We start from the raw sequence: 57122 nt of genomic DNA on the forward strand, positions 1-57122 counted from the left end.
GCCCCGAAGTGGTACCAGCGCCGGATCACCCGTCAGGTCCATGAACTCGCCGCGGAGTACGGCATCGGCCTCGCCGGGGTGGGCGGGGCCGATGCCGTACTCCGCGGCGAGTTCATGGACCTGACGGGTGATCCGGCGCTGGTACCACTTCGGGGCGTAGGCGCCGTCCGCGTACATCGTCTCGTAGCGTCGCACCAGACGCGGGTGGTGCTGCCGCAGCCAGGCCATGAACCACTCGCGGGCGCCGGGCCGCAGATGCAGTACGAGCGGGGTCACGGAGCCTGCGCCGGCCGCCGCGACGGCGCGCACCGTGGCCCGCAGCTGGTCCGGGGAGTCCCCCAGGAACGGGATCACCGGCGCCATCAGCACCCCGCAGGGGATGCCGTGCGCGGTGAGGGTCCGCACCACCTCCAGGCGGCGCTCCGGGGCGGGGGTGCCGGGCTCGACCGTGCGCCACAGCTCGCGGTCCAGGAAGCCGACCGAGACGGAGATGCCGACGTCGGTGACCGCGGCGGCCTGCTGGAGCAGCGTCAGGTCGCGGAGGATGAGGGTGCCCTTGGTGAGGATCGAGAAGGGGTTGGCGTGGTCGCGCAGCGCCGTGAGGATGCCGGGCATCAGGCCGTAGCGGCCCTCCGCGCGCTGGTAGCAGTCGACGTTGGTGCCCATCGCTATGTGGTCGCCGCGCCAGCGGCGGGCGGCCAGCTCGCGGCGCAGAAGCGCCGGGGCGTTGACCTTCACCACGATCTGGGAGTCGAAGCCCTGCCCGGTGTCCAGGTCGAGATAGCTGTGTGTCTTGCGCGCGAAGCAGTACACGCAGGCGTGGCTGCAGCCGCGGTACGGATTCACGGTCCATTCGAACGGCATCCGGGAGGCGCCCGGGACGCGGTTCACGATCGAGCGGGCGCGCACCTCGTGAAAGGTGATCCCGCGGAATTCGGGGGTGTCGACCGTCCGGCTCACGACGTCCGTACCGAACAGCGCGGACGGGCTGTCGCCGAGATTGTTCCAGCGCATCGGGCCTCCTTCTGGATCCTGCCGAGCCCCCCGGGGCAACAATAGAACAAACGTTCCCATGCTGTGTGTCAACCCTGGATTTGGGCGGGTCACCCAGGGGTGGTTGGCTGGGCGGTGCACCGCAGGACGGTCAGCCGACTACCGGAGGGAAACGCACATGGGGCAGGTCGAGGCCACGACGCAGCGCGAGATCGCGGCGGACCCGGAGGACGTGTTCGACGCGCTCGCCGACTACAGCGGTACGCGCCAGAAGCTGCTGCCCGAGCACTTCAGCGAGTACGAGGTCCGCGAGGGCGGCGACGGCAAGGGCACCCTCGTCCACTGGAAGCTCCAGGCCACGAGCAAGCGGGTGCGGGACTGCCTGCTGGAGGTCGACGAGCCGACCGAGGGTCAGCTCGTGGAGAAGGATCGCAATTCCTCGATGGTGACCACCTGGGTCGTCACCCCGGCCGGTGAGAAGCGCGCCAAGGTCGTCGTCACCACCACCTGGACGGGTGCCGGCGGTATCGGCGGATTCTTCGAGAAGACCTTCGCGCCCAAGGGTCTCGGCCGGATCTATGACGCGCTCCTCGCCAACCTCGCCCACCAGACGGAGAAGTGATCGGTCCGGTCGGTCCGTCACCCCGCGTGCCTGCCGTCACACTCACCGGTTCGGGTGGTTTCAGATGAGTCGACGGGTGCTGCCCGCCGGATCGCCTCCTTGCGGAAAGCCCAGATGGGAGCCCAAGAGGCGCGCCGCGCACCGCACTTGACGTCCGTTCCCGCCCTGCACGCACCCATTCGCCGCGCTTGATCGGTGTTGTCGCCCAATGCGAGAAATTGGGCGGCAACAGGCGTGACGAGGGGAGCAGCACGTGGGCGGGACCACCCTGGGTGAACGGGTCGAGCGGACCGGTCCGCCCGCAACGGGCACCACAGCGGGCACCACAGCGGCTCCGGCGCGGCCGGCCGTGCACCACCGGCCCGGCGGCCACGACCCCGGCTCCGGCCCTGGTCCCGGCCCCGGCGCGGTGGTGCCGCCCGGCCCCCGCCGCCCCCGTCGCGTCCGTCTGGTCCTCCTCGGCCTGATGCCGGCGCTGCTGCTCGCGGCCCTCGGCCAGACCGTCGTCGCCCCCGCGCTCCCGGAGATCGCCGGTGAGCTGCACGGCCTGGACGCGATGTCCTGGCCGGTGACGTCCTCCCTCCTCGCCGCCGCCCTCGGACTGCCCCTCTTCGGCAGGCTCGGCGACGTCGTCGGCCGCAAGCCCGCCCTCCTCCTCGCCCTCCTCGTCTTCACCGCCGGCTCGGCGCTGGCCGGCTGGTCACGGACCATGGACGAACTCGTCCTCTTCCGGGCCGTCCAGGGCGCCGGCGGCGGCGGGCTCGTGATCGGCGTCCAGACGATCGTCGCCGAGGCCGTACCGCCCCGGGCCCGCGGCCGCTTCATGGGCCTGATCGGTGCGGCCCTCGGGCTCGCCGCGGTGGCCGGGCCGCTGGTCGGCGGGCTCTGCACCGACCGTGCCTCCTGGCGCTGGTGCCTCTGGCTCGACGTCCCGTTCGGCGTGCCGGCACTGCTGCTGACCGCCGTCGCGCTGAAGCTGCCCCGGCCGGCCCGCCGCGCCAAGCCGGACCTCGCCGGCGCGCTGCTGCTCGCCGCGTGCGCCACCTGTCTGGTCCTGCTGAGCAGGTGGGGCGGCACCGCGTACGCCTGGGACTCGCGGGTCGTGCTCGGCCTCGGCGCCGGCGCGCTCGGCACCGCCCTGCTGTTCGTCGCCGTCGAGTACTTCGCCGCCGCACCGCTGCTCCCGCTGCGGCTGTTCCGCGACCCGGCCTTCCGCGTCACCGGTCCGGTCGGCGCCGCCGTCGGCATCGCGCTCTTCGGGGTCGCCAGCTATCTGCCGGCCTTCGTGCAGCGGGCCGACGGAGCCGGGGCCACCGCGACCGGGCTGCTGATGCTGCCCCTGATGGGCGGCCTCGTCCTCGCCTCCCTCGTCTCCGGCCTGTTGGCCCGCCGCACCGGGTACCGCCGGGTCTTCCCGGTCCTGGGCTGCGCGGTGGCCGCGGTGGGGGTGTGGCTGCTGTTGCGGATGCCGGAGAACACCCCGCGCGAGGTCTCCGGCCTCTGGACGGGCGTCCTCGGCCTCGGACTCGGCTGCGTCCTGCCGGTGCTGGTGCGCGCCGTGCGGAACCCCGTACGCCCCGCCGGCCTCGCCACCGCCACCCGCACCACCTTCTCCGTCCGGCAGTTCGGCGGCAGCGTCGGTGCGGCCCTCTTCGGCACCTTCCTGGCCGACCGGCTGGCCCGCCGGCTCGGCGACCGGCCGCCGCGGTCGGCCGCGCTGCCCGATCCGGAGTCGCTCACCCCGCTCCTGGTGCGGGCGCTGCCCGCCCCGCTGCGCGACGGCTATGCCGCCGCGCCCGCGCACGTCCTGCCGGGGATCTTCTGCTACCTCGTGCCGGTCCTCGTCCTGGGCCCTGTGCTCGCCTTCTTCCTGAAAGAGAAACCCCTGGTGTCCCACGCCCCGCATGCTCCGCAGGCCTCCACCACCCCGCAGGCGCCGTACGGCGACCCGGCCGACCCCGCCGCCGTACCGCAGGCACGTACCGCCAAGGCCACCGATGCCGTCAACTCCCGGGATTCTGGGCCTACTTACCCTCGTATGCACCGGCACGCCGCCGGAGTGCCCGCGGCACCGGCCGGCGTCCCGGTGTGCGGCACCGTCCAGCACCACGACGGCAGCATCGTGCCGCGTGCCGCGCTGACCCTCATCGATGTGGCCGGCCGGCAGATCGGCCGCGGCGCCACCGGCGAGGACGGCCGGTACGCGCTGAGCACGCCGGGCGCCGGCTCCTATGTGCTGATCGCGGCGGCGGGCGGGCACCAGCCGCAGGCCGTCACCGTCACCGTCGGCGAGCGACCGGTCGAGCTGGACGTCGTGCTCGGCGGCGCGGGGCGTCTCGCGGGCACCGTCACCACCGCCGACGGCACTCCCGTGCGCGATGCCATGGTCACCCTCACCGATGTCCGCGGTGACGTGGTCGCCACCACCCGCAGCGGGCGCGAAGGCGGCTATGTCATCGGGGATTTGGTGGCCGGCGAGTACACGCTGGCCTCCAGCGCCCCGGCGTTCCGGCCGGCCGCCCTGCCGGTGACCGTCCAGGCGTCCCGGGAGACCCGCCAGGACATCGAGCTGGCCGGCGGCGCGGTGCTGCGCGGGACCGTACGGGCCGGTGGCGGCCGGCTCGTCGAGGACGCCAGGGTCACGCTGCTGGATGCCGCCGGCAATGTCGTCGACACCGCGATCACCGGCTCCGACGGGCTGTTCCGCTTCGTGGACCTGTCGGCCGGTGAGTACACCGTCATCGCCGCCGGATACCCGCCGGTGGCCACCGTCCTGCAGGTGGCGGGCGGCGGCCGCACCGAACGCGATCTCCAGCTGGGGCACGAGGACTGAGCCGGTCGCGGCGGCCGGTGTGCGCGGTGCGCGGATCCGCCCGCGGCGAGTGTGCCGGCCGCCGCACCTGCCCCGCGCCGCACCGGGTCGTGGTGTGGTGCGGGGCAACGCCCTTATGTGCCAGGAGATTTGGGAGTGTCAGCCCGCCGGGCTCAGGACGGTCGTCGGGGCCGGCCGGGCAGGACGGCGGGGGCCGGGCCGAAGCGCAGCCGGGTGAGCAGCGGGCAGTCGTTGCGGAGCAGCGGCAGGTCCGTGAGCCGGGGCGCGAGCCGGCCGAGGAGGCCGCGGCCCGCGGGGAGCGGGACGCCGGACACCTCGCCGATGGCCGGATGGGCCGTGCGCAGCTCGGTCCGCTCGGCCGCGTCCATGCCCCAGGGCATCGGGGGCAGGCGATGGCCGCCGAGCCCCTTCGTACCGCCGCGGGTACGGGCACTGAACCGCCGCGAGACGGTGTCGAAGACCATGGTGCCGCCGGGAAACGCCTCGGCGCAGACGCCGATCAGCCGGGTCGCCTGCGCCGGCTCCAGATACATCAGCAGGCCCTGAGCGGTCACCAGCACACCGCGTGCGGCATCGATCTGCGCCGTCCACCGGCGCTCGCGCGCGTCGCAGGCGAGGAGGCGCTGCCGGGGGCCGTGCGGCAGTACGCGTTTGCGCAGCGCCAGCGGATCGGGGAGGTCGACGGTGACCCAGTGGGCCCGGCCGTTGTCCACCCGCCAGAACTGGGTCTCCAGGCCCTCGCCGAGGGCGACCACGGTGCCGTCCGGATGGTCGGCGAGAAACTCGCGGACCACCCCGTCGAAGGCGAGCGCGCGCAGCGCGATGGCCTGCGCCAGCCAGGGCCGGGGGGCGCCCAGCCGCTCCAGGAAGGGGAAGTCGAGCTCGGCCATGAGCTGGACTGCGCGCGGATCGGGCAGCACCGTGTCCGGGCGGGCGGCCTCGGCGGCGCGGTGCTGGAGCGTCCACAGCGCCGTCTCGGGAACTCCCGTGAGGTCCGCCTTGACGCGTCGTGGCGCCGCGTTCCCGTCGGGAGGGGGCGTGGGGCGGGGAATGGACGGGGAGGACGGTTCGCGGCCCGTCGTGTGCACTGCCTCGATCATGTGGCCTTGATATCGCCGGGCGTGCCCCGGCCGGGGCCGATCGGGGGTCCGGTCACCCTGGGGGGTGCTAAGTCGTACCGCGCGGTGCCGGACCCGGCCCGATGCGGGGCCCGCCCCGCACCAGGACCGCTCCGTGCGGTCAGCGCGCCAGATCGCGGTGGACGATCCGGGCGGCGTTCTCGATGGTGTCGACTCCGTAGTCCATGGAGTGGCTGCCGGTGGAGAGGACGGCCATGCCGTAGTCGTGGCTGTTGCCGGTGAAGGCGCCCACGCTGTTCACCCGCCAGCCGCCCTTCTCACGCGGCAGCCAGCCGTTCTTGACGTGCACGGCCGCGCCGGCCGGGGCGCCGGCGGGCGCCCCCCACCGCTGCTCGGGGACGACCCGGTGCATCAGATCGAGCGCATAGCCCCGGGAGTGCTCGGTGAGCACCGGGGTGTCCGTGGTGAGCAGCCGCATCAGCGTCAGCTGGTCGTGCGCGGTGATCTGGGTGAGGCCCCAGGCCCCGTCCTTGCCGGGGACGGTGTCCCGCATGGCGGCCAGCGACAGGAAGTGCTGGACGCCGGCGGGGCGTACCCGGTGCCAGAGGGCGGTGGTGGCGTCGTTGTCCGACTTGGTGATCATGTCGGTGGTCAGGTCCACCTCGTGCGGCGTCAGCTTGCGGTGCGCCTCCTCGGCCTGCCGCAGCAGGGCGCCGAGCACGGTGACCTTCACCACACTCGCCGAGTCGAAGTGGGCGCTGGCCTTGAATTCGCAGGTGGTCCTGGTGGTCCGGTCGTAGACCGCCAGTGCGGAGGCGCCCTTGCGCCCGTCGAGGGCGCCGGCGAGGTCCCGGGACAGCGCCGGCGCCAGGCCCGGCTTCTTCGACGTGCATACGACCTTGGAGCCGCCCGCGGGGGCGCTGGCGGTGCCGGCCGAAGCCGGGGTCGCCGTGGTGAGCACCGTGAGCAGCGATCCGGCGGCCACGACCGCGGCCAGCCCGCGCCGTGTGCAGGTCGATATGCGTGATCCGTGCATGAGGGTGGTCCTGTCCCGCTGGGTATCGAAGACCCTGCTCTCGGGTGGCCGGCCTCGCGTGACTGCCTCAGCTGCGGGTCTCGGCGGCCGTGCGTCGGCCGGCTTCCCGGTTCATGGGCCACGGTGACGATACGTGGCGGGGGTGCGGACCCCTCAGGGAATTGGAGGGGAATTGTCCGTATTGGGCGAGGGTGTCGGGGTGTGACATTCGCCAAATCAGGGGGGTGGCGGCGGAGGTACTCCTAGGGGCGTGGCAGCGGGGTGCGGGGCCGGGGGACGGCGCGGGGGCGGCGGCGGTTGACGGCCGCGCGGCGGCGGCGTGCCCCGGCGATCAGCTGGCGGCTGCGGAGGGCCATCTCGATCTCGAAGCGGGTGCGCGGGTCGCGGAGGCGGGCGCCGAACAGCTTCTCCAGCTGGCGCATCCGGTAGCGCACCGTCTGGGGGTGGATGCTGAGCGCCTTGGCCACCTCCGGGGCCCCCATGCCGCTGAGCCAGGCCAGCAGGGTCGCCTCCAGCCGCTCGCACCGCTCCGGTGTCAGTCCGGCGAGCGGGCTGAGCCGGCGGGCTATCAGCGTGTGGGTCAAGGACTCGTCCTGGAGGAGCAGCAGGGAGGAGAGGTGGTCGTCGACGAACACCACGCCGGCGTCCGGGCCGTCGTACGCGGATGCCAGATCCAGCAGCCGGGACGCGGCGCGCACGGAGGCGGTGGCCTCGTGCGGGGGCACCGCATGACCGACGACGGCCGCGCGGTGGCGTAGTACGCCCTTCAGTCTGGCCCGTCCTTCCTTGCCGTCGGCGAGTGCGGCGGGTATCAGCAACCCCGGTGCCTCGCCCGGCGCACTGACGAGGCAGTCGCCGAGGGCGGACGCTACGAGGTGGATGTCCGTCTCGCTGCGCAGCATGACCGCACGCACCTTGTCGGGCAGTGGGTTGCCGCTCCGGAGCACGTTCTCGATCAGTCGGGTGACCTGTTGGTGGCCGCCGCGTTCCAGGACTTCCTTGAAGCCCGGATTGCGATCGCAAAGGTTTTGCGCGATCAGTTCGGTCAGGATCGCGAGTTGGTCGTCTTCGCTGTCGGCCCGTCCGTCACCGCAGTGCGGTAAACGGACGCCGTTCAGTACTTCGCTCACCATTCTGCCTCTGTCTCATCGCATGGAAAGCTGGTCCGGCATTTTTCTACCCCACCTGGCACGTGCCGTCGGCAGTTGACAGGACTCGTTCAGAAGTCCTTTCGGATTCCGTCTGAAGTCCTTGCACTTTGCGACAGAAACTGTTTGAGATGCGGCGCGACACGAGCGTACCGCCCCATCCGCCCCTCAGGAATCCCTTCTTCCGCTACGCCGGGATCACGCTGAGTGGTCAACGTGCGGTTTGCAGAAGGCACCGGACGGGGCGTCACCCCCCAAGGGCCTTGGCGGGACTGGCCAATCCGTTCGGCGGCTTCGACACTGTGGGGGATCGTGCGTACCGACTCGTGCCTGCGATAGGACTGGTGACTGTGAAGATCCTCATCTCCGCGGACATGGAGGGCGCCACCGGCGTGACCTGGCCCGCCGACGTGCTGCCCGGTACGCCCCAGTGGGAGCGCTGCCGCGCCATGTTCACCTCCGACGTCAACGCGGCGATCGCCGGCTTCTTCGCCGGTGGGGCCGACGCGGTGCTGGTCAACGAGGCGCACTGGACGATGCGCAACCTGCTGCTGGAACAGCTCGACGAGCGCGCCGAGATGCTCACCGGCCGGCACAAGTCGCTGAGCATGGTCGAAGGGGTGCAGCACGGCGACGTCGACGGGATCGCCTTCGTCGGCTACCACACCGGGGCCGGCACCGAGGGCGTCCTCGCGCACACCTACCTCGCCAACACCCTCACCGGCGTCTGGGTCGACGGCACCCGGGCCAGCGAGGGCCATCTCAACTCCCTCGTGGTCGCCGAGTACGGCGTACCGGTGGTGCTGGTCACCGGCGACGACCGCACCTGCCAGGACGCGCTGGGCTACGCCCCGCAGGCGCCCGCGGTGGCGGTCAAGGACTATGTGTCGCGCTACGCGGCGGTCTGCCGGCCACCGGCCCGTACCGCCGCCGACATCCGGGCCGCGGCCGAAAAGGGTGCCGCGCTGGCGGTGCGTCATGAACCGGTGCGCGGCGGGCCGTTCCGCTTCGAGCTGGAATTCGACGCCGAGCATCTGGTGGGGGCGGCGACCTGTGTGCCCGGTGTGGAGCGCAGCGGGGAGCGCCGGGTCGCGTACACCGGTCAGGACATGTACGAGGCCATCCGGTGCTTCAAGGCGGTCACCACCGTCGTGTCGTCCGCCGTGGAGGAACAGTATGGCTGAGCGAAAAAGTGCTGCGGAGCCGGCCGCCGGCCACGGCTCCGGTGTGGACATGCGGGCGCTCGACGAGGTCGTCGAGTTCACCTCCGAGCTGATCCGGATCGACACCAGCAACGCCGGAGACGGCACCTGCCGGGAGCGGCCGGCCGCCGAGTACGCCGCCGAGCGGCTGGCCGGTGCCGGGCTGACGCCGACCCTGCTGGAGCGCAGCCCGGGCAGGACGAACGTGGTCGCCCGGATCGAGGGCACCGACCCCGCGGCCGACGCCCTGCTGGTGCACGGCCATCTCGACGTGGTGCCCGCCGAGCCCGCCGACTGGCAGGTGCACCCCTTCTCCGGGGAGGTCCGCGACGGTGTGGTCTGGGGCCGCGGCGCCATCGACATGAAGAACATGAACGCGATGGCGCTCGCCGTGGTCCGACGCTGGGCCCGCAGCGGCGTGCGGCCGCGGCGGGACATCGTGCTGGCCTTCACCGCCGACGAGGAGGCCAGCGCCGAGGACGGCTCGGGCTTCCTCGCCGACCGGCATGCCGGGCTCTTCGAGGGCTGCACCGAAGGCATCAGCGAATCGGGGGCCTTCACCTTCCACGCGGGCGGCGGCATACAGCTGTATCCGGTCGCGGCGGGGGAGCGCGGCACGGCCTGGCTGAAGCTGACCGCCCACGGCCGGGCGGGACACGGCTCGAAGGTCAACCGCGAGAACGCCATCAGCCGGCTGGCCGCGGCCGTGACCCGGATCGCCGCGCACGAGTGGCCCCTCCGGCTCACCCCGACCGTACGGGCCGCGCTGCGTGAACTCGCCGCGCTGTACGGCGTCGACACCGACACCGAGGCGGCCGGCCTGGACGTCGACACCCTGCTCGGCGCGCTCGGCCCGGCTGCCGGGCTGGTCGAGCCGACGGTCCGCAACAGCGCCAACCCGACGATGCTGACGGCCGGTTACAAGGTGAACGTGATCCCGGGGTCCGCCGTCGGCCATGTCGACGGCCGGGTGGTTCCCGGCGGCGAGGCGGAGTTCGAGGCCACCATGGACGAGCTGACCGGGCCGGACGTCGACTGGGAGTACCACCACCGCGAGGTCGCGCTGCAGGCCCCGGTCGACTCCCCGACCTTCGCCGCGATGCGGGCCGCGATCGAGCGCTTCGACCCCGACGGCCATGTCGTGCCGTACTGCATGTCCGGTGGCACCGACGCCAAGCAGTTCTCCCGGCTGGGCATCACCGGCTATGGTTTCTCGCCGCTGAAACTGCCCGAGGGGTTCGACTACCAGGCGCTCTTCCACGGCGTGGACGAGCGGGTGCCGGTCGAGGGACTGCACTTCGGCGTCCGGGTGCTCGATCACTTCCTGCGCACGGTCTGACCGGCCGGTGCCCTGCCCGACCGCGGAGAGGAACGACAGCATGGTGACGACGGCTCCGTACGGCGCCTGGACGTCCCCGGTGGACGCCCGGACGGTCGCCGCGCACGACGGCCGGCCGGCCTTCGTCGGCGTGGTCGGCGACGACGTGTGGTGGACGGAGCCACGGCCCGCCGAGGGCGGCCGGCGGACGCTGGTCCGCCGGCGGCCGGACGGGGCCGAGGAATCGGTGCTGCCGGCGCCCTGGAACGTCCGCAGCCGGGTGCTGGAGTACGGCGGCCAGCCCTGGGCCGGTACGGACACCGAACGGGGGCCGCTGATCGTCTTCAGCAACTTCGACGACCAGCGGCTGTACGCCTGCACACCGGACGACGACACCGCCCCGCGCCCGCTCACCCCGCGCTCCGCGGTCGGCGGCGGACTGCGCTGGGTCGACCCGGTGCTGCGCCGCGACCTCGGCGAGGTGTGGTGCGTCCTGGAGGAGTTCACCGGCGAGGGGCCGACCGAGGTGCGCAGGGTGCTCGCCGCGGTGCCGCTCGACGGCTCGGCGGCCGAAGACCGCACCCGGGTACGGGAGTTGAGCGACGACCGGCACCGTTTCGTGACCGGTCCGCGGCTCTCCCCCGACGGCCGGCGGGCCGCCTGGATCGCCTGGGACCACCCCCGGATGCCCTGGGACGGCACCCTGGCCATGGTGGCCCGGGTCGGCGCGGAGGGCACGTTCGAGGACGTCCGGCCCGTCGTCGGTGACCTCGGCTCCGCCGCGCCCGGGGGTGGCGCCGACGGTGAGTCCGTCGCGCAGGTCGAGTGGGCGCCGGACGGCTCGCTGCTCTTCGTCTCGGACCGCAGCGGCTGGTGGGAACTCCAGCGCATCGACCCCGACGCGGCGGCCGACGGCGTGGTGGCGGGCCGGGCGCTGTGCCCGGCCCGGCAGGAGGAGTTCGGCGGCCCGCTGTGGAACGTCGGGCAGCGCTGGTTCCTGCCCCTGGACAACGGCACCCTCGCGGTGATCCACGGCCGCGGCTCCACCGCCCTGGGCATCCTCGATCCGGTGACCGGCGAACTCGTCGACGCGGCCGGCCCGTGGACGGAATGGGCGCCGACCCTCGCGGTGCACGGCAGCCGCGTGCTGGGGATCGCCGCCGGCCCGCACAGCTCGTACGAGCTCGTCGAGCTGGACACCTGCACCGGCCACGCCCGGGTGCTGGCCTGCCGGCACGTCGATGTGCTGGACCCCGCCTACCACCCCCGGCCGCGGAGCCGTACGTTCACCGGGCCCGACGGCCGGGACGTCCACGCGCACATCCATCCGCCGCACAACCCCGACCACATCGCCCCCGACGGCGAACTGCCGCCCTACGTGGTGTGGGCGCACGGCGGCCCCACCGGCCGCGCCCCGCTCGTGCTCGACCTGGAGATCGCCTACTTCACCTCCCGGGGCATCGGCGTCGCCGAGGTCAACTACGGCGGCTCGACGGGCTACGGCCGGGAGTACCGCGAGCGGCTGCGCGGCCGCTGGGGCGTGGTCGACGTCGAGGACTGTGCGGCCGTCGCCCGCGCACTGGCCGACGAGGGCAGCGCGGACCGCGCCCGGCTGGCCATCCGTGGCGGCAGCGCCGGCGGCTGGACCGCCGCCGCCTCGCTGACCAGCACCGACCTCTACGCCTGCGGCACCATCAGCTATCCGGTCCTGGACCTGACCGGCTGGGCGACCGGCGGGACCCACGACTTCGAGTCGCAGTATCTGGAGTCGCTCATCGGGCCGCTCGCCGAGGTGCCCGACCGCTACCGCGAGCGCTCGCCGCTGCACCGCGCGGACCGGATCGCCGCGCCGTTCCTGCTGCTCCAGGGCCTGGACGATGTGATCTGCCCGCCCGCACAGTGCGAGCGGTTCCTCGCCGCGGTCGCCGGGCGCGGGGTGCCGCACGCGTATCTGCCGTTCGCCGGGGAGGGACACGGCTTCCGCCGCGCCGAGACCATGGTGCGCGCCGTGGAGGCCGAACTCGCCCTCTACGCCCAGATCTTCGGCATCACCCGCGGCGATGTCCCGGCGCTGGAGCTGCGCGGATGACGGCGGCGCCGCCGGTCCGGCCGCCGCGGCTGCGGCCCGGCGACCGGGTGGCGGTGGTGGCGCCCAGCGGCCCCCTCGTGCCGGAGCGGCTGGACCGCGGGCTGGACGTGCTCCGCGGCTGGGACCTCGACCCGGTGCCCGCACCCCACGTCCGCGGCACCCACGCCACCCTGGGCTACCTCGCCGCCACCGACGAGGAGCGGGCCCACGACCTCCAGACGGCATGGTGCGATCCGTCGGTCAAGGCGGTGTTTGCGGCGCGCGGCGGCTACGGCGCCCAGCGGATGGTCGACCTGCTGGACTGGGACGCCCTCCGGGCCGCCGCGCCCAAGCCGCTGATCGGCTTCAGCGATGTGACGGTGCTGCACGAGGCGTTCGCGGTACGCGCCGGGGTGGCCACGCTGCACGGCCCGGCCGTCGCCGGCGAGGTCTTCCTGAAGGACGACGCCACCCGCGCGCACCTGTGGCGCACGCTCTTCGCTCCGGAGACCGTCCGCACCCTCGCCGCGCCGTCCGCCCGGCCGCTGGTGCCCGGGCGGGTCCGCGGGGTCACCCTCGGCGGCTGCCTGACCATGCTCGCCACCGAACTGGGCGCGCCGCGGGCCAGGCCCAGCGCGGCGGGCGGCCTGTTGCTGCTGGAGGACGTGGGGGAGCCGCCGTACCGCATCGACCGGGCACTCACCCAACTCCTGCGGGCCGGCTGGCTGGACGGTGTGGCCGGCATCGCCCTCGGCTCCTGGGCCCGCTGCGGCCCCTACGACCGGGTGCGGGAGGTGCTGCTGGACCGGCTGGGCGGGCTCGGGGTGCCGGTGGCCGAGGAGTGCGGCTTCGGGCACGGGGACACGGCGCTGACCGTGCCGCTGGGCGTCCCCGCCGAGCTGGACGCGACGGCGGGCACGCTCGTCCTGCAGACCACGGCGACGGTGTGACGCACCGGCCGATGCCCCGTCAGCACCGCCCCGACCAGGGCCGATGACGTGCGCGACGGTCGGCATCCCACCCCGGGGGGCGCTGAACTGACGTTCTGACGGCAACGCGTGCCCGGTGCCTTGCATCGCCCTCGGCGGTGTCCCAGCATGAGCGCGCCGCCGCCGACCGGTCGGCGGCGGAGTGCGGAGGTCCTGGTGCCCAGCGTGTCCCGAGCGGTGTTCCGCCCCGTGCGCCGCCTGCCCCTCGCCCTGCTCGCCGGCTCCGCGCTCGTCGCGCCGTTCGCGCTGTCCCCGCCCGTCCCCGTGGCCGCCGCCGGCCCGTACACCGTCACCGCGCTCAAGGTCACCGTCCGGGCCGGCGACCGCAGCTGCACCCTGGACACGGACGTCTACCGTCCGGCCGGTGTCGACGCCGCCCACCCGGCGCCCGCCGTGCTGACCACCAACGGCTTCGGCGGCAGCAAGGCCGACGGCTCGACCGGCGGCCCGGCCAGGGCCCTCGCCGCCCGCGGCTATGTGACGCTGGCGTACTCCGGCCTCGGCTTCGGGAAGTCCGGCTGCCCGATCTCCCTCGACGACCCGGACATCGACGGCCGGGCCGCGAGCGGGCTGGTGGATCTGCTGGCCGGCACCCTTACGGCCGACGACGGGACCCGGCTCGACTACGTCTCCCAGGACGGCCCCGGCGATCCGCGGGTCGGCATGATCGGCGCGTCCTACGGCGGGGCGGTCCAGCTCGCCACCGCCGCCGTCGACCACCGCGTCGACGCGCTGGTCCCGCTCATCACCTGGCACGACCTGTCCTACTCCCTCGCGCCCAACGCCGCGGGCCGCACGCACGGGCACGGCGGCGGGCCGCCCGGTGCGTACAAGTGGCAGTGGACGAACGGGTTCTTTCTGATCGGCGAGGCGCAGGGGCTGCTCCACCCCGAGCTCGACCCGTCGCGGACCGGCGGCGCCGGCTGTCTGCACTTCGTCGCGCGGGCGTGTGAGACCAAGCGGCTGCTGGACTCCGGCAGGTACACGGCCGGGCGGACCCGGGCCGTGCTCCGCTATGCCCGCAGCGTCTCCCCGGTCTCGTATCTGGCGTCGGTCCGGGCGCCGACGCTGCTGGTCCAGGGCCAGGCCGACACCCTGTTCAACCTCAACGAGGCCGCCGCCACCTACCGGACCCTGCGCGGCCGGGGCACCCCGGCCGGGATGATCTGGCAGGCCTGGGGCCACAGCGGCGGCATGCGCAGGCCGGCGGACGGGGAACTCGACCTCGCCCGGGGGAACCTGGACACCAGCTATGTCGGGCGGCGGATCCTGGCGTGGTTCGACCGGTATCTGCACCACCGTAGGGCGGCCGCCACCGGCCCGGCGTTCGCGTACTACCGGGACTGGGCGGGCGACGGGCCCGCCTACGGCACCGCGCCCGCCTTTCCGGCCGGTGCCGGCCGGCGGCTGTACCTCTCCGGGGACGGCCGGCTCGTCGGCCGACGAGCCGAGGTGGTGCGCGGCGACCGGGAGTACCGCAACCTGCGGATGCCCACCAGCCATTCGGAGAGCTCGCTGGCCGGACTGCTCGGTCTGCCGGACGTGCCGCCGTACGACGCCCGCGGCACGTTCCTGGACTGGACGTCGAAGCCGGTCGCGGGCGGGCCGCTGGAGGTGGTGGGTGCGCCCGCGCTGACGCTGCGGGTCGTGGCGCCGGCGGCGGCGCGCCGGCAGAGCTCCCCGGACGCGGCCGACCGGCTGGTGCTGTTCGCCAAGCTCTACGACGTCGCGCCGGACGGCGGGGCGACGCTGCTGCACCGGTTGGTGGCCCCGGCCCGGGTGGCCGATGTGCGCCGGAGGTTCACCATGGAACTGCCGGGCATCGTGCACCGCTTCGGGCCGGGGCACCGACTGCGCCTGGTCATCGCCGCGAGCGACGATGCGTATGCGGGCAATCGTGGGGTGGAGCCGGTGACGGTGAGCGCCGCGCCGAGGGACACCGGGGTCCTCGAACTACCCGTCACCCGAGGGGTGTTGCCGTAGCGGATGGGTCGATTCCGTAGGGACAAGGGGGAGGGCGGAGCGTGTCGGGTGCGTCGCGGGGGCCGGGTGCCGGCCGGGGACCGCGCGCGTCAGCCGAGTCGTCCGCGCGGGGGTCGGCTCAGTCGTCCGTGACCGTGATGGCCTGCACGGGGCAGGCCCGGGCGGCCTCCCGCACCAGCGGGTCGCCCGCGCCGTCCTCGCGGCCGGGCAGCAGCTCGCCGTAACCGTCGTCGTCCTGGGTGAACACCCCGGGCGCGGTCAGTGCGCACTGGCCGGCGCCGATACAGGTGTGGTTGTCGATTGTGATCCGCATTCCGGAACCCCTTCGTTCGGCTGCTTGCCGGTACGGCCGTTACCAGGCCAGCGGCAGTTCGATCATTCCTTGCAGAGTGTCCCCCGGCTTGAAGGGGATCTCGGCAGCCGGCGCGGCGAGTCGCAGATCCGGGATCCTGGTGAACAGCGAGCGCAGCGCGATCTCCATTTCCGCCCGGGCGAGGTTCTGCCCCAGGCACTGGTGGATGCCGAAGCCGAACGCCACGTGGTGGCGGGCGGACCGGCCGAGGTCCAGCTGGTCCGGGGCCGGATAGGCACTGCCGTCCCGGTTGATCAGCGAGGTGGGGAACAGCACGCCGTCGTCGGCACGGATGACCTGATCGCCGATCTCGATGTCCGCCGCCGCCACCCGCAGCACGCCGTCCGCGATGGACAGGAACCGCAGCAGCTCCTCGACGGCGGCCGGCATCAGGTCCTCCCGGGCCTTCAGCTGTGCCAGCTGTTCGGGGTGCTCCAGCAGGGTGAAGGTGCCGAGCGAGATCATGTTGGCGGTGGTCTCATGGCCGGCCACCAGAAGGATCATGGCGAGCCGGACCAGGTCCACGCGGTTCAGGGCGCCGGCCCGCAGCTGATCCTGGATCAGGTCGTCCAGCAGGCCCTCGCCCGGGTTCCCCTCCTTGTGGGTGATCAGTTCGTCGAAGTACTCCTCCAGCCTCGTCCGGGCGTCCTCCGCCTCCTCGACCGTACGGCCCTGCAGGATCCGGCGGGACTCGGCCTCGAAGAACTCGTGGTCGGAGTACGGGACGCCGAGCAGCGAGCAGATCACCATCGAGGGGACCGGCAGCGCGAAGGCGGAGACCAGCTCGGCGGGCGGCCCCTGCTCCAGCATCCGGTCGAGCAGCCCGTCGACGATCTGCTGGATCTCCGGCCGCAGCGCGGCGATCCGCTTGACGCTGAAGCTGGGGATCAGCATCCGGCGCTGGGTGTTGTGCTCGGGGTCGTCGACCCCGACCAGCGGCGCCCTGACCTGGCGGATCGCCGCGAAGCGCGCGAACGGCGCCGGGAAGGCCGGGTTCTGCCGGTCGGAGGACAGCCGCTGGTCGCTCAGCAGCGCCCGCGCCTGGGCATGGCCGGTCACCGCCCACACCTTGCGGCCGTCGTAGAAGGTGACGTGGGTCAGGGGGCCGGCTTCACGCAGCGGCTGATAGGCCGCCGGCGGGTGGTAGGGACAGGTACGGTCCTGAAAGTACGCGATGGCTTCGGTCACGAATTCCTCCCCGTACGAGCGGCTCGGTCCGCTCGCCTGTTGTCCATTCGGAAGCGCGCCGTGTGGGCCGCGCCGATCTCACCTCATGCCTCGGATGCCGGGCATGTCTATGCATAGGTCGGCCAACTTCTTTCAGGGTCGGTCATGTTCGGTCGCGCCGCTCGCCTGTGGCGGCCGTACGAGGGTGTCGATCACGCCAGCGGGGGACATGCGGCGCCGAGGTCCCGGCCCGCGCACGGCGCGGACCCGCACGCTGCGTGGACACCTCGCACTGCGTGGACACCCGGGAAATGGGCTGGCCCGCCGCCGTCACGCCTCCGTACGATCTGCCGATGACGACCAACGACCGCTATCTCGCGCGCGGCCGGCGGGTGGGCATCCGGCACTTCTCCGCCGCCGACCGGGACGAGTTCACCGCGCGGGCGCGCGAGAGCGCGGAGCTGCACCACCCGTGGCTCGCCCCGCCGGCCACGGACGCCGCCTACGACGGCTATCTGCTCCGGCTTCAGGAGCCGCTGCGCGAGGGGTTCTTGATCTGTGAGCTCACCAGCGGCCGGATCGCCGGCTACCTCACCATCAACAACATCGTGCACGGCGCGTTCCGCTCCGGCGCGATCGGTTACGGCGCCTTCGCGCACGCCTCCGGCCGCGGCCTGATGAGCGAGGGACTGCATCTCGTGCTGCACCACGCCTTCGGCACGATGGGCCTGCACCGCCTGGAGGCCAACGTCCAGCCCGCCAACCACCTCTCGATCGCCCTGGTCAGCCGGGCCGGCTTCCGGCTGGAGGGCTTCTCGCCGGACTTCCTGTTCCTCGACGGCGCCTGGCGGGACCACGAGCGCTGGGCGATCACCGCCGAGATGGTCCCCGACGCCGCTCCTACCGCGACTTGCGGTTGATCTTCATGGTGTCCATGTCGGTGGCCGTGGAGCGCAGTTCGCGACAGCCGAGTCCGGCGGCCCGCAGGGCCTTCTCCGCCTGCTCCTCGGCCAGCGCGGACGCCAGCTCCTCGCCGTCCGCCGCGTCCGAGACGATGACACAGCGGTAGCTGAAGGAGTGCAGGGCGGCGTCGTACGCCAGCGACCCCTCGGGCGTGAACCGCATCTGCGACAGCCCGTGGTCGGCCACCTCGGCCAGCAGCTTCTCCCGGGCCGGGGCCGTGAGGCCGTCCCACTTGCCGCGGACGATCACTCGGTAGGTGTGCTGGGTCGCCATGGGGTGCCGTCTTCCGTTCCGTTTCCGCTGTCCGCCGGTGGGGCCGAAGTGCCAGGCTATGTCGGCGGATCCACCGGGGCCTCCGCTTTTTTCCCGGGCCTGTGTGACGATCGCGGTATGCGCCGTACCGTACTGATCGATGCGCCCTCCAACCTGGGACTGCGGCCGCCCGCGCCCGGAGTCGTCCCCGGCTGCTACAAGCAGTCGGTGCCGCCGCCGGAGAGGGCCTGGCACAGATCACCGGGCGGGGACAGCCCGACCTCACCGACATCGACGGGCTGGCGCCCTACGTCCGCGACGCGGACCTGAGCGTGCTGGGCATCCGCGACGCGGACGAGGACCAGGCGGAGCTCACCGGCCTCGGCATCGCCCACACCCCGGTCGGCGGGATCCGGCGGCGCGGCCCGGAGCGGATGGCGCGCGAGGTCCTCACCCGCTTCCACCGCTCCCCGCTGGACGGCTTCTGGATCCACCTCGACGCGGATGTCCTCGACCCGTCCGTGCTGCCGGCCGTCGACAGCCCCGACCCCGGCGGCCTGTTCCCGGACGAACTCCGCGCGCTGCTCGGCCCGTTGGCCGCCTCGCCGCGCTGTGCCGGCGTCAACGTCACCATGTACGACCCGGACCGCGACCCCGATGGGTCCGGCGCGGTGCTGCTCGCCGATCTCCTTGAGGACGTCTTTGCGCAACCCTGACCTCCCCCGGCCGCAAGAGGCTCTGTGCACGGCGGCGAGGACGCGGTTCCATGGTCAACAGGAGGCCGCCGCAGCCGAGGCGGCCCGGACCGGCATTGCGAGGCAGCCGTGGCCACGAGTGTGCGACGCACGACCTTGACCCTTCCCGCCGCGCCCCTCGGCCCGGACAACCCCCTCCCCGCCCTGCGCGCCGGCCACGACCCGCACCCCGTCGCACTCGCGCCGGACACCCGCCTGCCCGCCGACATGGCGCGGCAACTCCGCCACGCACCGCTGCGCTCGATCCTGCCGACCCGGATGCGGGACGGCTACGGCCGCGCCCGCCGTAGCACCGAGGTCGAGGCGCTGGTCCTGGAGAACGACCGGCTGCGCGCCACCGTCCTGCCCGGCCTCGGCGGCCGGGTGTACTCCCTGCACCACAAGCCCACGGGCCGTGAACTGCTCTACCGCAACCCGGTGTGGCAGCCGGCGGCCTTCGCCCTCAACGGTGCCTGGTTCTCCGGCGGCATCGAATGGAACATCGGCGCCACCGGACACACCACCCTGACCTGCGCCCCGCTGCACGCCGCCCGCGTCCCGGCGCCCGGCGGCGGGGAGATGCTGCGGCTGTGGGAGTGGGAGCGGCTGCGCGACCTGCCCTTCCAGGTGGACCTGTGGCTGCCCGACGGTTCCGACTTCCTGCACGTCGGCGTGCGGATCCGCAATCCGCACCCGCACACCGTGCCGGTCTACTGGTGGTCCAACACCGCCGTGCCCGAGGACGCCGGCACCCGCGTCCTGGCCCCCGCGGACGAGGCCTGGCACGTCGGCTACGACCGGACCCTGCGCCGCGTCCCGGTGCCCGACTCCGACGGCGCCGACCGCAGTTACCCGCTGCGCAGCGAGTACCCCGCCGACTACTTCTACGACGTGCCCGAGGGCGCCCGCGGCTGGATCGCCTCGCTCGACGCGGACGGCCGCGGCCTGGTGCAGACCTCCACGGGCACGCTGCGCGGCCGCAAGCTCTTCCTGTGGGGCGCGGGCCGGGCCGGGCGCCACTGGCAGCAGTGGCTCACCGAACCGGGCACCGGCGGCTACGCCGAGATCCAGGCGGGACTGGCCCGCACCCAGCTGGAGCACGTACCGCTGGACGCCGGCGGCGAGTTCGCCTGGCTGGAGGCGTACGGACCGCTGGAGACCGACGCCGCGACGGTGCACGGCGCGGACTGGGCCGCGGCCCGCGGCGAGGTCGCGGCCCGGCTGGCAGCCGCCCTGCCGCGGGCGGACGTCGAGGCCGCCTACGCCGCCTGGCGGCCCTACGCCGACCACGAACCGAAGGAGTCACTGGCCACCGGCTCGGGCTGGGGCGCGCTGGAGGTGGCCCGTGCGGGCCTCGATCTGCCGGGCACGCCGTTCGAGGCGGCCACGCTGGGCGCCGAGCAGGAGCCCTGGCTGACCCTGCTCACCACCGGTGACCTGCCGGCGGCCGGCCCTGCCCCCGGACCGGCGCTGGTCGCCCCGGCCTGGCGCGAGCTGCTGGAGTCCGCGGCGCCGGGCCCGGCCACCGACTACCACCTGGGTCTGGCCCAGTGGCACGCCGGCGACCGCGCCCAGGCCGTCCGCAGCTGGGAGCGGGCGCTCGCGCAGGGAGCCGGCTGTCTGCCGCTGTACTGCCTGGCCGTTGCCGAGTCCGTGGCGGGCGAGCCGGCCCGCGCGGCCGACCGGTATGCGCAGGCCTGCGCGGCGGCGGCCCGGGCGGCCTCGGGCGAGGGGCCGCACGCCCGCGCCTGGCAGGAGGTGCTGCCCGCGCTCGCCCGGGAGGCGGTGCCCGCGCTGCTCGCGGCCGGCCGTACGGCCGAGGCCGCCCAACTGCTCGCCGGTCTGCGGCAGACCGGCCCGGCCGACGGCCGCTTCGCGTTGCTGACCGCCCAGGTGCTGCTGGCCCAGGGGCAGCCGGCCGCGGCCCGGGAGATCTTCGACGCCGGGTTCGAGATCGCCGCGCTGCGGGAGGGCGACGAGGTGCTCGGCGACACCTGGTACGCCATCGCCGAGCGGCTGGTCGCGGCCGGCGGACCGGTCACCGAGGACGTCCGCGCCACGGCCCGCGCCACCCATCCCCTCCCGGAGCGCTACGACTACCGGATGCGTCCCGAGTAGGGCGCCGGCCGCGGCCGTCGGCAGCCCGCTCCGGGGCGGCACGGGCGGCGGCAACCGGACGCGGGCGGGCCCGGGCCGCGGCGGTCGGTGGCCGCCCCCGCCCCGTACGCCGTTGGTACGCCGTTGCGGTGACCGTGCGCGGCCGTGGAATGATCCCGGACCGGCACGCGTTGTGGCGGACCATGAAGGCAATCAGCACGCAGACCTACGGCGGCCCCGACGTCCTCGCATACTCCGACCTGCCCGACCCCAAGGTGGCCCCGGACTCGGTCCTGGTCCGGGTCAAGGCGGCCGGGGTCAACCCGGTGGACTGGAAGATCCTCGCGGGCGCTCTGGACCCGATCCTGGACGTGCATTTCCCGATCGTCCCCGGATGGGACGTGGCGGGCGTGGTGGAAGCGGTCGGCGCGGACGCCACCGAGTACGCGGTCGGTGACGAGGTCATCGGCTATGTCCGCAAGGACGCGGTCCAGCACGGCACCTACGCGGAGCTGGTCGCCGCACCGGTGCGGACCCTGGCGCGCAAGCCCGCGTCGCTCAGCTGGCCGCAGGCCGCCGGGCTGCCGCTGGCGGGACTGACGGCCTATCAGTCGCTGTCGCGGGTGGACGCGAAGCAGGGCGAGACGGTGCTGGTGCACGCCGCCGCGGGCGGTGTCGGCTCGCTCGCCGTCCAGATCGCGGTGGCCCGGGGAGCCCGGGTCATCGGCACGGCCAGTGAGCGCAACCACGACTTCCTGCGGTCCCTGGGCGCCGAGCCGGTCACCTACGGCGAGGGTCTCGCCGACCGGGTGCGGGCGCTGGCGCCCGAGGGCATCGACGCGGCCGTGGACTTCGTCGGCGGTGGCGTCGTGGACGTCTCGCAGGAGCTGCTCAAGGACCGCGGCCGGGTGGTCTCGGTCGCCGACGGCGAGGTCACGGGCAAGGGCGGCCACATGGTGTGGGTGCGCCCGGACACCGCCGATCTGACCGCGCTCGGCGCGCTCGCGGACGCCGGGAAGCTGACGGTGCCGGTCGCGGCCGTCTTCCCGCTGACCGAGGCCGCCGAGGCGCTGCGGCAGAGCATGACCGGCCGGACCCGCGGCAAGATCGTCCTTGAGGTGTCCTGACGGCGGGCCCGCCACGGCCGGCGCGCGGGGTGCCGGGGCCGCTCAGGCCTCGGCATCCTGCTTCCGGTCGACGTACTCGAAGATCGAACCGTCCGGGTGCCGGGCCACCAGATTGCGTCCGATCGGCGTCGGCAGCGGACCGGCGATGATGTCCGCGCCGACCGCCTTGAGGTCGACGATCGCCTCGTCCACATCCTTGACGGCGAGGGTCGCGGTGATCTTCCGCAGCACCGACAACTCCGCCTCGGGGCCGCTCATCAGGAAGAAGCACCCGACGGCCGCGACCGCGACCCCGCCCCGCTGGAAGCGGATCGCCTCGGCACCGGTCAGCCGTTCGTAGACGCCGATCGAGGCATTGAGATCGCTGACGCACACCCGCAATGAGGTCCCCAGAATGTCCATGTGGGCAACCCTAGTTGGGACGACCGCCGGTACGCGATCACTTGGCCATGATCAGACCGCTCCGGGCGGCGCCCCGTGACAGCACGACGTTCCGTATGGCGTCCCGGGCCCGGACGTAGTCGCTGCGCCCGGGCCGGCGGGCGAGCGCCGCGTTGAGGTTCACGACCCTGAACCCGTCGTTGATATCGGTGAGTTGGGGGAGGAACTCCGCCTTGCGGACGGTCCAGCGGCGGTCGGGGCCGAACGGCCCGGCGAAGGTGAAGCGGGCCATCGAGCTCTGGTTGCCGCGGCCGTCCGGCTGGTTGCTGTGGTTGAACATCCGGCCCGCCAGTTGATCGCCCATCCCGTAGACGACCCAGGTGCCGTTGACCTTCTCGTACGCCTGCGGGACATGGGCGTGGGTCCCCAAGATCAGATCGATGTCGGGCCGTCCCGCGGTGCGTGACGCGGTCAGCGCGCGGGCCAGGGTGCGCTGTTGCTCATCCGGCTCGGGCTGCCACTCGGTGCCCCAGTGGATGCTGACGACCACCACGTCCGCCCCGGCCCGCCGGGCCGCACGGGCATCGTCGATGATCTTCTTCCGGTCGATCAGATGGACCGTCCAGGGCGCGTTGCCGGGCAGCGGAATGCCGTTGGTGCCGTACGTGTACGAGAGCTGGGCGACCTTCGCGGGGCCGGCCCTCAGCAGGGCGGGCCGGGCGGCCTCGGCGGCGGAGCGGGCCGAGCCGGTGTGGCGCAGGCCCACCGCGTCCATGGCGCCCAGGGTGCGGCGCACGCCGTCGGCGCCGTCGTCGAGGGTGTGGTTGGAGGCCGTGGAACAGGAGTCGTAGCCCGCGTCCTTGAGGGCGGCGGCGACCTCGGGCGGGGACTTGAAGCTGGGGTAGCCGGTGAACGGCCCGTCGTCCCTGCCGTAGATGGTCTCCATGTGGCAGATCGCCAGATCCGCGCCGGAGACCACCGGCTTCACCCCGGCGAACATGGTGCGGAAGTCATGGCCGTGGCCGCGGGCGTTGCTGCCGGACAGCTGGATGATCTCGTGGTGCGGCAGCACGTCGCCGGTGGCCAGCAACGTGAAGGTGGCGACGGCGGCGGACCGGGCGGCGCCCGGCTCGGCGGGCGCCGAGGAACGGGCGGGGCCGGCGGACCGCTGGGTGCCGCAGCCCGCCGCGAGCAGGGCGAGCGCGGAGAGGGTGGCGAGCGCGGCCAGGCGCTGTATTCGGGTCACGCCCTCCATCCATACCGGTAGGAAGGGGATTCATCTGCCGGGAGAGGGGGGGATTGGGCCGTCAGGGGCACTCGCGGGGCCATCCGCGTCAGCGCCGGTGCGGCGGCGCCGGGTGGGATGCGCCGGGCCGGGCGGGGCGGGGGTGAGCCGAGCCCCGCCCGGCGGGCAGCGGGCTGTGCCCCTGCCCGGCCCGGCGGCGGCGCGCGGCGGCCCGCGGTGCCGTGGTCAGACGCGGCACAGGAGCTCGCCGTGCAGGACCGCGAACCAGCCGTCCTCCTCGGCGCCCCACGCCCGCCAGGCCTGGGCGATCCGGTCCAGCTCCGAGGGCGTGGCGTGTCCGCCGTCCACCGCGATCCGGGCGTACCCGGACCTGACCGTACGGTCCGCCCACAGCTCGCTCCACCAGGACCGTTCCTGCGGGGTGCGGTAGCACCAGGTGCCGGCGGTGGCGGTGAGCGCGTCCGGGGCGAAACCGGCCTGCCGCGCCCAGGCGTGCAGCCGGCGTCCGGCATCCGGCTCGCCCCCGTTCGCGCGGGCCACCCGCTCGTACAGCCGCAGCCAGTCGTTCATCCCGTCCACCTCCGGATACCAGACCATGGCCGAGTAGTCCGCATCGCGGACGGCGACGATCCCGCCGGGCTTGGTGACCCGGCGCATCTCGCGCAGCGCCTGGACGGGATCGCCCAGGTGCTGGAGGACTTGATGGGCGTGCACGACGCAGAAGGTGTCGTCGGGATAGTCCAGTGCGTGGACATCGCCGACCGCGAAGCGGACGTTGGTCAGGCCCCGTCCGGTGGTCGTGGCGCGTGCCTGCTCCAGCACCTCCGGAGCCCGCTCCAGGCCGGTGACCTGGCCGTCGGGCACCAGGGCGGCCAGGTCGGCGGTGATGGTGCCGGGGCCGCAGCCGATGTCGAGGATCTGCATGTGCGGCCGCAGCGCATCCAGCAGGTACCCGGCCGAGTTGGCGGCGGTGCGCCAGGCGTGGGAGCGCAGTACGGACTCGTGGTGGCCGTGGGTGTAGACGGCGGATTCCTGCGGCATGGGCGACTCCTTACGCGGGGCGGGGAGAGCGGCCGGCGGCGCGCGGGGGCGCCGCCGGTCACCCTCCGGGCGGCCGCACCGCGGCGCGGCCGCCCCTTCGGCGTGCTGAGATCACCGTACGCCTAAATCTCGCATCATGAGAGTCGCATCTCGCTATTCGGGCAACAGGCGGTAGACCGTCAGCGCCTCGTTCTGCTTCTCCAGCGCCACCTCGCGTGGCGCGGGCGCCACTTCACCGTCGAAGGCCAGCTGCGTCCCCTCGGGCACCTCACCGATCCGCAGCCGCGACAGGCGCGCCTCACCGAGCACCGGAGAGCTGCGCGGGGTGCCCATCAACGCCGCGGCGAGCAGCCGGGTACGGGCCAGCCGGCCACCGTGCACCACCCGTACGTCGAGCACCCCGTCCGCCAGGTCGTGCCGCCGCACCGGCGCGAACCCCAGCCCGCGGTACTGGCAGTTGCCGACGAACAGCAGCCATACCGCCCGCCGCTCCCCATTGATCCGCAGGGTCAGCGGCGCGGCGGTGCGCAGCACCTCCCACGCCGCCAGGATCCCGGCCGGCCAGGCGCCGATCCGGCCCGCCCACCGCTCGCGGATCCGCACCAGCTCCGGATAGGCGCCGATCGAGAAGGTGTTGAGGAACTGATGCCCCTCCAGATGCGGCCCGGCCCGGAAGCGCGCCACGTCCACCGCCACGGCCTCGCCGGTCTCCACCGCGCGCGCCGCCGCCGCGTGGGTTTCGATCCCCAGGTCGTAGGCGAAGTGGTTCAGGGTGCCGCCGGGCAGCACCGCGAGCGGCAGCCCGTGCCGCACCGCGACCGCCGCCGCCGCGTTGACGGTGCCGTCCCCGCCGAGCACCCCCAGCGCCCCGCCCAGCGCCCTGGCCCGCTCCGCGGCCTCGTCCAGGGCCTTGTCCAGCGGCTCCCCGTCCTCCCCGCCGCACACCGTCACCTCGGCCTCCGGCAGCACCGCGCGCACCTCCCCGGCCCGGTCCGGGGCCGGGCCCGTGCGCTGCCCGGAGCCCTGGTTCGCCACCACGACCAGCCCGCGGCCGCCCGGCAGCGCGGGGGCCTCGGCGCGGGGCCTGGCGGGCGGCGCCAGCTGGGCGCGGGTCGGGGCGAAACCGCGGACCGCGAACGCAGCCCCCGCCCCCAGCGCGGCACCCGCCAGCACATCACCCGGATAGTGCACCCCCGTATAGACGCGGGAGAACGCCACCGACGCGGCGACCGGCGCCAGCGCCAGCCCCCACCACTTGTTCTCGAAGGCGACACCGGTCGCAAAGGCCACCGCCGAGGCCGCGTGCCCGGAGGGGAAGGAGGACGTGATCGGCTGCCGGTGCAACTGCCGTATCACCGGCACCGCGTCCAGCACCGGACGCTGTCGCCGTACGGAGCGCTTGCCGAGTGTGTTCACCGTCGCCGACGCCACGGCAAGTGAGGCCACGCCGCGCAGCGCGGCCCGGCGCACCGGACGGCCGCCCACCGCGGCCGCCCCGGCCGCCAGCCCCAGCCACAGCAGCCCGTGGTTGGCGCTCAGGGTCAGCCGGGGCAGCACCCGTTGGGCGCCCGGCCAGTCGCGCGTGGCAATCAGGTGGAAGGTCCGCCGGTCGAGGCGGCTCAGTCGCGTTCGCATGCGCCACCTTGTACCCCGGACCGGCCCGAACAGGCCGCAACCCGCGGCAGGTGCCCGCCGGAGCGTCGCGGCCCGGGCCGGCGGGCTTCCGGGCCGGCGGGTTTCCGGCCGGCGGGTTTCCGGCCCGGTGCGGACCGTGCTTCGATGCCCGGATGACCTGGATGACCTGGATGAACGGATGACCCGGACGATCAGGGGGCGGCGCGACACCGACCTCGATGCCCTTGCGGCCGTCCTGGCCGAAGTGCACACCCACAGCGGGTATCCGCACCACTGGCCCGGCGACCCGGTGCGCTGGCTGACCCCCGACGGGCTGAGTGCCGCCTGGGTCGCCGAGGCGGACGGCACGATCGCCGGCCACGCCGCGCTGTGCGGGCGCGAGATCAGCCGGCTCTTCGTCGCGCCCGGCGCCCGCGGCGCGGGCCTCGGCCGGCGCCTGCTGCACACCGTCGAGGCGGCGGCCACGGCCCGCGGACTGCGCCCCGTACTGGAGGTGAAGACCACCGACACCGCGGCCGTCGCCCTCTACGAGCGGCTGGGCTGGCTCCGCCGCGGCACCGAGCGGCAGGAATGGGGACCGGGCGAGGTGGTGACGGTGCACCGCTACGAGGCGCCGCCCGCCCGCCCGGCGCAGGGAGCGCCGGTGCCACCCGCCTGAGCGCCGGTGCCCGCCTGAGCGCCGGTCCCGCCCTCCGCTGACGTGTCGCCCCGTCGCCACCCCCGTGATCTGCCAAGGTGGACGGGCCGCCCGTCCTGGCACGGGCCCACCATCGACCCGCCGTCGCGGAGTGGAGGTACGGATGCAGCGGACCGCCCCGGACCCGCGGCCGGAACCGGACCCGGATCCGCCGGTGGGCCTGCCGGTCCTCCCGGACCTCGTCGCCCATCTCGCCGCGGCCGCCGACCGCACCGAGGCCGACCCCCTGGGCGGCGCCGCCCCGCTGCGCACCGCCGCCTGCGGCTACTGGAAACGCCGCGGCCTGGTCACCACGCCCGACCGGGTCCTCGCCGCGCCCGGGGCCCCGGCCCTGCTGCTCGCGCTGTACGCCGCGGCCGACGGGGCGGTGGTGCTGCCGCGGCCCTGCGCCGAGTGGTACGCGCCGCCGGCCCGGCTGCTCGGGCGGCCGGTGCACCTCGCGCCCGTACCGGCGGAATCGGGCGGCGTGCCGGACCCGTTCGCGCTGCTGGAGACCGTCCGCCGGGCCCGGATGCACGGCGACACCCCGCGCGTGCTGGTCCTGTCCGTCGCCGACGACCCGACCGGCACCTGCCCCGCCCCCGAACAGCTCCACGAGGTCTGTGAGGCGGCGGCCGAAGAGGGCCTGTGGATCGTCAGCGACGAGACCCGCCGCGATCTGCTGCACGATCCGCACGACACCGTGCTGCTCAGCCCCGCCGAGATGCTGCCCGACGAGGTCGTGGTCCTCACCGACCTGCGGGCCACGCTGGTGCCCGCCTCCTGGCCGGCCGCGCTCGCCCGCTTCCCCGACACCGACCGGGGCACCGTCCTGCGGGCCGCCGCGCTGGACGCGCTCGCCGCGATCGGTACCCCGCTTCCGGGGCCGCTCGGCTGCGCCGTCACCCATGCCCTCGGCGAACCCGACGCGCTGCGCGCCAGGACGGCGACCGTGGCCCGGGTGTACGGCACCCTCGCCGCGGCGCTCCACCACACCGTCGCCGAGGCCGGTGCGGTCTGCCGTCCGCCGCACTCCGGCAGCCATCTCTACGCCGACTTCGAACCGCTGCGCCGACCGCTGGCCGCCCGCGGCATCGTGGAATCCCATGCGCTGGAGCGGAAGTTGGCGCCCTGGGGGGCGCGCGGGGGACACCGCTTCGGCGACGCGCCGGGCGCCCTGCGGGTGCGGCTGGGCGCCGAGGCCCTGCTCGGCGCCGACCGGGAGCTGCGGCAACGCACCCTGGACGCGCCCGATCCGCTGGAACTCGGGCACCTCACCGAGGCGTTGACCGCACTGTCCCGCGCGCTGGCCGGACTCACCGCCTCCACGGACGGCTGACCCCGCCCGGCGCCACCGGACGAGCCCGGCGGACGCGCCCTACGCCCCGCCGCCGGCACCCCGGGCCCGAGCCGGATGCGCTAGGCGGGCACGGTGGCGGAGGCCGACGGCCCGCAGCCGCCCCTCGGGCCCGCTGTGGACGAACTGCGGCACGACGCGCCCGCGCCCGAAGGTTTTTCACCACCGGGTCGGCCTCCGCAGGACAAAAGCCGCTGATTTTGGCGGGCGCCGCCGATCGCGGACGATGAGCACCGCTCGGTAACCCCGGGTGCACAGCGCACGACGAGAGGCCCGCCACGACATGAACGACCGGCACACCCGCCGCTTCGGTCTGGGAACCGCTACCTGCCTGGTGATGGGCAACATCATCGGCGGTGGCATCTTTCTGCTGCCGGCGTCGGTGGCTCCGTTCGGCACCGTCAGTCTGGTCGCCTTCGGCGTGCTGACCGTCGGTGCCGTCGCCCTCGCCCTGGTCTTCGGCCGGCTCGCCGAGCGCCACCCGGACACCGGAGGCCCCTACGTCTACGCGCGCGAGGCGTTCGGCGACTTCGCCGGCTTCCTCTCCGCCTGGTCGTACTGGACCATGACCTGGGTCAGCAACGCGGCCCTCGCGGTGGCCGCCGTCGGCTATGTCCACGTCCTGCTGCCCGGCCACCCGTCGAAGGGCACCGACCTCGCGGTCGCGCTGATCGCCCTGTGGCTGCCGGCCCTCGCCAACTTCGCCGGCACCCGCTACATCGGCCTGGTCCAGACGGTCTCCACGGTCCTCAAGTTCATCCCGCTGCTCTTCATCGCCGTCGTCGGCCTGTTCTTCTTCGACCCGCACAACCTCGGTGCGTTCCACGAGGGCAGCGGCAGCGCGTTCGGCGGGATGTCCGCGGCCGCCGCGATCCTCCTCTACTCCTACGTGGGCGTGGAGTCCGCCGCGATGAGCGCGGGCGAGGTCCGCGACCCGGAGCGGAACGTCGGCCGGGCCACCGTCTTCGGCACCATCGGCTCCGCCGTGGTCTACCTCCTGGGCACCGTCGCCGTCTTCGGCACCGTCGCCCACGACAAGCTGGTGAAGTCCCAGGCGCCGTTCTCCGACGCGGTGAACGCGATGTTCGGCGGCCACTGGGGCGGCACCGTCGTCGCCCTCGCCGCCGTCGTCTCGATCGTCGGCGCCCTCAACGGCTGGACCCTGATGAGCGCCCAGTCGCCGTACGCCGCCGCCAAGGACGGGCTCTTCCCCGCCGCGTTCCTGACCAAGCGGCGCGGTGTGCCCACCTTCGGCGTGCTGGCCGCCGGGGTGCTCGCCAGCGCCCTGACGGTGCTCAACTACCTGACCGGCTCCGGTGGCGTCTTCGAGATCCTCGTACTGATCACCACCTTCTCGGCGACCGTGCCCTACCTCCTCGCCGCCGGCGCCCAGGTCTACTTCCTGCTCACCGGCCGCCGCGACAAGGTCCGCCCGGCCCGCTTCGCCCGCGACCTCACCCTCGCCCTGACCGCCTTCGGCTTCACCTTCTGGCTCGTCGCCGGCGCCGGCTACGCCGCGATCTACCAGGGCGTGCTCTTCCTCTTCGCCGGCATCCTCGTCTACGCCGTCATGGCGGCCCGGCGCACGGCCCGGCAGGAGGACGACCGGGCCGCGGCACAACTCCCTACTCCCCGGCAGCCCGAAGCGGTTCCCCCACCCGCCGCAGATGACGCAGCGCTTCCGCGTACGACCTGAGCAGCCCCGTCTCGTGATAGGGGACACCGATCTCGGCGCAGTATGCCCGCACGATCACCTGCGCCCGGCGCAGCTGCGGTGTCGGCATGCTCGGGAAAAGATGGTGCTCTATTTGGTAGTTGAGCCCGCCGAGCAGCACATCGGTCAGCCGCCCGCCCCGGACGTTGCGTGAGGTCAGCACCTGCCGCCGCAGGAAGTCCGGGCGGGCGTCCCCCTTCAGCGTCGGCATCCCCTTGTGGTTGGGCGCGAACGTAGCGCCCAAATACACGCCGAAGGCGGCCTGGTGGACGAGGAGGAAGACCAGCGCCTTACCGGGGGACAGCACCAGGAACAGCGCGCTGAGATTGAGCACGATGTGCGCCAGCAACAGCGCCGCCTCGGTTCCCCAGTGCTTCATGGTGGGGGACCGCAGCGCCCGGATGCTCGACACCCGCAGATTGAACGCCTCCAGGGTGAGCAGGGGAAAGAACAGCCGCGCCTGATGGCGGCCGAGGAAGCGGGGCAGCCCCGTGGCGGCCCGCGCCTGGTCCTGCGACCACACCAGGACGTCCGGCGCCACGTCCGGATCCAGCTCCTCATGATTGGGGTTGGCGTGATGGCGGGTGTGCTTGGCCATCCACCAGCCGTACGACATCCCCACCCCGAGGTTGCCGAACAGCCGCCCCCCGAGCGCGCTCGGCCGGCGCCCGCGGAACACCTGCATATGCGCCACGTCATGGGTGACCAGCGCCACCTGCCCGAACACGAAGGCCAGGAACAGCGCCACGGCCGGCTGCCACCAGCTGTCCCCGACCAGGAAGAACGCCACCCAGCCGGCCACGAACGCCGCACTCACCAACGAGAGCCGCACGACGTAATGGCCCGGCCGCCGCTTCAGCAGCCCCGCCGCCACGATGCGCCGCGACAGCCGCGCGAAGTCGCTGCCGGCGCCTTCCGCCGCCGGCCCGCCGGACGGAGGAACACTCTCAAGACTCTCAAGGCTCGTCGTCATACAGCCGAGTCTTGTGACCCGTCCCGCCCCACGACAGCCGGTCCGCCCCCGGGCAGGCGGGGGGGCAGCGCGAGGGGAGGGGGGTGGTAGCTCCACCCCCGCGCCGCGGTCGGTCCGGGGAGTCCGGGTCCGCGCCGGTGCTCTCCGGCGCCACCTGGGGCACCCCCGGCCCGGCCCGGCTGGCTCTTCGGTCTAGTCGTTGCGTCGGCTAGTCGTTGCGCCGGCTGAAGGCGGGCAAGGCCCGTACCAGGTCCGGGGGAAGGACCAGACCCTCCTCGGTGGACGGGTTGACCGCCAGCCACAGGTCGTCCGCCGGCCAGTTCGCGGCCAGCTCCACGACGGGGAGACGGAGCGCGGTGCCGGGCTCTCCTCCGGCTGCCACCAGCGCGTCCTCGGTGGTGAAGACGGGGACATAGCGATTCCCGTCCTGTTCGACCACCGGCAGGGCGATGGTCCCCTCGGGGCGCTCCTCCTCACCCTCGGCCGGTGGTGCCTGCGGCAGCAGGGCCACGCTGGTCGCGATGTCGATCAGGGCGGCCTGGGTTTCCGCCGCCTCTTCCGCGGACGGGGCTCCCTCGGCGGCCGCCCCCTCTGTCGGAGGCGCGTGTTCGTCGGGGCTGGAGTTGCTCATGGAGTGTCCTCTCGTCGGCGTGGCTCACCGGCACCCGCTCGACACGGGTGGGACGGGCTGCCGCGGTCGCCGCCGGATGTCGCCCGGCGGCACAGGAGCCGGGGGCGGCCCAGCGACCCGGAGCCGGGGCAAGCGGGCCATTACCACCAAGGTAGGCCGCCCCACGATCTCTGCAACGCGCTCGGTCCGCGAAGCGGTGAGGACCGCGGCTGAGCCTGCGACCTGGGAAAACGGCGGTAGGACCCCCTTCCGCGCGGCCCTCACCTGCAGCGGAGCCGACGAGCCCGGCGGCTCCGGTGCGACGTCCCTCCACTGCGTCGCCCGTCGACCTGCGCTTGTGTGTCAGGAGAGATACAAGTGAGGAGAGGGGCCGACGCGACGGATCCGACGTTCCGCCGCCCTGCGGCGTCTGCGGTGTCTCTGTGCCTCAGGGCTCCAGAGCCCGGGGGCAGGATGGGCGATGAATGGCCATGGGAAATGCCACCCCTCTCGGAGACGGCTCCGGTCTACTTCCGGATCCGGCCACCTCGGCCACGGCAGTCGTCGACGCGCGGGGGGCCGTGACGGGGTGGAGCGCCGGCGCCCAGCGGCTGCTCGGCTATCCGTACGAGGACGCGGTAGGGCGGCCCGCGGCGCGTCTGCTCGGCTGGGACGCCGACGCCATGGGGGACCCGTCCGCGGCCCTCGACGGGTGGAGCGGCACGACCCTGCTGCGACACCAGGACGGCCGCCACATGGAAGCCGAGCTGCGGGCGTATGCCTCACTCGACCACCAGGGCAACGCACAGTGGCTCCTCGTGGCCACACCGTCACAGCCACATCTGCATCAGAAGCCACATCCGCATCAGGAGTCACCTCCGTACAACGGTGAGGCGACGACAGAGGAAGCCTTCACCCAGTGCCACCTGCCCTTGATGATCTACGACGCCGATTTGCGGGCCCTGCGGGCGAGCGACGGCGCGGCCGTCGAACTGGGCCTCACGGAGGAGCAGTTGCGCGGCCGGCGGGTCACCGAGGTCCTGCCGCCCCACGTCTGCAACACGGTGGAAGAGGGCATGCGCCGGGTGTTCGAGACGGGGGAACCGGAGCGGTTCCACGTGCATGGCCGGCCGCGGCACGGCACGCACGAAAGGTACTGGACCGTCACCGCGTCACCCCTCAGGAACCCGGCAGGACAGGTGCGACACGTGCAGCTCATCGCGCTCGACGTCACCGACCAGCAGCGGGCCCGAGAGCGGCTGCTCCTGCTGAACGACGTCAGCACACAGGTCGGCAGCACCCTCGACGTGGCGCGCACGGCCCAGGAGATGGCGGACGTGGCGGTGGGCCGGCTCGCCGACTTCATCAGCGTCGACCTGCTGGATTCGCTGGTCCGGGGCGTCGAACCCAGGCCGTCCGCCGGGGGCTCCGTCGCCCTGCGCCGCGCCGCCCAGCAGTCCGTCCTCCCCGGCGTCCCCGAGTCGGTGAGCCGGCCGGGAAAGGTGGACCACTACCCGGAATCCTCGCCCCCCGCGCGCTGCCTGGTCACCGGGCGGTCCTCGCTGCACCGCACCTTGGACGAGGCCATCGCGAGCTGGCAGGTGGCCGACCCTGAGCGCGCGGCGAAGGTGCGCGCCTGGGGGATGCATTCGATCATGGTTATCCCGCTGTGCGCCCGCGGCATCACGCTCGGGGTGGCCGTGCTCGTCCGCCATCAGCGCGAGGAGCCCTTCGACGAGGACGATCTGCTCCTCGCCGAGGATATCGCCGCACGCGCTGCCGTCGCCGTGGACAACGCCCGCCGCTTCACCCGCGAGCGGACCACCGCCCTCGCCCTGCAGCAGAGTCTGCTGCCGCAGCGGCTCGGCGCTCAGGCGGCGGTGGAGGCGGCCTACCGCTACCTCCCGGCCCGTTCCCGGGCCGGGCTGGGCGGCGACTGGTTCGATGTGATCCCGCTGTCGGGCGCCCGGGTCGCCCTGGTCGTCGGAGACGTGGTGGGCCACGGCCTGCACGCCTCCGCCACCATGGGGCGGCTGCGCACCGCGGTACGCACGCTGGCGGACGTCGACCTGCCTCCGGAGGAACTCCTCGTCCACCTCGACGACTTGGTCACCCACCTCAGGGAGGAGGAGCGCGCCGCCACCGATCCGGAGCTCGATCTCGTCACCGACCTCATCGCCACCTGTCTGTATCTCGTCTACGACCCGGTCTCGCGCCGCTGCACCGCCGCCGGTGCGGGCCACCCCCCGCCCGCCGTGGTCATGCCCGACCGCACCGCGGAGTTCATCGATCTCCCGGTGGGCCCTCCGCTGGGAGTGGGCGGGCTGCCCTTTGAAGCGGTCGAATGGGAAGTGCTCCCGGGCAGCCTCCTCGTGCTGTACACGGACGGCCTCGTCGAGGGCCCCGAACACGACCTCGGCAGGGGCATGGCGCTGCTGCGCGAGAGCCTGGAGCGGCCTGCCGGCTCACTGGAGGCCACCTGCGACGACCTGCTCCATACCCTGCTCCCGGCCCGGTCGTCGGACGACGTCGCCCTGCTCGTCGCGCGCACCCGAGCCCTCGACGCCGGTCAGGTCGCCACCTGGGACCTGGCGCCGGACCCGTCCGCCGTGGCCGGCGCCCGGGACGAGGTCTCCCGCCGCCTGGCGGGCTGGGGACTGCACGACGTCGCCTTCACCGCCGAACTGGTGGTGAGCGAGCTGGTCACCAACGCGATCCGCTACGGCGGCCCGCCCGTTCAGCTGCGCCTGATCCGCGACACCGTGCTCATCTGCGAAGTGTCCGACGGCAGCAGCACCGCCCCGCACATGCGGCGAGCCCGCATCTTCGACGAAGGCGGGCGCGGCCTGCTGCTCGTCGCCCAGTTCGCGGAGCGCTGGGGCACGCGCCACCGGGCCGGCGGGAAGTCGATCTGGGCGGAGATCGGTATTCGGAACTGAGCGTGGCGGCTACCGCGTTCTGATGCGGCCGGACATGCCGGTCCGCGGCCCTGCCCAGGCGCCGCGTTGGGCTCCGCCCGGCCAGACAACATCGACGGGCAGACCTGCAGCGCGCGCCTGCTCGACGGTGTCGGCAGTGCCGCCCCCCATGCCAGAGGGTGGGGCGCCGTCCCACACCGCTACGAGTCGGTCGGCCCGCTTCAGCAACTCGCCATTGGCAGCCTCATACGCCTGCCGATCGGCTGCGTCGTACGGCATGGTCACCACGTCCGCAGTCGCCGCAAGGCGATCGAATACGGGTGCGTGATCGGCCTTGACCTTCGCCTGCCGATAGTCGCGCGAAGGAAGGATGACGACCAAACGCCCGCCTGCCTCAATGACCGCCTCGGCGAACAGGGTGTCGGCGCCACGTGCGAGACAGGAGACGCCGACCAGGTCCCCTTGGGCGTGTTCCCGCAGGAGGTTCCGCATGGCCTCCTTCACCCGTGGCACGGTGTCCTCGGTCAGGTCCATATGCCCGGTCACGGCGATGGCTGTCATACGGCCTGTCTCCCTCTCAAGTAGCCAGCAGATCGCGGATCTGATTCCGGGCTTCACGCAGTGGCCCAGGAACGTCCCTGCCGACCGTATAGGGATAGAGCTGCGCGAGCTGATTCCGGACCCGGCCCGACTGGGTGTGAGCGGCGGCATCGACGGCGTGATGCGTGTTCTCGACAGCACCTGTGACATCGCCGACGAGGAAATGGCATTCGGCGAGACCGATCCAGTCGAGCGCGTGACTTCGGCTTGCCTCTGGGCCGCGCTGGTCGAGCGCCATACGGATTTCCTCTGCTGCCATATGCGCATGCTCATGAGGCTGCCGCCGAGCAAGTTCCAGTAGCCGGCCGCCGGTGACGCCCGCGAGTTCGGCTTCGTCGAAGTAGGCGATCCAGTACGGATCCTGACCGGTGGTCGCATGGGCCAATGCGTCGCGAGCCTGTGCTGTGGCCCGGCGGAATGCCGCAGTCCGGCCCACCGCGGCCAGGGCCCACGCCTCGCGTGTGTGCAGCATCGCCCGCAGGCGAGGCCCAGCAGTGGTACGCACACCATCTTGTGCGAGGCGCACCAACTCCAGAGCGTCTTGAGGATGACCCCCGTACAACACCTGCCGCGCTATGCCGGCCAGCACATTGGCGCCGAATGCGGTATCCCCAGCCGCGTGCGCCGACCTCAGGGCAACGTCATAGTATTCCTGCGCCCGGCGATGCAGCCCCGAGTCCCAGGCCATTGTGGCTGCGGTGCCGGCCAGTTGGGCCATCACGCCGTACAGACGTCGCTCGATGGACGTTGCCTGATGCTGGTCGAGAGCGGACGCCACCTCGTTCAGCTGTCCAAGAACTGCCTTTCGGCGTAGCCCCCCGCCGTATCGGTGATCCCATGCGCGGAAGGTGCGCGCCGTGGTTTCCAGATCATCCAAGTCTCGTGCTCCGAGCCGGCCTTGGCGCCGAGGACGGTTGTCGGCGCCGGCTGGCTGCAGCCACCCTTCGAGGGAGTCGAGCAGAGCGGCACCGGTGACGGCGGCAGCGGATAGGGCGCGCGCAGCTGCGCGGCGAGTCATCACGAGATCGCTCCTCGTCAAGTGGTCGGATAAGCCGATGGTGGCGTCAGGACGCCACGGCACCTCCTCGGAGTGCCGGCGATCCTCTGGCGATGGCGTGACGTCCCGGGGCTGGTCCTCCCATGGGCGGGGTGCGAGACCGAGCAGGATGCCGGGGATCCGGAGGCCATCGGCAATGCGTCGGATGACGACCATCGACGAGATCTGATGCTGTCCGGCGATGACGTTGGAGACCTTGCCGGGAGTGAGTTCGCATGCTGCCGCGATCTTGTTCTGACTGAGCCCGCCCCACTTCTTGATGAGAGCAAAAGCGGCGGCGAAATCGTGCTCGCCGAGTGCTCGGCGTAGATCGTCACGCTCCAGCACGTCAGGGGCGAGCGGTGGTCCGGGGGCGTCCATAGGGCCCACTTTCACAGTGATCCTAGGCATGAGTAATCGTCGCGCTGCACCAGCAACGAGTCTATTACCGCCTCGGTAACCCCTGTTGGTCATTCCCGCCTTGTTGCTCTGAGAGGACCCTCGTTGCAGCACGAAGAGGTCGCTGCAAGGGAACAGAATGGACAGACACACGATCATGCTTGACCCGCAGGACACACAGACGCCGATCGATGTGGTCACCATCCAAGCGACAATCGAGAGGGCGCTGGGCGCCAGCCGTGGCCAGCTACAGGTGAGCACGCTCGTCGACCTTCAGACGCAACTGCGCATCCACATCGCGTTACTCCGAGAGCCTGCCCGGAAGGCCGCTGACCAGATGTGGCACGGCGGCACCAAGTGGCATCGGCACATCACGCGGCTGGACGGTGTCGAGCGCCAGGCGGAGCAGGAAATGAGTCCGCTTCCGTTCGGTGCTCTGATCGAGGTGCAGCTGATGGCGCGCGACTGCCAATGGCTCCTGGACGGCTACAAGGAGAACTGGCGATGAGCGAGGGACGACGGTGCCCCGGCCCGCTGCCCTATCCCGGAATCAAAGGCCGCCTGGTGAGCCCCCGTCAGCCGGAAGTCGGCGATGAAGTCGAGTATGCCCCCGGCCGCCGAGCCGTCGTGACGGACATCCGCAGGGGCAACTACTACCTCCGGACGTGGGGAAACCAGGAGTGGCCGGTGCAGGACTCCGACCAGTTGACGGTGAAGCGGACGCGAGCCGAGCGGATCGCGGCGGGGGATCTTTGATGAGCGGCGCGATGTCCTCTGCGCTCAGCGCGAGCTGGCCGGGGGTGCGGGGTGATGGGCCGTGCGGCGGGTTGGGCGTGCCGCGAAGGCGCGGGGGCGGGGGCGGCGTGCCACGCTGGAGGTGTCGGGGCTGCCGCGGACGTGGGGTGGCCCGGCGGGGACATCGGTACGCAGCGGAGCCGGCGCACCTGGCGGCCGGCCCATGGTGAGAGGCGAGCGCCCATGAATGCCCAGCTGGAACCGCTCAGCGGCAAGGAGATCGAGGAGCGCCTCAGGGAGCTGCCCGGATGGTCGGCCGAGGGGGACCTGCTGCGCCGCAGCTACCGGTTCCACGGACACTTCCCGGCGGTCGCGATGGTCATCCATATCGCGCAGATCCAGGAGGAGTTGGGCCACCACGCCGAGCTGACCCTGGGCTACAACCAGCTCGCCGTGGCGGTGAACACCCACAGCATCGGGGGCCGGATCACCCACCTCGACGTCGGTCTCGCCGGCCGTATCGAGGAGATCGCCGCGGCGCACGGCGCGCGCTGACCCGCCGGCGGCTCAGCTGCCGGATCGCGGCCGCACCACCCGCCCGGCACGCGCCAGCTCCACGTTGAACTGGGCGCCGGACAGCAGCGACAGGTGGGAGAACCACAGCCAGATGAGGAAGACCACCGGCCCCGCGAGCGAGCCGTAGAGCCGGTTGAAGGTGCCCACGTACGAGGTGTAGAGCGCGAAGGCGGCCGACGAGACCAGCCACAGCAGCACGGCGACCACCCCGCCGGGCGCCGCGCGCCGCACCCCGCGGGAGCTGGGCGGCCCGGATCGGAACAGCACCATCGCCAGCACCGTGGCCAGGAGCAGCAGCAACGGCCACTTCAGCAGGTTCCAGGTCGCCTCGCCCGCCTCGCCGAGCCCGACCGTGCGACCCAGCGTGGTCGCGATCGGGCCGCTCACCAGCAGGGCCACCGCGCTGCTGATCAGCAGCGCCATCAGCAGCAGCGCCGTCATGAGGATGCGCGGCGCCTTGCGCCACGGCGGCCGGTCGTCCTGGGTGCGGTGCATCGCGTGCAGCGCCCGGCGGAACACCGCCAGATAGCTGCACGACGACCACAGGGCACTGACCATGGCGCCGCCGACCACCACCCACGCGGCGGTGCGCTGATGCGCCATGCTCACCAGCGCACGGTGCACGGTCGGGCCCGACTGGGCCGGGGCGATCGAGCTGATCTGGTTGATGAGCTGCTCGGTGGCCGGCGGATCGGCGAGCCCGATCAGCGACACCGTCACGATCAGCGACGGCAACAGCGCCAGCACCGAATAGTACGTCAGGCTCGCCGCCCAGTCCGTCACGTCGTCGTGCCACACCGACAGCGGCGTACGGCGCAGCGCGGTCCGGCACTGGGCCCAGGTCGGCAGCGCGGCCGGCTGCCTGGGTCCCGCCGCACCGAGCGCACGGTCCAGCAGCGTCCGGTCCATACCGCGGCGCATACCGCTCCCGCCCATGTCGTATCCGTCCTCTCCGTCGGTCCGTCCTGCATCATCTCCCGCCGGCGGGTCACCCCTGCCGCACCGGCCGCGCACCTGCCCCGCCTACTCCAGCCCGCGGGCCCGCCGGAACCGGGCCAGGCCGTCCGCCAGATCCACCACCGGGTCCGGGTAGTCGTACGCGGCGCGCTCCGCCCCGGTCAGCCGCCACGGCCGGTGGACGGCCGGGCCCGCCAGGCCGGACAGCTCCGGAACCCAGCGCCGCACGTAGTCGCCCTGCGGATCGAACCGCCTGGCCTGGGCGAGCGGATTGAGTACCCGGTGGGGCCGGGTGTCGGTGCCGGTGCCGGCCATCCACTGCCAGTTGAGCTGGTTGTTCGCCAGGTCGCCGTCCACCAGCAGGTCGAGGAAGTGCCGCGCGCCCACCCGCCAGTCCACATACAGCGTCTTGGTCAGGAAGCTCGCCACCAGCATCCGGGCCCGGTTGTGCAGCCACCCCTCGTGCAGCAGCTGCCGCATCCCCGCGTCGACCACCGGGAAGCCGGTGCGGCCCTCCATCCACGCGCGCACCTCGTCCTCGTCGTGGCGCCAATGGTCGTGTCTGGTGCGGTAGTCGGTGTGCGCCGCGCCGGGGCGGGCCGCCAGCACCTGATGGTGGAAGTCCCGCCAGGCCAGCTGCCGGACGAACGCCGCGGCGCCGGCGTCCGGGCGGCCGGCCGCCTTGTGCACCAGCTCCGCCGGCGACAGACAGCCGAAGTGCAGATACGGCGACAGCCGTGAGGTGGCATCGGCCGGCAGGTCGTCCTGCCGGTCCTGGTAGTCGGCCATGCCCGAGCGCTGCCAGGCCGCGAACCGGCGGCGCCCCGCCCGCTCGCCGCCCACCGGCAGTCCGGGCGACGGCTTCCCGCCCGGGCACAGGACGTCCGCCGAGGGCAGCTCCTGGGAACGCACCCCCTCCGGGACCGGTACGGACCGCGGCGCGGACAGCACCGGCCGCACCCCCTCGGCCCGCCAGCGCCGGAAGTACGGCGTGAAGACCGCGAAGTGGTCCCGGCCCGTCCCGGAGGGCAGCACCGCGGCCGGCGGCAGCGCCGTGATCACCGCGTCGTGCACCACCAGCGTCCGCCCGGCGGCCGCCAGCTCCGCGCGCAACCGCCGCTCCCGGCGCAGCGCATAGCCGCTCACCCCGGCCGCGAGATGCACCTGCCCGGCGCCGGTCTCCGCCGCCACCCGGCAGGTCTCGGTGACCACATCCCCCGTACGGATGACCAGCCGACCGCCGCGTTCCCGCAGCCCCGCGTCGAGATCGGCCAGCGCGTCGGCCAGGAACGCCGCCCGGTTGGGCACCATGAACCCGGCGTCGGCCACCCCCGGGTCCACGACGAACAGCGGTACCACCCGGGTCGCGGAGCGCAGCGCGGCCCGGAGCACCGGCTGGTCGTGCAGCCGGAGGTCGGAGCTGAACAGGCAAACCGCTACATCCATGACATACGTCTACACCGAACGCGTACCCCACGTGCCCGCCACCACGGGCGGCCGGCCGTCAGGCGAAGGGCAGACCGCGCCACGGCGAGGACGGGTCCTGGGTCAGCACCCGGTGGAGGTGCACGGCCTGGGCGTACTCCGGCCCGAACGCGCCGTTGTCGAACGCCAGCATCCGGCCCAGCGCATGGCCCGCGGCGAACTCCTCCCAGCTGCCGTACGCCTCCCGGGCCCGCGCACCGGCCTGCATCACGGCCTGCTCGGCCTGTGGGGGCGCGCACAGCCGGGCGCTCAGGCCCCAGCGGACGAGGCCGACGGCGTGTGCGTGGTCCAGCGCGACGAGGGAGGCCACCTGACCGTCCGCCGGCAGCAGCCCGTCCGCGCGGAACCGCTCCTCGTAACGGGTCACCAGTTCCGGGACGGCAGGCACGTCGGCACCCTGGCCCGCCTTCCCGGCCCCTGCGTCCGCGGGCTCCCCGGCATCCCGGCCGCGGGCCCGGGCGCGCAGGGCCGCCTCCGTCTGCGTGGGGACGAACTGCCCGCCGAGCAGCTGGTCGAGGCGCTGCTGCCAGCCGGCGGGGTCGGTCACCGACCACTGGGTGCGCAGCGTCTCGGCGTCCGCGGCGTGGTCGAGGAAGACCGTGCCGAGTTCGTTCCAGGGCACGCTGTGGTGCACCGCGAGCGCCGCGCCGCACGCCAGGCCCTGAGCGAGCCGGCCGTGCAGCGGCCCGCCGAAGTGGGTGACGAGCAGCCCGCCGGGCCGCACCCCGGCCCGGGTGCGGTGCTGGAGCCAGCTCATGCGGTGGACGTGCGAGGCGTCCAGATACGCGGCGCACGGCGTCCCGGGGTTGAGCGCCAGCCGCCACTTGTCGTTCGGCCAGTCCTGAGCCAGCTCCTCCACCGACACCCGGTCGAAGAACTGCTGGGGATGCCACGGCGGGAGCATGCCGCGGGTCAGGACGGGAATGCACCTGCCGCCCACCGCCGGGTCGTCGTAGACGGGCAGCGGGTCCTGCCCCTGCTGAGGCACCGCCAGATACAGATCCTCGCCGGCGATCGCCGCGACCTGACCGTCCCGGTCGCCCCGCGCCGTCGCCTCGTACAGCCGCCGCTCTGTGTCCGTCGGCGGCATCCATCCCGGAGTAGCCACAGCCAGACTTTACGAACACCCTGTCGGCCGCCCGAACCGGGGGTTGCCGGAACGGCAAGGAAGATTGCACCGGCGCCGGCGGTGCCCCAGGCTCGCCGGCATGAGTCCTCACGAACACCCCGTTACCGGGCATCACTCCGCATCCCACGACAACACCGTCATCGACTGGGCCCTGCTCGCCTCGCACCTCGAACGGGAGGCGGAGCTGTACACGCCGCTCTACGAACAGGCCGCCGCCTGGCTGGGCGAGTTGCTCACCGAGGGGACCGGCGCCGGGCCCGAGGGGGTGCGCCGGGTGCTCGACATCGGCAGCGGGCCGGGTGTCGTGAGCTGTCTGCTGGCCCGCGCCTTCCCCGCCGCCGAGGTGGTCGCGGTGGACGCCAGCGCGGAGCTCCTGGAGCGGGCCCGCGCCCGGGCGGCCGGCCTCGGCCTCGGCGAACGGGTCCGCACCCATCTCGCCGACTTCCCGGAGGGGCTCGACGCCCTGGGCGGCGGCGACATCATCTGGTCGAGCAAGGTCCTGCACCACATCGGGGACCAGCGCCAAGCGGTCGCCACCCTCGCCGGTCATCTGCGGCCCGGTGGACTGCTCGCCGTCTGCGAGGGCGGCCTGCCTCCGCGCTACCTTCCGCGGGACCTCGGCATCGGCCGCCCGGGGCTGCAGTCCCGGATCGACGCGGCCGCCGACGAGTGGTTCAGCACGATGCGGGAAGCGCTGCCCGGCTTCGTCCACGAGACCGAGGACTGGCCCGCGTTCCTCGCGGACGCCGGTCTGCGCACCCCCTCCACCCGCAGTTTCCTGCTCGACCTGCCGGCCCCGCTGTCCGACGACGCCCTCGCCTTCGTCCTGGCCGTCCTGAGCCGCGCCGCCGAGAAGTGCGCCGAACGCTTCGACGAGGAGGACCGCACCACCCTCGCCCGCCTCACCGACCCCGAGGACGCCGCCGGGATCAGCCACCGCCCCGACGCCTTCCTGCTGTCCGTGCAGACCGTTCACACGGCCCGCGCGCAGTAGCCCCCGGACCCGGTGGCCGACTCCTCCCTCGCACCGCGGCCGTACGGACCGGCCGGATCCGCGCGGACCCGGCCGGCGCCCGCCGCCCAGGCAATACGCTGGGCGGCGGGCCGCGACGGGGGTACCTCCCGCGCACTTGAGGCGCGGTGACGGCATGGAGGGAGATCGGGTGGACAGCGACAGGAGCGACGGCGCCGGCGAGGCCGTCCGCAACGTCATCTCGGGTGACACGGTCGCCAGCGGCCCGGTCGTGCAGGCCGGCCGGATCGACTCCCTCACCCTCGCCACGGCGCCGGCACCCGCGTCGATCACGCCACGTCAGGTCCCGCCGCCCCGCCCGGGCTTCGTCAACCGCACCGCGGAGTTCGCCGCCCTGAGCGCGGCGCTCGCCTCGTACGGCCCCGACAGCCCGCCCGCCACCATCGTGATCACCGGCCTGGGCGGCGTGGGCAAGACGGAGCTTGTCTCCCAGTGGGTCTGGCGGGAGCTGGCCGCACGCTTCCCCGACGGACAGCTCTACGCCGACCTCGGCGAGGTGCGCCGCGACGGCGGCATCGACGTCGGCGGCGTCATCGGCACCCTGCTGCGCGCCCTGGGCGTCCACGAGAGCCTCATCCCCGCGGGCACCGCGGACCGGTCCGCGCTGTTCCGCTCGGCGACCGCCGGTCGCAGACTCCTCGTGGTCCTCGACAACGCCCAGCACGCCGCGGAGGTGCGGCCGATGCTGCCCGGCCACGGACTCGCCGTCGTCCTGAGCCGCAAGCGACTGGCCTCCTTGGAGCTGGACGGCGCGGTGCCGTTGACGGTGGCCCCGCTCGACACCGACGCCGGGGTCCAACTGGTGCGGCGCTGGCAGCAGTCGGCCGCGGAGCCGGACCCGGCATCCGGGGCGGGCCCCGGGGCGGCGGCCCGGCTCGTCGCGGCCTGCGGCGGTCTGCCGCTGGCGCTGCGCGCCGCCGGCGAATGGCTCATCGAGCGGCCGCACATGAGCCTGGAGGCCGTGGTCGACGCGCTGGCCGAGGAACAGTTGCGGCCCGGGGAGGCCGGCCGGTCGGTCGCGGCCGTCTTCGACGCGGTCACCGCGACCTTCTGCGCCCACACCCTGGCCCTCTACCGCTTCCTGGGCGCCTTCCCCGGAACCACCTTCACCGCGGACGTCGCCGGGGCCGCGGGCGTGACCCGGTTCGAGGACGGGCTGCGCGATCTGCGCACCGCCCACATGGCCGTCGGAGCGGGCGCCCCGGGCCGGTTCCGGCTGCACGACGTGGTGGCGGCGCACGCCCGTACACGGACCGGCCCCGAGCAGGACGTACGGGAGACGCGGCGGCGGGTGACGGACTTCTACCTCATTGCCGCGGCGCGCGCCGACCGGCTCGTCCTGGGAGCGCGCTTCCGCCTCCAGGAAGCCCCGCCGGCCCTGCCCGACGGGTGCCCCCGGCTCTTCGGCACCGGCGCCGAGGCGCTGGACTGGCTCGACGCCGAGCGGGCCAATCTGCTGGCCGTGCTGCGGACGGCCGCCGAGGAGGGGTGGCACGACGCGGTCTGGCGGCTGTGCGAATCGCTCTGGGCGCTCTACCACGGCCGCAAGCACTACGCGGACTGGATCGAGTCGCACCGGCTGGGCATCGAGGCGGCCCGCTGGGAGGGCCGGGTCGACGCCGAGGTCCGCATGCGCAACCAACTGGCGCGGGCCCACTACTCGTTGGGCGAGTACGACCTCGCCGACGCCGAGCTGAGCCGCGCCGACGAGCTCCTGGGCGCGGTGGCGGACGCCCGGCTGCCCGGCATCATCCGGGAGACCCAGGGTTTGCTGTGCCTCGCCCGCGAGCGCCCCGACGAGGCCATCGCCCTGTTCACCCGCGCCCTGCACGCCAACGAGGGAGACCCGCACGGCATCGTGGTGCAGAGCTACAACCTCGGCCAGGCGGTCCTCGCCGCCGGCCGCCCGCAGGAGGCCCTGGACCTGCTGGACGGTGCGATGGCGACGGCCCGGGCCGAGGGCGATGACGCCATGCGGGTGCGGATCGGCATCGTGTGCGGCCGCGCCCACCGGGCGAGCGGGCGCTTGGAGCAGGCGCTGGAAGCGGTCACCGATGCCGCGCTGCTGGCCGAGCGGCTCGGCCAGGTGGTCAAGCTGAAGGAGGCGCTGGAACTCACGGTGGAGCTCGGCGACCGGATGCAGAACCCCGAGGTACAGCGCGCCGCCCGCAGCAAGATGCGGGAGTTGCGCCAACGCGCCGGAATCGGCGAACCGGTGGACTGACGCCGACCTGCCGGGCCCTCAGCTCCCTTCCCCGGTGAGCGAGGTACGGGCGCTACGATCGCCCCGGCCCCGCCGCCGCACCGTCCCGCCGCCCCGAGAGTGGATCCCCCGTGTCCCTGCTGCCCCGCCGCCGTACCAGCCGCCGGCGGTCGCGCTGGAACACCGTGCCGGAGGACGCCCAGGTACTCGGCGTGGCGCGCACCCTCACCTCGGCCACCCGGCTGATGGACGTGATGCGCCTGCTGCGCCCGGAGGACGGCATCGCGGTGTCCTACACCGTCAACCCGGGCTCGGTCTTCGCCGACGGACTCGCGGACTACTTCGACGGTCTGGGTGCCCGCGTGCTCAGCTGGCGGGAGGCGACCCGGCAGCGCTTCGATCTGGCCGTGGCCTGCGCCGTGCACCCCTCCATGCGGCAGCTGGACGCCCCGCTGATGGTGATGCCGCACGGCGCCGGATACAACCGGCTGGTCACCGAGTCCACCGGCGATCCCGGTGCGCCCGCTGGGCTGTCCCGACGGGAGCTGATGCGCGGCGGGCGGGTGCTGCCCGCCGCGATCGGGGTCTCGCACGAGGAGCAGATCGCCCGGCTCGCCCGGACCTGCCCCCAGGCCGTCCCGGTCGCCCATCTGATCGGCGACTACTGCTGGGACCGGATCGAGCAGAGCCGGCCGCGGCGCGACCTCTACCGTGCGCGGCTGGGCGTCGGAGGGGGCCGCCGGCTGGTCGTCGTCAACAGCACCTGGAGCGAGCATTCGCTGCTCGGCCGGTATCCGGACCTGCCCGCGAAGCTGGTCACCGGGCTGCCGGCGGACGAGTTCGCGGTCGCCCTCGTCCTGCACCCCAACGTCTGGGCCCGGCACAGCCGGCACCGGGTCCACCAGCGGCTGGCCCGGGCGATGGATGCCGGGCTGCTCGTGCTGCCGCCGGAAGAGGGCTGGCGCGCCGCGCTGATCGCCAGCGACTGGGTGGTGGGCGACCACGGCAGCACCACCTTCTACTCCGCCGCGCTGCACCGCGTCCTGCTGCTCGCCGCCACCGGGCTCGACGAACTGGACCCGGACTCACCCACGGCCGCCCTCAGCCGCGCCGCCCCCCGCCTCGACCCCGACGGCGATCTCCTCGCACAGCTGCTGGCAGCCGCCGAGCAGCACTCCCCGCAGCGGCTGCAAGCGCCCGTGGACGGGCAGTTGGCGGCCCGGGGCGAGGCCGGCCGGCGCCTCCAGGAGGTGATGTATCCGTTCCTCGCGCACCGGAACATCACGCTGCCCGCGGCCCCTCCGGTGCCGGACCCCGTCCCGGAGCCGCGCCCCGAGCGGCACGTGGGCCCGACGGCGTACGACGTGACCGGCGAGGTGCTGCCCGACGGCTCGGTGGCCGTGCGGCGCTGGCCGGTCCTCGCCCACGACCACGAGGAGTCCCGTGGGTTTCTGGCGGTGACGGAGCAGGAGACCCACCGGCTGTGGCGGTCGTCGGCGGAGGTCCTGGCCCGTACGGTCATCGACGCCGAACTCGCGCCCGCCGACTGGCTGCGCGACCGCGTCCACAGCCCCCGGGCGGGCCTCGATGTCGCCGTCGCGGCGCTGGCCGAGGACCGCTGTCTGCTGTTGCTGCGGCGCTGCGGCACCCTGCTCGAAGCGCATGCCGCACGCGCCTACGGCGACCCCGGGCCGCGCCTCGACCCGCTGCTGCTCGGCGCCGCCGTACAGGTGTGGCTGAACGCGCGGCGCACCGCCGCCGAACTCTCCGGCGGGCTGGTCGTCCGCACCGGCCCGCGCACGCTGACCGTGGCCTTCACCTGGCCGCCCTGAGCGGCCGGGCGACGGCGGGGCCGGCCACGGCCGCGCGCCCGCGGGGTGCGCGCGGCCGCCTGCGGACGGCCCGTCCTGCTCAACCCTGATTCATCGGCTTCGGGTGGATCACGGCGAAGGTCGCGCCCTGCGGGTCGGTCACCACGGCCATCCGGCCGGCGATCATGTCGAAGGGCTGCTGCAGCGCCGCGCCGCCGGCCGCGGTCACCTTCTTGACCGTGGCGTCGGTGTCGGTCACCGAGAAGTACGGCAGCCAGTGCGAGGGGGTGTCGGCCGGCATCTGCTCGGACATCGGCTGCATCCCGCCCACCGGACGGCCGTTCACCGTCAGCGCGTAGTAGTGCTCGGCACCCTCCATGGGCGCGTTCTCGATGCCGAGGGCCGCCTGGTAGAAGGCGCCGGCCGCGGAGGGGTCGGTGGTGTTGAGCTCGTTCCAGATCAGCGCGCCGGGTTCGTTGACGATGCCGGCGCCGGGGAAGTCCACGGGCTGCCAGATGCCGCACACCGCTCCGGTGGGGTCGGCCACGATGGCCATCCGGCCGAGCGTCATCACGTCCATGACGGGCATCAGGACCGTGCCGCCGGCCTTGGTCACCGCCTGGGCGGTGGCATCCGCATCGGCGGCCGCCAGGTAGGTGGTCCACACGGTCGGCGGCGCGGGCTGGCCGCCCATCGGGACCGCGGCCATGATGCCGGCCACCGGCTTGTCGTTCAGCCGGCACACGGCATATCCACCGGTCTCCGCCGGCCCGATCTCTCCGGCCCACCCGAAGACCTGGGAGTAGAAGTCGATGGCGGCTTGCTGGTCAGGGGCCGCGAGATCGACCCAGCAAGGCGTCCCGGGCTGGTAGGGAGCGGTGACTTCAGGCATCGTGGCCTCCTCGACGGGGGCACCTCCCCCGCCGTACGGCACCGGGGAGGAGCAGGGCGAAGCGGAGGGGTACCGGCCCCGGTCGGCGCGCCGCGGGAGCCGCCCCGCACTCACCCTCCACACTTCCTGGCGTCCGCCGCGTCCGCCACTCGGGTCCGCCGCGGCGCCGCCCGGACAGGCCGGGCGGCGCCGGTATCGCGCCAGGTCAGCCCACGTCGAAGGTGGCCGGGTCCGGGCCGAGGCGGGTGCCGGAGTCCAGCCCCGCGAGGGCGGCGAGGTCCGCGTCGTCCAGCTCGAAGCCGAAGACGTCGATGTTCTCGGCGATGCGGGAGGGCGTGACGGACTTCGGGATCGCGACATTGCCGAGCTGGAGGTGCCAGCGCAGCACCACCTGGGCGGGGGTCCTGCCGTGCTTGGCGGCGAGCTCGGTGAGCGTCGGGTGCTCCAGAAGGCCCTTGCCCTGGCCGAGCGGCGACCACGCCTCGGTGACGATGTTGTGCCGGGCGTGCACGGCGCGGGACTCGGCCTGCGGGAACTGCGGGTGCAGCTCGATCTGGTTGACGGCCGGGACGACGGAGGTCTCGCCGAGCAGCCGCTCCAGATGCCCGGGCAGGAAGTTGGAGACGCCGATCGCCTTGGCGCGGCCGTCCGCGTAGATCTTCTCCAAGGCCTTGTACGTGTCGACGTACGTGTCCCTGGACGGGAGCGGCCAGTGGATCAGATAGAGGTCCGCGTACTCCAGGCCGAGCTTACCGAGGGAGGTGTCGAAGGCCCGCAGCGTCGCGTCGTAACCCTGATCGCTGTTCCAGAGCTTGGTCGTGACGAACAGCTCGTCACGGGCGATGCCGGACGCCGCGAGTGCCTTGCCCGTGCCGGCTTCGTTGCCGTAGATCGCCGCCGTGTCGATGCTGCGGTAGCCGGCCTCCAGGGCCTGGCCGACGGCGGTGGACGCCTGGTCGTCCTCGATCTGCCAGACGCCGAAGCCGAGCTGCGGCATCTCGATGCCGTTGTTGAGCGTGATGGAGGGAACCTTGCTCACGGGGAAATCGGTCCTTACGTCGACTGTTGCGTGCACGGATGTCAACGATCATCCGCGGTCACGCATTCCCGCGCAGGTCCACGAGGTGCGCACGGCGTGCGGGGCCGTCGGCCGGTCGTCCCGCGGCGCCCCGCCCGGCCCGTCACGCCTGGTAGAGGGCGTCCACCTCGACCGAGTACGCGGTCTCGATCGCCTTGCGCTTGAGCTTCAGCGACGGGGTCAGCAGCCCGTGCTCCTCGCTGAACTGGTTGGCCAGTATCCGGAACGTACGGATCGACTCGGCCTGCGAGACCAGCGTGTTGGCGGCGACGACGGCACGCCGGATCTCGGTCTCCAGGTCCGGGTCGCGCACCAGGTCGGTCGGCGGCATCTCCGGCTTGTCGCGCATGGCCAGCCAGTGGGTGACCGCCTCCGGGTCCAGGGTCACCAGCGCGGCGATGAACGGCCGGTCGTTGCCGACCACGATGCACTGGGCGACCAGCGGATGCGCGCGCACCCGCTCCTCCAGGCCCACCGGCGAGACCGTCTTGCCACCGGAGGTGACCAGTACCTCCTTCTTCCGGCCGGTGATCGTCAGATAGCCGTCCTCGTCCAGCGCACCGAGGTCACCGGTGGAGAACCAGCCGTCGTGCAGCACGGCATCGGTCGCCTTCGGGTCGTTGTGGTAACCGTGGAAGACCTGGCCGCCGTAGAGCCAGATCTCGCCGTCCTCGGCGATGTGGACGGTGGTACCGGGGATGGGGGTGCCGACGGAGCCGAAGCGGGTCCGCTCGGGCGGGTTGGCGGTGGCGGCCGCGGTGCTCTCCGTCAGGCCGTAGCCCTCGAAGATCCGCACACCGGCACCGGCGAAGAACAGCCCGAGCCGACGCTCCATCGCCGAGCCGCCGGACATCGCGTACCGCATCCGGCCGCCCATCGCCGTACGGACCTTGCTGTACACCAGCTTGTCGAAGATCTGGTGCTGCATCCGCAGCGAGGCGCTGGGGCCGGAGCCGGTGCCGAAGGCCTTGTTCTCCTGTGCCTCGGCGTACCGGCCCGCGATGTCGACCGCCTTGTCGAACGGCCCGAGCTTGCCGTCGGCCTCGGCCTTGCGCCGGGCCGCGGCGAAGACCTTCTCGAAGATGTACGGCACCGCCAGGATGAAGGTGGGCCGGAAGGTCTGCAGGTCGGGTAGGAGCGCGCGGGCCGAGAGTTCCGGCTGGTGGCCCAGCTTGACCCGGCCGCGGATCGCGGCGACCTGCACCATCCGGCCGAAGACGTGCGCCAGCGGCAGGAACAGCAGGGTCGCTGCCTCGTCGCCCGCCTTGGAGTGGAAGACCGTCTCGTAGCGCATGACGATGTTGTCGGACTCGGCCATGAAATTGGCGTGGGTGATCACGCAGCCCTTGGGGCGGCCGGTGGTGCCGGAGGTGTAGATGATCGTCGCGGTGGCGTCCGGGGTGACGGCCATCCGGTGGCGGTGCACCACGTCGTCGTCGATATGCCTACCGGCCGCGGTCAGTTCGGCCACCGGATCGGCGTCCAGCTGCCACAGCTTGCGCAGCTGGGGCAGCCGGTCGATGACCGAGCCGATGGTCATCGCATGGTCCTCGTGCTCGACCAGACAGGCCGAGACGCCCGCGTTGTGCAGCATCCAGAAGACCTGCTCGGCCGAGGACGTCGGATACAGCGGTACGGACTGGACGCCGATCGACCACAGCGCGAAGTCGAACAGGGTCCACTCATAGCGCGTACGGGACATGATGCCGACGCGGTCGCCGAACCGGACGCCCTGCGCGAGCAGCCCCTTGGCCAGTGCGAGGACCTCGTCCCGGAACTCTCCGGAGGTGACGTTCTGCCAGTTCCCCGCGTCGTCCTTACGCGCCAGCGCGACGCGTTCGGGATCGGATTCGGCATGCTCGTAGACGACGTCGGCCAGCCCGCCGACCCGGGGCGCGGTCGCCAGTGGCGGGACGGTGAACTCGCGCAATGACCCAGCTCCTCGTGGTGCTCCTCACAAGGCCGCGACCGTACCCCACGGTGACCTCATCCGGCAGGGCCGTACCACGTCGCGAACGCGGCCGCACGGGAACTGGCCAACGGGCGAAATTGGGTTACTTCGGAGAAGCGTGAACATGATTGCGCTGGTTCAACGTCGGACGATCACGATGCCGGGACCACATCTGCACCAAATCTCTGCACGTGACATCGCCGTCTCTGCACGTGACGGCCGAGGGGGCGGCCCCTCCGGAGTGGCGCCGGATCACGGGGCCGGAGCAGCGGACCGGTTGCCGGACGGTCAGGGGAGCTGTAGCCGGACGCCGCCCGCGAGGACCGCGTCCGCGAGCGCCTCCGCCGGGCCCCGCGCCGCGCGGTCACGCTGTCCATGGAGAAGAGCGAAATCCACCCCGCCCAGTTCCGGCAGACCGGCACGTGGCGAGATCTGCACCAAACCTGGCGGGATCATGCCCCTCGTATGTGCCATCACGCCCAGACTTGCCCGGGTTGCGGCGATCAGTCCGTTCAGGCTTCCGCTGGTGCAGGCGATCCGCCACTCCCGGCCCGCGCGCTCCAGTGCCTCCAGGGCCCGGGCCCGGGTCAGCGCCGGCGGCGGGTAGACGACCAGGGGGACCGGGCGCCGCGGATCCAGGCGCAGCCGATCGGCGCCGACCCACACCAGGCGGTCGCGCCACACCAGCTCTCCGTGTGACGCCTCCGGGCGCCGCTTGGCGAGGACGAGGTCGAGCCGCCCGGCCGCCAGCAGCTCGTGGAGGGTCCCCGACAACTCGACGGTCAGCTCCAGATCGACCTCGGGGTGGTCCCGCCGGAACCCTTCGAGGACCTCCGGCAGCCGGGTCAGCACGAAGTCCTCCGAGGCGCCGAAGCGGAGCCGGCCGCGCAGCCGGGTCCCCGCGAAGAAGCTCGTGGCCCGCTCGTTCGCCTCCAGGATCGTCCGGGCGAAGCCGAGCATCGCCTCGCCGTCCTCGGTCAGCTCCACCCCGTGGGTGTCCCGGGCGAACAGCCGGCGCCCGGCGGCCGCCTCCAGCTTCCGGACGTGCTGGCTCACGGTCGACTGCCGCAGCCCGAGCCGGTGTGCGGCCTGGGTGAAGCTCAGCGTCTGCGCCACGGCGAGAAAGGTGCGCAGCTGTACGGGTTCGAACACGGGCCCTCCGTCCCGGCCGCCGGCCCCCGGCGTCGTTCATCGCGGAACGCAATAACAGTGACCATGGTAAGAGGGGTTCCCGATCAGTGCAGGTCGCGGCAGGCTGGAGGGCCGGGCGGGCCGCAGCAGGCCGTCCCGCCCGTGAGCCGCCGAACGACCGAAGAGAGATCATGCACCGCCCTGTGCCCAAGCTGCCCTCCTGGCTGCCCGTGGACGGATTCATCCTGGCGCTGGTGGGAACCGTCGGGCTGGCCGCGCTGCTGCCCGCCCGCGGACCGGCCGCCACCGTCGCCGAGGGAGCCTCGACCGGAGCCGTCGCCCTGCTCTTCTTCCTCTACGGCGCCCGGCTCTCCACCGCCGAGGCCCTGGACGGAGTGCGCCACTGGCGACTCCATCTCACCGTGCTGGCCTGCACCTTCGTGCTCTTCCCCGGGCTCGGCCTGGCCGCCCGCGCCCTGGTCCCCGAGGTGCTGTCGCCCACCCTGTACACCGGGCTGCTGTTCCTGTGCCTGGTGCCGTCCACGGTCCAGTCCTCGATCGCCTTCACCGCCCTCGCCCGCGGCAATGTCGCGGCGGCGATCTGCGCCGGCTCGTTCTCCAGCATCCTCGGCATCGTCATCACACCGCTGCTGGCGGGGCTCGTCCTGCACGGCAACGGCGGTGGTTTCTCGGCCGGTTCCCTGTGGAAGATCGTCTGCCAGCTGCTGCTGCCGTTCCTCGCCGGGCAGTTGCTGCGGCGGTGGATCGGCGGGTTCCTCACCCGTCACCGGACGGTCCTGGGCCTGGTGGACCGCGGCTCGATCCTGCTCGTCGTCTACGCCGCCTTCAGCGCCGGCGTCGTCCAGGGCATCTGGCACCAGGTCTCCGCACTGCGGCTGCTGTGCCTGCTGGGGGTGGAGGCGGCGCTGCTCGCGGTGATGCTGACGGCCTCCTCGTACGGCGCCGCGAAGCTCGGCTTCCGTCGTGCGGACCGGATCGCGATCACCTTCGCCGGCTCGAAGAAGAGCCTGGCGGCCGGTCTGCCGATGGCGAGTGTGCTCTTCGGCGCCCAGGCCGGGCTCGTGGTGCTGCCGCTGATGCTGTTCCACCAGATGCAGTTGATGGTGTGCGCGGTCCTGGCGAAGCGGATGGCGGCCCGCACCGTACCGGAGCCGCGGCGGGACGGAGCTCCCGCCGCGACGCCGGGCGGCCCCGGTGGCGCGGCGGAGTCGACGGCCGCGGTGGCGCCCGGGCAGCAGCCGTCCGGACCGCGCACGTAACGCTCCGAGCCCCGCACGTAACGCTCCGGGCCGCGCCCCTACCGTTCCGCCCCGCGCACCCGGTCCAGCGGCAGCCCGAGGACCAGCGGGCCGGGCGCAGGCGCGTTGTCGGTGCGGACGGCGGTCAGTTCGGCGTCGCTCAGGGCCCGCCGGTAGACGCGGACCTCGTCCAGCGCGCCGGTGAACTGGACGCGGGCGTCGGGCTTCTGGCCCAGGTGCACACCGAAGACCGAGCCCCGGCTGACCGACCCCGGAACATCGGGCACGACGGTGGTCTCGCCGCCGTCCACGGTGAGCAGCAGCCGGCCGCCGGTGCGGCGCAGCGCCAGGTGGTGCCAGCCGCCGTCGTTGTAGGCGTCGTGGGTGACGGCCTGGGCGGTGGCGGCCGGTGCGGCGCCGTCGACGGCGGTCAGGCGGCCGACGATCCGGCCGTGGGCGGGGTCGCCCTCCACCGCGACCTGCGGGGTCCTGGTGCCGACACCGCCCATCCACAGCAGCGGCTGTTCGCCGGTCGTGGTGTCGTAGCGGAACCACAGGCTGCAGGTGAAGTCCTGGGCGCCCAGGGGGAGGGAGGAGCGGAAGGGGAGGCGGACCGCGTCGTCCGTGCCGTCGAAGGACAGCGCCCGGCCGAACCGGCCGTCGGTGCCGAGGGGCCCGCCGAGGACGTGCGCGGGCCGGGCGCCGCGGGCGGTGTCGCGGGTCGTGGGGTCCGGGCCGCGGCGCGGGCCGAGCCAGGCCTCGGTGAAGCGGGCGAAGCGGATCTCGTCCCGGGCGTCGACCGCGCCGCCCTCGTACATCAGGCCGGTGACCTCGGGGGAGACGGCGACCAGGTCCGAGTAGCCGGACCAGTCGGTGGTGACCCGGGCGCCCCGGTCGGCGCTCTCCCAGGTACGGCCCTCGTCCCAGGAGGAGCGGACGGTCATGGTGCGGCGGCGGTCGGGGTCGGCGGGCGCCGCGAAGAGGGTGCGGCTGCGGCCGCCCGCGGCGGGTGAGTGCGGCAGCCGCAGTGCGGAGCCCTGCACCATCGGTGTGTAGAGGTCGGGCAGCGCGCGGAACGGCGCGCTGAAGGAATTGCCGCCGTCGCGGCTGACGGCGGCGGTGCGATGGCCCAGATCGGTGCCGTCCTGTTCCCGGCCGTTGACGTAGACCGAGCCGTCGGAGCGTTCCAGGAGGGTCATTTCGGAGGGCTTTTGCCGGAAGGTGCCGTCGGCGGCGATCGGCCAGGTGTCCAGCGCGCCGACCTTCCAGGTGGCGCCGCCGTCGTCGCTGTGGACCAGCGCGGCGTGATTGGCGGTGACCCGGTTGCCCGCGTAGCTCTCGGAGTTGATGCCGAACACCAGCCGGCCGCGGTGCCGTCCGTGGGTGAGCTGGATGCCGTGCACGGGACCGGTGGCGTACCAGGAATTCCACTGCGGGGGCCGGATGGCCGGGGTCAGGTCCCGGGGCGGGGACCAGGTCGCGCCGTCGTCGTCGCTGTACTGGAGGTGCGGGGTGCGGTCACAGGGCACGTCGCAGCTGAGGCCGTCGGTGCGGCCCTTGTTGTAGGTCTCGGCCAGGACGATACGGCCGGTGCGGCGGTCCACGACGGGCGCCGGGTTGCCGTGGGTGTCGCCGCCTCCGTGGTTGACGACCTGGAGCTTGCCCCAGGTGCGGCCGCCGTCGGTGGAGCGCTTGAGGACCAGGTCGATATCGCCCGCGTCCCCGCAGTCGTGCCGCCGGCCCTCGGCGAACGCGAGGAGGGTCCCCCGGGCGGACTCCACGACGGCCGGTATCCGGAAGCAGAAGTAGCCCTGTTCCTGGGACGCCTTGAACAGGATCTGCTGGTCGAATCCGCCGGCCGGTAAGGACGTCGCGGCACCGGCGGCGCCCCGGGCACCGGCGCGCGCGGCCTGGGCGGGAGCGGTCGGCAGCAGGGCGAGGGCGGTGGCGGTCAGCGCGCCGAGCAGGGCCGCGGCACGGCGCCGGGGTCTGCTGCGGTGACCGGGGTGTGCGCGGAGAACTGACGTCATGGTCCGGCCTGCCCTTCTAGGCATCGGCGTCGGGTCATCAGGACATCCCACGTCCTATGTGCATCGCGACGGAAGCTACTGCCGCGTGCGGACCGCGACAAGGAGCGTGCGTCGGTTCTCCGCGCCGCAGCCGGAATTCACCCGCCCGGCCCGCAAGTGCTGCGCCGGGTGCGCCGGACGGGGCACGGGGGAGGGGAGTGTCGAACGCGCCGGGCGCCCGGTGCCGCGGCGCCCACCGTCTCTCACGGCCGCAGAACCACCTTGCCGAGATTGGTCCTGGCCTCGATGATCTCGTGCGCCTTCGCGGCCTCGGCCAGCGGCAGTTCGGCATGGACGGCGGCCCGCAGCCGGCCGGATCCGGCCAGCTCCCACAGCTGTGCATGGTGCCGCGCGTAGCGCGTGCGGTGGACGGCGGCGAAGCGGCGCATGGTCAGCCCGGTGATGGTCCGGTCGCCGGCCAGCAGCTCGTACGCCGGGACCGTACCGCCACCGGAGTTGAAGAAGATCAGCCGGCCGCCGGGAGCCGACGCGGCCAGGGCGCGCGGCAGCAGCGCGCCGCCGACCCCGTCCAGCACGACGTCGACCGGCTCGCCCCAGGACTCCTGGTCGTACGTCACCACCTCATCGGCCCCCAGCCCGCGGAGGAATTCCGCCTTGGCGGCCGAGCTGACGGCGGCCACCACCCGCGGTACGCCCTGGAGCTTCGCGAGTTGGACGGCGAGGTGCCCGGTGCCGCCGGCCGCGCCGGTGATGAGGACGGACTCGGCGCCCCGCGGCGCGGCGGTGCTGAGCACGGCGAGCGCGACATGCCCGCCGCGCACCAGTGCCACTGCTTCCACGGCGGTCGCGCCGTCCGGTATCCGGCTGGCCAGAAAGGCGGGGGCGAGGGCGAGTTCGGCGTAGGAGCCGGTGAGGGTGAGCGAGGTGACGCGGTCCCCGACGGCGAAGCCGGTGACGTCCGCCCCGCACGCGACGACCACACCGGCGATCTCGCCGCCGGGCATGGCGGGCAGCGGATCGCCGCCGCCGTTGCCGTCGCCGCGCACCCGTCGTACGCACGGCAGCGTGACGCCGATCGCCTCGGTGCGGACGAGGAGTTCGCCGGGGCCGGGAACCGGCGCCTCGGCGTCCTCCACGCGCAGGACCTCGGGACCGCCGTAGGCATGGAATCGGACTCGGCGCATGGGGGCACACCTCCGGGAGGATGTCTCCGGTCGGCGCGTACGCTCCCCGGATGTCATTGGGTTCCCCAACAATAACCACAAAGTCATGGGTGCCTCCCATGTTTTTTCATAGGGCACCCCCATGGTTTCCGGGTACGCTGGGACCATGGCCGACAACACCCCCTACGCCCCCCGTCGCATCCGCGCGCTCCCCAGCTGGCTGCTGGGCCGCGCCGCCGCCCGGGGTCATCGCCTCGTCGCCGATGCCCTGGCCGCCGAAGGCATGCGGATGATGCATCACGCCGTGCTGTCGGCCGTCGCCGAACTCGGCCCGGTCTCCCAGGCGGAGCTCGGCCGGACGCTGGGCATCGACCCCAAGGACATGGTCGCGCTCGTCAACGACCTCCAGCGGGACGGGCTGGTGACCCGTACCCCCGACCCGGGGGACCGGCGCAAGAACGCCGTCGAGATCTCCGCCGACGGCCGGCGGCGGCTGCGTCGCACCCAGCGGCTCGGTGACCGGGCCAACGCGGAGCTGACCGCGGCCCTGACCCCGGCCGAGCGCGAGCAGCTGATCGCCCTGCTCACCCGGATCGCGCTGCCCGAGGAGTAACCGGGGGTCCGGCGCCGGGCCGCCGCCTCAGCCGGCCGCTCCGGGCACCGCCAGACGGTGCTCGCCCGCATACACATTCATCGAGGAGCCGCGCAGAAACCCGATCAGGGTCAGCCCGGTCTCGGCGGCCAGGTCGACGGCGAGCGAGGACGGCGCCGAGACCGCGGCCAGCACGGGGATGCCCGCCATCACGGCCTTCTGCGCCAGCTCGAACGACGCCCGCCCGGAGACCATCAGCACGCTGGAGGACAGCGGCAGCCGCCCCTCCTGGAGCGCCCGCCCGATGATCTTGTCGACGGCGTTGTGCCGTCCGACGTCCTCCCGGATGTCGAGCAGTTCGCCGTCCGCCGTGAACAGCGCCGCGGCATGCAGGGCCCCGGTCCGCTCGAACACGCGCTGCGCGGCCCGCAGCCGGTCGGGCAGCGCGGCGAGGGTCGCCGGTGCGAGCCGGACCGGGGTGTCGGGGCCGGTGTCCAGGGGCCAGCGGGTGCGGGTGCGCACCGCGTCCAGGCTGGCCTTGCCGCACA

At 73.3% G+C, this 57122-nt stretch carries 49 protein-coding genes (1 of these 49 running past the window's edge); 24 read left to right on the plus strand and 25 right to left on the minus strand.

Annotation, left to right across the window (positions count from 1 at the left end):
* Window positions 1-1014: Rv2578c family radical SAM protein (locus EST54_RS03970; RefSeq protein WP_244942434.1), on the minus strand; the 1014-nt coding region annotated here is incomplete at its 3' end.
* 157 nt (window positions 1015-1171) lie between these two features.
* Here EST54_RS03970 and EST54_RS03975 point away from each other — a divergent pair.
* The gene (locus tag EST54_RS03975) at window positions 1172-1615 is read left to right on the plus strand and encodes an SRPBCC family protein (RefSeq protein ID WP_129245059.1); all 444 of its coding nucleotides are present in this window, start codon (window positions 1172-1174) and stop codon (window positions 1613-1615) included.
* Window positions 1616-1868: 253 nt separating this feature from the next.
* Complete coding sequence (locus tag EST54_RS03980; RefSeq protein ID WP_372448155.1) at window positions 1869-4448, plus strand: MFS transporter; 2580 nt, start codon at window positions 1869-1871, stop codon at window positions 4446-4448.
* Between the two features lie 152 nt (window positions 4449-4600).
* Here the strand turns inward: EST54_RS03980 and EST54_RS03985 are convergent, their stop codons facing one another.
* The 3 genes from EST54_RS03985 to EST54_RS03995 form a co-directional block, all read right to left on the minus strand.
* Window positions 4601-5548, minus strand: coding sequence for a class I SAM-dependent methyltransferase (locus EST54_RS03985; RefSeq protein ID WP_174857387.1), 948 nt, complete (start codon window positions 5546-5548; stop codon window positions 4601-4603).
* A gap of 139 nt (window positions 5549-5687) precedes the next feature.
* Window positions 5688-6563: a serine hydrolase gene (locus EST54_RS03990; protein WP_129245061.1), complete on the minus strand. Its 876-nt coding sequence runs from the start codon at window positions 6561-6563 to the stop codon at window positions 5688-5690.
* A 242-nt stretch (window positions 6564-6805) separates the two neighbouring features.
* Window positions 6806-7696 carry a helix-turn-helix domain-containing protein gene (locus tag EST54_RS03995; protein WP_239012658.1) on the minus strand — a complete coding sequence of 297 codons (891 nt, stop codon included), beginning with the start codon at window positions 7694-7696 and terminating at the stop codon, window positions 6806-6808.
* A 365-nt stretch (window positions 7697-8061) separates the two neighbouring features.
* Between EST54_RS03995 and EST54_RS04000 the strand changes: the two genes are divergently transcribed.
* From EST54_RS04000 to EST54_RS04020, 5 genes are all read left to right on the plus strand, one after another.
* Window positions 8062-8895, plus strand: coding sequence for a M55 family metallopeptidase (locus EST54_RS04000; RefSeq protein WP_129245225.1), 834 nt, complete (start codon window positions 8062-8064; stop codon window positions 8893-8895).
* The gene (locus tag EST54_RS04005; RefSeq protein ID WP_129245063.1) at window positions 8888-10252 is read left to right on the plus strand and encodes a M20/M25/M40 family metallo-hydrolase; all 1365 of its coding nucleotides are present in this window, start codon (window positions 8888-8890) and stop codon (window positions 10250-10252) included. Before EST54_RS04000 ends, EST54_RS04005 begins: the two co-directional genes overlap by 8 nt.
* A gap of 40 nt (window positions 10253-10292) precedes the next feature.
* Complete coding sequence (locus EST54_RS04010) at window positions 10293-12320, plus strand: prolyl oligopeptidase family serine peptidase (protein ID WP_129245066.1); 2028 nt, start codon at window positions 10293-10295, stop codon at window positions 12318-12320.
* Window positions 12317-13249 carry a S66 peptidase family protein gene (locus tag EST54_RS04015; protein WP_129245068.1) on the plus strand — a complete coding sequence of 311 codons (933 nt, stop codon included), beginning with the start codon at window positions 12317-12319 and terminating at the stop codon, window positions 13247-13249. The genes EST54_RS04010 and EST54_RS04015 overlap by 4 nt, the downstream gene beginning before the upstream one ends.
* Before the next feature lie 204 nt (window positions 13250-13453).
* Complete coding sequence (locus EST54_RS04020; protein ID WP_129245227.1) at window positions 13454-15271, plus strand: CocE/NonD family hydrolase; 1818 nt, start codon at window positions 13454-13456, stop codon at window positions 15269-15271.
* 118 nt (window positions 15272-15389) lie between these two features.
* On the opposite strand, the gene EST54_RS04025 is transcribed toward EST54_RS04020, so the two are convergent.
* Both EST54_RS04025 and EST54_RS04030 read right to left on the minus strand, forming a co-directional pair.
* Entirely contained in the window at window positions 15390-15584 is a 195-nt protein-coding gene (locus tag EST54_RS04025) for a ferredoxin (RefSeq protein ID WP_129245070.1), read from the minus strand.
* A 39-nt stretch (window positions 15585-15623) separates the two neighbouring features.
* A complete protein-coding gene (locus tag EST54_RS04030) occupies window positions 15624-16811 on the minus strand; it encodes a cytochrome P450 (RefSeq protein ID WP_129245072.1) in 1188 nt (395 codons plus the stop codon).
* A 332-nt stretch (window positions 16812-17143) separates the two neighbouring features.
* On the opposite strand from EST54_RS04030, the gene EST54_RS04035 reads away from it, so the two are divergent.
* Entirely contained in the window at window positions 17144-17710 is a 567-nt protein-coding gene (locus EST54_RS04035) for a GNAT family N-acetyltransferase (protein ID WP_129245074.1), read from the plus strand.
* Here EST54_RS04035 and EST54_RS04040 read toward each other — a convergent pair.
* Window positions 17691-18026 (minus strand): DUF6204 family protein, encoded by a 336-nt coding sequence (locus tag EST54_RS04040; RefSeq protein ID WP_129245075.1) that lies wholly within the window; start codon window positions 18024-18026, stop codon window positions 17691-17693. The genes EST54_RS04035 and EST54_RS04040 overlap by 20 nt on opposite strands.
* Before the next feature lie 117 nt (window positions 18027-18143).
* Here EST54_RS04040 and EST54_RS36115 point away from each other — a divergent pair, with 117 nt between their 5' ends.
* From EST54_RS36115 to EST54_RS04055, 4 genes are all read left to right on the plus strand, one after another.
* Window positions 18144-18335, plus strand: a complete 192-nt coding sequence (locus tag EST54_RS36115; protein ID WP_372448154.1) for a hypothetical protein — start codon at window positions 18144-18146, stop codon at window positions 18333-18335.
* A 2-nt stretch (window positions 18336-18337) separates the two neighbouring features.
* The gene (locus EST54_RS04045) at window positions 18338-18721 is read left to right on the plus strand and encodes an arginase family protein (RefSeq protein ID WP_372448153.1); all 384 of its coding nucleotides are present in this window, start codon (window positions 18338-18340) and stop codon (window positions 18719-18721) included.
* A 108-nt stretch (window positions 18722-18829) separates the two neighbouring features.
* The gene (locus EST54_RS04050; protein ID WP_129245077.1) at window positions 18830-20857 is read left to right on the plus strand and encodes a DUF5107 domain-containing protein; all 2028 of its coding nucleotides are present in this window, start codon (window positions 18830-18832) and stop codon (window positions 20855-20857) included.
* Between the two features lie 182 nt (window positions 20858-21039).
* Window positions 21040-21963 (plus strand): NADP-dependent oxidoreductase, encoded by a 924-nt coding sequence (locus tag EST54_RS04055; protein WP_129245079.1) that lies wholly within the window; start codon window positions 21040-21042, stop codon window positions 21961-21963.
* A 42-nt stretch (window positions 21964-22005) separates the two neighbouring features.
* On the opposite strand, the gene EST54_RS04060 is transcribed toward EST54_RS04055, so the two are convergent.
* The 4 genes from EST54_RS04060 to EST54_RS04075 form a co-directional block, all read right to left on the minus strand.
* Window positions 22006-22365, minus strand: coding sequence for a VOC family protein (locus EST54_RS04060; protein ID WP_129245080.1), 360 nt, complete (start codon window positions 22363-22365; stop codon window positions 22006-22008).
* A 37-nt stretch (window positions 22366-22402) separates the two neighbouring features.
* Entirely contained in the window at window positions 22403-23599 is a 1197-nt protein-coding gene (locus tag EST54_RS04065) for a CapA family protein (protein ID WP_129245082.1), read from the minus strand.
* Window positions 23600-23815: 216 nt separating this feature from the next.
* A complete protein-coding gene (locus EST54_RS04070) occupies window positions 23816-24631 on the minus strand; it encodes a class I SAM-dependent methyltransferase (RefSeq protein WP_129245084.1) in 816 nt (271 codons plus the stop codon).
* Between the two features lie 153 nt (window positions 24632-24784).
* On the minus strand, window positions 24785-26266 hold the full coding sequence (locus EST54_RS04075; protein WP_129245086.1) for a bifunctional phosphatase PAP2/diacylglycerol kinase family protein: 1482 nt from the start codon (window positions 26264-26266) through the stop codon (window positions 24785-24787).
* Between the two features lie 178 nt (window positions 26267-26444).
* Between EST54_RS04075 and EST54_RS04080 the strand changes: the two genes are divergently transcribed.
* From EST54_RS04080 to EST54_RS04090, 3 genes are all read left to right on the plus strand, one after another.
* Window positions 26445-26924 carry a GNAT family N-acetyltransferase gene (locus EST54_RS04080; RefSeq protein ID WP_129245088.1) on the plus strand — a complete coding sequence of 160 codons (480 nt, stop codon included), beginning with the start codon at window positions 26445-26447 and terminating at the stop codon, window positions 26922-26924.
* 142 nt (window positions 26925-27066) lie between these two features.
* Window positions 27067-28281, plus strand: a complete 1215-nt coding sequence (locus EST54_RS04085; protein WP_129245090.1) for an aminotransferase class I/II-fold pyridoxal phosphate-dependent enzyme — start codon at window positions 27067-27069, stop codon at window positions 28279-28281.
* Window positions 28282-28582: 301 nt separating this feature from the next.
* Window positions 28583-29995, plus strand: coding sequence for an amino acid permease (locus EST54_RS04090; RefSeq protein WP_129245092.1), 1413 nt, complete (start codon window positions 28583-28585; stop codon window positions 29993-29995).
* Here EST54_RS04090 and EST54_RS04095 read toward each other — a convergent pair.
* The gene (locus tag EST54_RS04095; protein WP_129245094.1) at window positions 29925-30986 is read right to left on the minus strand and encodes a fatty acid desaturase family protein; all 1062 of its coding nucleotides are present in this window, start codon (window positions 30984-30986) and stop codon (window positions 29925-29927) included. The genes EST54_RS04090 and EST54_RS04095 overlap by 71 nt on opposite strands.
* Before the next feature lie 208 nt (window positions 30987-31194).
* Window positions 31195-31617, minus strand: coding sequence for an SseB family protein (locus EST54_RS04100; RefSeq protein WP_129245096.1), 423 nt, complete (start codon window positions 31615-31617; stop codon window positions 31195-31197).
* A gap of 464 nt (window positions 31618-32081) precedes the next feature.
* Here EST54_RS04100 and EST54_RS04105 point away from each other — a divergent pair, with 464 nt between their 5' ends.
* Complete coding sequence (locus EST54_RS04105; protein WP_129245098.1) at window positions 32082-34535, plus strand: SpoIIE family protein phosphatase; 2454 nt, start codon at window positions 32082-32084, stop codon at window positions 34533-34535.
* Between the two features lie 9 nt (window positions 34536-34544).
* Here the strand turns inward: EST54_RS04105 and EST54_RS04110 are convergent, their stop codons facing one another.
* Together EST54_RS04110 and EST54_RS04115 are read right to left on the minus strand one after the other, a co-directional pair.
* Window positions 34545-35075 carry a hypothetical protein gene (locus tag EST54_RS04110; protein ID WP_129245100.1) on the minus strand — a complete coding sequence of 177 codons (531 nt, stop codon included), beginning with the start codon at window positions 35073-35075 and terminating at the stop codon, window positions 34545-34547.
* A gap of 16 nt (window positions 35076-35091) precedes the next feature.
* Window positions 35092-36531, minus strand: coding sequence for a hypothetical protein (locus EST54_RS04115; protein ID WP_129245102.1), 1440 nt, complete (start codon window positions 36529-36531; stop codon window positions 35092-35094).
* Between the two features lie 157 nt (window positions 36532-36688).
* Between EST54_RS04115 and EST54_RS04120 the strand changes: the two genes are divergently transcribed.
* From EST54_RS04120 to EST54_RS04130, 3 genes are all read left to right on the plus strand, one after another.
* Window positions 36689-37057: a DUF6415 family natural product biosynthesis protein gene (locus EST54_RS04120; protein ID WP_129245104.1), complete on the plus strand. Its 369-nt coding sequence runs from the start codon at window positions 36689-36691 to the stop codon at window positions 37055-37057.
* Window positions 37054-37305 carry a hypothetical protein gene (locus tag EST54_RS04125; RefSeq protein ID WP_239012655.1) on the plus strand — a complete coding sequence of 84 codons (252 nt, stop codon included), beginning with the start codon at window positions 37054-37056 and terminating at the stop codon, window positions 37303-37305. Before EST54_RS04120 ends, EST54_RS04125 begins: the two co-directional genes overlap by 4 nt.
* A 222-nt stretch (window positions 37306-37527) precedes the next feature.
* The gene (locus EST54_RS04130) at window positions 37528-37839 is read left to right on the plus strand and encodes a 4a-hydroxytetrahydrobiopterin dehydratase (protein ID WP_129245106.1); all 312 of its coding nucleotides are present in this window, start codon (window positions 37528-37530) and stop codon (window positions 37837-37839) included.
* A gap of 12 nt (window positions 37840-37851) precedes the next feature.
* On the opposite strand, the gene EST54_RS04135 is transcribed toward EST54_RS04130, so the two are convergent.
* The 3 genes from EST54_RS04135 to EST54_RS04145 all read right to left on the minus strand — a co-directional run bounded on the left by EST54_RS04135 (window position 37852) and on the right by EST54_RS04145 (window position 41410).
* On the minus strand, window positions 37852-38796 hold the full coding sequence (locus EST54_RS04135) for a YihY/virulence factor BrkB family protein (protein ID WP_129245108.1): 945 nt from the start codon (window positions 38794-38796) through the stop codon (window positions 37852-37854).
* Window positions 38797-38883: 87 nt separating this feature from the next.
* On the minus strand, window positions 38884-40263 hold the full coding sequence (locus EST54_RS04140) for a cryptochrome/photolyase family protein (protein ID WP_129245109.1): 1380 nt from the start codon (window positions 40261-40263) through the stop codon (window positions 38884-38886).
* A 58-nt stretch (window positions 40264-40321) separates the two neighbouring features.
* Entirely contained in the window at window positions 40322-41410 is a 1089-nt protein-coding gene (locus tag EST54_RS04145) for a DUF1266 domain-containing protein (protein WP_244942435.1), read from the minus strand.
* A 100-nt stretch (window positions 41411-41510) separates the two neighbouring features.
* Here EST54_RS04145 and EST54_RS04150 point away from each other — a divergent pair, with 100 nt between their 5' ends.
* From EST54_RS04150 to EST54_RS04160, 3 genes are all read left to right on the plus strand, one after another.
* Window positions 41511-42425 carry a class I SAM-dependent methyltransferase gene (locus EST54_RS04150; RefSeq protein ID WP_167511476.1) on the plus strand — a complete coding sequence of 305 codons (915 nt, stop codon included), beginning with the start codon at window positions 41511-41513 and terminating at the stop codon, window positions 42423-42425.
* Between the two features lie 169 nt (window positions 42426-42594).
* Complete coding sequence (locus EST54_RS04155; protein ID WP_244942436.1) at window positions 42595-44688, plus strand: tetratricopeptide repeat protein; 2094 nt, start codon at window positions 42595-42597, stop codon at window positions 44686-44688.
* A 110-nt stretch (window positions 44689-44798) separates the two neighbouring features.
* A complete protein-coding gene (locus EST54_RS04160; protein ID WP_129245113.1) occupies window positions 44799-46499 on the plus strand; it encodes a hypothetical protein in 1701 nt (566 codons plus the stop codon).
* A 79-nt stretch (window positions 46500-46578) separates the two neighbouring features.
* Here EST54_RS04160 and EST54_RS04165 read toward each other — a convergent pair whose 3' ends face one another.
* The 4 genes from EST54_RS04165 to EST54_RS04180 form a co-directional block, all read right to left on the minus strand.
* Window positions 46579-47370 carry a VOC family protein gene (locus EST54_RS04165; protein ID WP_129245115.1) on the minus strand — a complete coding sequence of 264 codons (792 nt, stop codon included), beginning with the start codon at window positions 47368-47370 and terminating at the stop codon, window positions 46579-46581.
* Window positions 47371-47575: 205 nt separating this feature from the next.
* On the minus strand, window positions 47576-48409 hold the full coding sequence (locus EST54_RS04170; RefSeq protein WP_129245118.1) for an aldo/keto reductase: 834 nt from the start codon (window positions 48407-48409) through the stop codon (window positions 47576-47578).
* Between the two features lie 142 nt (window positions 48410-48551).
* Complete coding sequence (locus EST54_RS04175) at window positions 48552-50378, minus strand: AMP-dependent synthetase/ligase (protein ID WP_129245120.1); 1827 nt, start codon at window positions 50376-50378, stop codon at window positions 48552-48554.
* Window positions 50379-50687: 309 nt separating this feature from the next.
* Window positions 50688-51551 carry a LysR family transcriptional regulator gene (locus EST54_RS04180; protein ID WP_129245122.1) on the minus strand — a complete coding sequence of 288 codons (864 nt, stop codon included), beginning with the start codon at window positions 51549-51551 and terminating at the stop codon, window positions 50688-50690.
* A gap of 170 nt (window positions 51552-51721) precedes the next feature.
* On the opposite strand from EST54_RS04180, the gene EST54_RS04185 reads away from it, so the two are divergent.
* Window positions 51722-52810 carry a bile acid:sodium symporter family protein gene (locus EST54_RS04185; protein WP_129245124.1) on the plus strand — a complete coding sequence of 363 codons (1089 nt, stop codon included), beginning with the start codon at window positions 51722-51724 and terminating at the stop codon, window positions 52808-52810.
* 38 nt (window positions 52811-52848) lie between these two features.
* Here the strand turns inward: EST54_RS04185 and EST54_RS04190 are convergent, their stop codons facing one another.
* Both EST54_RS04190 and EST54_RS04195 read right to left on the minus strand, forming a co-directional pair.
* Complete coding sequence (locus EST54_RS04190) at window positions 52849-54819, minus strand: sialidase family protein (protein ID WP_129245126.1); 1971 nt, start codon at window positions 54817-54819, stop codon at window positions 52849-52851.
* 242 nt (window positions 54820-55061) lie between these two features.
* Window positions 55062-56003: a quinone oxidoreductase family protein gene (locus EST54_RS04195; protein WP_129245128.1), complete on the minus strand. Its 942-nt coding sequence runs from the start codon at window positions 56001-56003 to the stop codon at window positions 55062-55064.
* Window positions 56004-56148: 145 nt separating this feature from the next.
* On the opposite strand from EST54_RS04195, the gene EST54_RS04200 reads away from it, so the two are divergent.
* The gene (locus EST54_RS04200) at window positions 56149-56595 is read left to right on the plus strand and encodes a MarR family winged helix-turn-helix transcriptional regulator (protein WP_129245130.1); all 447 of its coding nucleotides are present in this window, start codon (window positions 56149-56151) and stop codon (window positions 56593-56595) included.
* Between the two features lie 27 nt (window positions 56596-56622).
* On the opposite strand, the gene fdhD is transcribed toward EST54_RS04200, so the two are convergent.
* Window positions 56623-57122, minus strand: the 3' portion of a protein-coding gene (gene fdhD / locus EST54_RS04205) for a formate dehydrogenase accessory sulfurtransferase FdhD (protein WP_129245132.1). Its footprint extends 367 nt past the window's final position; only the last 500 of its 867 coding nucleotides appear in the window; the start codon falls outside the window, past its right edge — the gene reads right to left on this strand; its stop codon occupies window positions 56623-56625.

This window comes from Streptomyces sioyaensis (assembly GCF_004122735.1).
Lineage (GTDB): Bacteria > Actinomycetota > Actinomycetes > Streptomycetales > Streptomycetaceae > Streptomyces > Streptomyces sioyaensis.

Bases quoted from the DNA above. Each gene is read 5' to 3' on its own strand.
- EST54_RS04110 (WP_129245100.1), bottom strand. From the start codon at position 35,075: ATGACAGCCATCGCCGTGACCGGGCATATGGACCTGACCGAGGACACC.
- EST54_RS04140 (WP_129245109.1), bottom strand. From the start codon at position 40,263: ATGGATGTAGCGGTTTGCCTGTTCAGCTCCGACCTCCGGCTGCACGAC.
- EST54_RS04105 (WP_129245098.1), top strand. From the start codon at position 32,082: ATGGCCATGGGAAATGCCACCCCTCTCGGAGACGGCTCCGGTCTACTT.
- EST54_RS04060 (WP_129245080.1), bottom strand. From the start codon at position 22,365: ATGGACATTCTGGGGACCTCATTGCGGGTGTGCGTCAGCGATCTCAAT.
- EST54_RS04085 (WP_129245090.1), top strand. From the start codon at position 27,067: ATGCAGCGGACCGCCCCGGACCCGCGGCCGGAACCGGACCCGGATCCG.
- EST54_RS04150 (WP_167511476.1), top strand. From the start codon at position 41,511: ATGAGTCCTCACGAACACCCCGTTACCGGGCATCACTCCGCATCCCAC.
- EST54_RS04035 (WP_129245074.1), top strand. From the start codon at position 17,144: ATGACGACCAACGACCGCTATCTCGCGCGCGGCCGGCGGGTGGGCATC.
- EST54_RS04115 (WP_129245102.1), bottom strand. From the start codon at position 36,531: ATGGACGCCCCCGGACCACCGCTCGCCCCTGACGTGCTGGAGCGTGAC.
- EST54_RS04010 (WP_129245066.1), top strand. From the start codon at position 10,293: ATGGTGACGACGGCTCCGTACGGCGCCTGGACGTCCCCGGTGGACGCC.
- EST54_RS04165 (WP_129245115.1), bottom strand. From the start codon at position 47,370: ATGCCTGAAGTCACCGCTCCCTACCAGCCCGGGACGCCTTGCTGGGTC.
- EST54_RS04070 (WP_129245084.1), bottom strand. From the start codon at position 24,631: ATGCCGCAGGAATCCGCCGTCTACACCCACGGCCACCACGAGTCCGTA.
- EST54_RS04090 (WP_129245092.1), top strand. From the start codon at position 28,583: ATGAACGACCGGCACACCCGCCGCTTCGGTCTGGGAACCGCTACCTGC.
- EST54_RS03985 (WP_174857387.1), bottom strand. From the start codon at position 5,548: ATGATCGAGGCAGTGCACACGACGGGCCGCGAACCGTCCTCCCCGTCC.
- EST54_RS36115 (WP_372448154.1), top strand. From the start codon at position 18,144: ATGCGCCGTACCGTACTGATCGATGCGCCCTCCAACCTGGGACTGCGG.
- EST54_RS04015 (WP_129245068.1), top strand. From the start codon at position 12,317: ATGACGGCGGCGCCGCCGGTCCGGCCGCCGCGGCTGCGGCCCGGCGAC.
- EST54_RS03990 (WP_129245061.1), bottom strand. From the start codon at position 6,563: ATGCACGGATCACGCATATCGACCTGCACACGGCGCGGGCTGGCCGCG.
- EST54_RS04200 (WP_129245130.1), top strand. From the start codon at position 56,149: ATGGCCGACAACACCCCCTACGCCCCCCGTCGCATCCGCGCGCTCCCC.
- EST54_RS04100 (WP_129245096.1), bottom strand. From the start codon at position 31,617: ATGAGCAACTCCAGCCCCGACGAACACGCGCCTCCGACAGAGGGGGCG.
- EST54_RS04080 (WP_129245088.1), top strand. From the start codon at position 26,445: ATGACCCGGACGATCAGGGGGCGGCGCGACACCGACCTCGATGCCCTT.
- EST54_RS04195 (WP_129245128.1), bottom strand. From the start codon at position 56,003: ATGCGCCGAGTCCGATTCCATGCCTACGGCGGTCCCGAGGTCCTGCGC.
- EST54_RS04065 (WP_129245082.1), bottom strand. From the start codon at position 23,599: ATGGAGGGCGTGACCCGAATACAGCGCCTGGCCGCGCTCGCCACCCTC.
- EST54_RS04095 (WP_129245094.1), bottom strand. From the start codon at position 30,986: ATGACGACGAGCCTTGAGAGTCTTGAGAGTGTTCCTCCGTCCGGCGGG.
- EST54_RS04005 (WP_129245063.1), top strand. From the start codon at position 8,888: ATGGCTGAGCGAAAAAGTGCTGCGGAGCCGGCCGCCGGCCACGGCTCC.
- EST54_RS03975 (WP_129245059.1), top strand. From the start codon at position 1,172: ATGGGGCAGGTCGAGGCCACGACGCAGCGCGAGATCGCGGCGGACCCG.
- EST54_RS04125 (WP_239012655.1), top strand. From the start codon at position 37,054: ATGAGCGAGGGACGACGGTGCCCCGGCCCGCTGCCCTATCCCGGAATC.
- EST54_RS04190 (WP_129245126.1), bottom strand. From the start codon at position 54,819: ATGACGTCAGTTCTCCGCGCACACCCCGGTCACCGCAGCAGACCCCGG.
- EST54_RS04055 (WP_129245079.1), top strand. From the start codon at position 21,040: ATGAAGGCAATCAGCACGCAGACCTACGGCGGCCCCGACGTCCTCGCA.
- EST54_RS04040 (WP_129245075.1), bottom strand. From the start codon at position 18,026: ATGGCGACCCAGCACACCTACCGAGTGATCGTCCGCGGCAAGTGGGAC.
- EST54_RS04120 (WP_129245104.1), top strand. From the start codon at position 36,689: ATGGACAGACACACGATCATGCTTGACCCGCAGGACACACAGACGCCG.
- EST54_RS03995 (WP_239012658.1), bottom strand. From the start codon at position 7,696: ATGGTGAGCGAAGTACTGAACGGCGTCCGTTTACCGCACTGCGGTGAC.
- EST54_RS04075 (WP_129245086.1), bottom strand. From the start codon at position 26,266: ATGCGAACGCGACTGAGCCGCCTCGACCGGCGGACCTTCCACCTGATT.
- EST54_RS04185 (WP_129245124.1), top strand. From the start codon at position 51,722: ATGCACCGCCCTGTGCCCAAGCTGCCCTCCTGGCTGCCCGTGGACGGA.
- EST54_RS04130 (WP_129245106.1), top strand. From the start codon at position 37,528: ATGAATGCCCAGCTGGAACCGCTCAGCGGCAAGGAGATCGAGGAGCGC.
- EST54_RS04135 (WP_129245108.1), bottom strand. From the start codon at position 38,796: ATGGGCGGGAGCGGTATGCGCCGCGGTATGGACCGGACGCTGCTGGAC.
- EST54_RS04025 (WP_129245070.1), bottom strand. From the start codon at position 15,584: ATGCGGATCACAATCGACAACCACACCTGTATCGGCGCCGGCCAGTGC.